At 66.9% G+C, this 57,671-nt stretch carries 47 protein-coding genes and 2 tRNA genes; 23 read left to right on the top strand and 26 right to left on the bottom strand.

Going from position 1 to position 57,671, the window contains the following annotated elements; genetic code table 11:
- Nucleotides 1-224: 224 nt before the first annotated feature.
- From ON40_RS00410 to aroQ, 3 genes are all read right to left on the bottom strand, one after another.
- Complete coding sequence (locus ON40_RS00410; RefSeq protein ID WP_040817044.1) at nucleotides 225-1,694, bottom strand: glutamate synthase subunit beta; 1,470 nt, start codon at nucleotides 1,692-1,694, stop codon at nucleotides 225-227.
- 131 nt (nucleotides 1,695-1,825) lie between these two features.
- Complete coding sequence (gene gltB / locus ON40_RS00405) at nucleotides 1,826-6,508, bottom strand: glutamate synthase large subunit (RefSeq protein ID WP_040817042.1); 4,683 nt, start codon at nucleotides 6,506-6,508, stop codon at nucleotides 1,826-1,828.
- A 775-nt stretch (nucleotides 6,509-7,283) separates the two neighbouring features.
- A complete protein-coding gene (gene aroQ / locus ON40_RS00400; protein ID WP_051192432.1) occupies nucleotides 7,284-7,901 on the bottom strand; it encodes a gamma subclass chorismate mutase AroQ in 618 nt (205 codons plus the stop codon).
- A 340-nt stretch (nucleotides 7,902-8,241) separates the two neighbouring features.
- Between aroQ and ON40_RS00395 the strand changes: the two genes are divergently transcribed.
- The 3 genes from ON40_RS00395 (at nucleotide 8,242) to ON40_RS00385 (ending at nucleotide 11,959) form a co-directional block, all read left to right on the top strand.
- The gene (locus tag ON40_RS00395; protein WP_083895296.1) at nucleotides 8,242-9,978 is read left to right on the top strand and encodes a DUF4407 domain-containing protein; all 1,737 of its coding nucleotides are present in this window, start codon (nucleotides 8,242-8,244) and stop codon (nucleotides 9,976-9,978) included.
- Between the two features lie 402 nt (nucleotides 9,979-10,380).
- A complete protein-coding gene (locus ON40_RS00390) occupies nucleotides 10,381-11,145 on the top strand; it encodes an SDR family oxidoreductase (protein ID WP_040817038.1) in 765 nt (254 codons plus the stop codon).
- A gap of 70 nt (nucleotides 11,146-11,215) precedes the next feature.
- The gene (locus tag ON40_RS00385; RefSeq protein WP_040817036.1) at nucleotides 11,216-11,959 is read left to right on the top strand and encodes an SDR family oxidoreductase; all 744 of its coding nucleotides are present in this window, start codon (nucleotides 11,216-11,218) and stop codon (nucleotides 11,957-11,959) included.
- A 15-nt stretch (nucleotides 11,960-11,974) separates the two neighbouring features.
- Here ON40_RS00385 and ON40_RS00380 read toward each other — a convergent pair whose 3' ends face one another.
- Together ON40_RS00380 and ON40_RS51515 are read right to left on the bottom strand one after the other, a co-directional pair.
- Nucleotides 11,975-12,895, bottom strand: coding sequence for a LysR family transcriptional regulator (locus ON40_RS00380; protein WP_051192430.1), 921 nt, complete (start codon nucleotides 12,893-12,895; stop codon nucleotides 11,975-11,977).
- Between the two features lie 147 nt (nucleotides 12,896-13,042).
- Nucleotides 13,043-13,558, bottom strand: coding sequence for an SCP2 sterol-binding domain-containing protein (locus ON40_RS51515; protein ID WP_157186135.1), 516 nt, complete (start codon nucleotides 13,556-13,558; stop codon nucleotides 13,043-13,045).
- Here ON40_RS51515 and ON40_RS00370 point away from each other — a divergent pair.
- Nucleotides 13,553-14,179, top strand: a complete 627-nt coding sequence (locus ON40_RS00370; protein ID WP_373281814.1) for an HD domain-containing protein — start codon at nucleotides 13,553-13,555, stop codon at nucleotides 14,177-14,179. The genes ON40_RS51515 and ON40_RS00370 overlap by 6 nt on opposite strands.
- 88 nt (nucleotides 14,180-14,267) lie before the next feature.
- Nucleotides 14,268-14,918 carry a PhzF family phenazine biosynthesis protein gene (locus tag ON40_RS00365; protein WP_040817220.1) on the top strand — a complete coding sequence of 217 codons (651 nt, stop codon included), beginning with the start codon at nucleotides 14,268-14,270 and terminating at the stop codon, nucleotides 14,916-14,918.
- Here the strand turns inward: ON40_RS00365 and ON40_RS00360 are convergent.
- On the bottom strand, nucleotides 14,848-16,431 hold the full coding sequence (locus tag ON40_RS00360; protein ID WP_040817030.1) for an MFS transporter: 1,584 nt from the start codon (nucleotides 16,429-16,431) through the stop codon (nucleotides 14,848-14,850). The two genes, ON40_RS00365 and ON40_RS00360, sit on opposite strands and share 71 nt — an antisense overlap.
- 72 nt (nucleotides 16,432-16,503) lie before the next feature.
- Between ON40_RS00360 and ON40_RS00355 the strand changes: the two genes are divergently transcribed.
- From ON40_RS00355 to ON40_RS00335, 5 genes are read left to right on the top strand one after another with little or no spacing between them, the layout of a single operon-like run.
- Entirely contained in the window at nucleotides 16,504-17,058 is a 555-nt protein-coding gene (locus ON40_RS00355; protein WP_040817217.1) for a TetR/AcrR family transcriptional regulator, read from the top strand.
- A 28-nt stretch (nucleotides 17,059-17,086) separates the two neighbouring features.
- Complete coding sequence (locus ON40_RS00350) at nucleotides 17,087-18,073, top strand: hypothetical protein (RefSeq protein ID WP_051192426.1); 987 nt, start codon at nucleotides 17,087-17,089, stop codon at nucleotides 18,071-18,073.
- Nucleotides 18,070-19,140: a DUF4129 domain-containing protein gene (locus ON40_RS00345; RefSeq protein ID WP_245567595.1), complete on the top strand. Its 1,071-nt coding sequence runs from the start codon at nucleotides 18,070-18,072 to the stop codon at nucleotides 19,138-19,140. Before ON40_RS00350 ends, ON40_RS00345 begins: the two co-directional genes overlap by 4 nt.
- Complete coding sequence (locus tag ON40_RS00340; protein WP_040817027.1) at nucleotides 19,137-20,120, top strand: AAA family ATPase; 984 nt, start codon at nucleotides 19,137-19,139, stop codon at nucleotides 20,118-20,120. The genes ON40_RS00345 and ON40_RS00340 overlap by 4 nt, the downstream gene beginning before the upstream one ends.
- Nucleotides 20,121-20,124: 4 nt before the next feature.
- Nucleotides 20,125-21,441: a DUF58 domain-containing protein gene (locus ON40_RS00335; RefSeq protein WP_040817025.1), complete on the top strand. Its 1,317-nt coding sequence runs from the start codon at nucleotides 20,125-20,127 to the stop codon at nucleotides 21,439-21,441.
- Between the two features lie 125 nt (nucleotides 21,442-21,566).
- Here ON40_RS00335 and ON40_RS00330 read toward each other — a convergent pair whose 3' ends face one another.
- Nucleotides 21,567-22,403 (bottom strand): RDD family protein, encoded by an 837-nt coding sequence (locus ON40_RS00330; protein ID WP_051192424.1) that lies wholly within the window; start codon nucleotides 22,401-22,403, stop codon nucleotides 21,567-21,569.
- Nucleotides 22,404-22,527: 124 nt separating this feature from the next.
- Here ON40_RS00330 and ON40_RS00325 point away from each other — a divergent pair, with 124 nt between their 5' ends.
- A complete protein-coding gene (locus ON40_RS00325) occupies nucleotides 22,528-23,502 on the top strand; it encodes a stage II sporulation protein M (RefSeq protein WP_040817023.1) in 975 nt (324 codons plus the stop codon).
- A 648-nt stretch (nucleotides 23,503-24,150) separates the two neighbouring features.
- Here ON40_RS00325 and ON40_RS00320 read toward each other — a convergent pair.
- The 3 genes from ON40_RS00320 to ON40_RS00310 form a co-directional block, all read right to left on the bottom strand.
- Complete coding sequence (locus ON40_RS00320) at nucleotides 24,151-25,596, bottom strand: NHL repeat-containing protein (protein ID WP_040817020.1); 1,446 nt, start codon at nucleotides 25,594-25,596, stop codon at nucleotides 24,151-24,153.
- A gap of 363 nt (nucleotides 25,597-25,959) precedes the next feature.
- Nucleotides 25,960-26,193 carry a hypothetical protein gene (locus ON40_RS54235; protein WP_245567594.1) on the bottom strand — a complete coding sequence of 78 codons (234 nt, stop codon included), beginning with the start codon at nucleotides 26,191-26,193 and terminating at the stop codon, nucleotides 25,960-25,962.
- A gap of 262 nt (nucleotides 26,194-26,455) precedes the next feature.
- Nucleotides 26,456-26,541: transfer RNA gene (locus tag ON40_RS00310), tRNA-Leu, on the bottom strand.
- A 231-nt stretch (nucleotides 26,542-26,772) separates the two neighbouring features.
- Here ON40_RS00310 and ON40_RS00305 point away from each other — a divergent pair.
- From ON40_RS00305 to pknB, 7 genes are all read left to right on the top strand, one after another.
- Nucleotides 26,773-28,164 carry an FHA domain-containing protein gene (locus tag ON40_RS00305; RefSeq protein WP_040817012.1) on the top strand — a complete coding sequence of 464 codons (1,392 nt, stop codon included), beginning with the start codon at nucleotides 26,773-26,775 and terminating at the stop codon, nucleotides 28,162-28,164.
- 185 nt (nucleotides 28,165-28,349) lie between these two features.
- Nucleotides 28,350-28,817 (top strand): FHA domain-containing protein FhaB/FipA, encoded by a 468-nt coding sequence (locus ON40_RS00300; RefSeq protein ID WP_040817010.1) that lies wholly within the window; start codon nucleotides 28,350-28,352, stop codon nucleotides 28,815-28,817.
- Nucleotides 28,814-30,292, top strand: coding sequence for a PP2C family protein-serine/threonine phosphatase (locus ON40_RS00295; protein ID WP_040817007.1), 1,479 nt, complete (start codon nucleotides 28,814-28,816; stop codon nucleotides 30,290-30,292). Before ON40_RS00300 ends, ON40_RS00295 begins: the two co-directional genes overlap by 4 nt.
- Complete coding sequence (locus tag ON40_RS00290) at nucleotides 30,292-31,776, top strand: FtsW/RodA/SpoVE family cell cycle protein (protein WP_040817005.1); 1,485 nt, start codon at nucleotides 30,292-30,294, stop codon at nucleotides 31,774-31,776. The genes ON40_RS00295 and ON40_RS00290 overlap by 1 nt, the downstream gene beginning before the upstream one ends.
- Nucleotides 31,773-33,236, top strand: a complete 1,464-nt coding sequence (locus tag ON40_RS00285; protein ID WP_040817003.1) for a peptidoglycan D,D-transpeptidase FtsI family protein — start codon at nucleotides 31,773-31,775, stop codon at nucleotides 33,234-33,236. Before ON40_RS00290 ends, ON40_RS00285 begins: the two co-directional genes overlap by 4 nt.
- A 40-nt stretch (nucleotides 33,237-33,276) precedes the next feature.
- Nucleotides 33,277-34,851, top strand: a complete 1,575-nt coding sequence (locus ON40_RS00280) for a protein kinase domain-containing protein (RefSeq protein ID WP_040817000.1) — start codon at nucleotides 33,277-33,279, stop codon at nucleotides 34,849-34,851.
- On the top strand, nucleotides 34,848-36,731 hold the full coding sequence (gene pknB / locus ON40_RS00275) for a Stk1 family PASTA domain-containing Ser/Thr kinase (protein ID WP_040816996.1): 1,884 nt from the start codon (nucleotides 34,848-34,850) through the stop codon (nucleotides 36,729-36,731). The genes ON40_RS00280 and pknB overlap by 4 nt, the downstream gene beginning before the upstream one ends.
- Before the next feature lie 48 nt (nucleotides 36,732-36,779).
- On the opposite strand, the gene ON40_RS00270 is transcribed toward pknB, so the two are convergent.
- The 3 genes from ON40_RS00270 to ON40_RS00260 all read right to left on the bottom strand — a co-directional run bounded on the left by ON40_RS00270 (nucleotide 36,780) and on the right by ON40_RS00260 (nucleotide 39,016).
- Nucleotides 36,780-37,253 (bottom strand): deaminase, encoded by a 474-nt coding sequence (locus tag ON40_RS00270; RefSeq protein WP_040816993.1) that lies wholly within the window; start codon nucleotides 37,251-37,253, stop codon nucleotides 36,780-36,782.
- Nucleotides 37,254-37,610: 357 nt separating this feature from the next.
- On the bottom strand, nucleotides 37,611-38,318 hold the full coding sequence (locus ON40_RS00265; protein WP_040816990.1) for a RibD family protein: 708 nt from the start codon (nucleotides 38,316-38,318) through the stop codon (nucleotides 37,611-37,613).
- A gap of 59 nt (nucleotides 38,319-38,377) precedes the next feature.
- Nucleotides 38,378-39,016 (bottom strand): aminodeoxychorismate/anthranilate synthase component II, encoded by a 639-nt coding sequence (locus ON40_RS00260; RefSeq protein WP_040816987.1) that lies wholly within the window; start codon nucleotides 39,014-39,016, stop codon nucleotides 38,378-38,380.
- Nucleotides 39,017-39,217: 201 nt separating this feature from the next.
- Here ON40_RS00260 and crgA point away from each other — a divergent pair, with 201 nt between their 5' ends.
- Both crgA and ON40_RS00250 read left to right on the top strand, forming a co-directional pair.
- Nucleotides 39,218-39,481 (top strand): cell division protein CrgA, encoded by a 264-nt coding sequence (gene crgA / locus ON40_RS00255; protein WP_040816985.1) that lies wholly within the window; start codon nucleotides 39,218-39,220, stop codon nucleotides 39,479-39,481.
- An 86-nt stretch (nucleotides 39,482-39,567) separates the two neighbouring features.
- On the top strand, nucleotides 39,568-40,017 hold the full coding sequence (locus ON40_RS00250; RefSeq protein ID WP_040817209.1) for a PH domain-containing protein: 450 nt from the start codon (nucleotides 39,568-39,570) through the stop codon (nucleotides 40,015-40,017).
- A gap of 24 nt (nucleotides 40,018-40,041) precedes the next feature.
- Here ON40_RS00250 and ON40_RS00245 read toward each other — a convergent pair whose 3' ends face one another.
- The 8 genes from ON40_RS00245 to ON40_RS00215 form a co-directional block, all read right to left on the bottom strand.
- A complete protein-coding gene (locus ON40_RS00245) occupies nucleotides 40,042-40,911 on the bottom strand; it encodes a rhomboid family intramembrane serine protease (RefSeq protein WP_040816982.1) in 870 nt (289 codons plus the stop codon).
- Nucleotides 40,912-41,002: 91 nt separating this feature from the next.
- On the bottom strand, nucleotides 41,003-41,530 hold the full coding sequence (locus ON40_RS00240; RefSeq protein ID WP_040817206.1) for a peptidylprolyl isomerase: 528 nt from the start codon (nucleotides 41,528-41,530) through the stop codon (nucleotides 41,003-41,005).
- Between the two features lie 301 nt (nucleotides 41,531-41,831).
- A complete protein-coding gene (locus ON40_RS00235; protein WP_040816979.1) occupies nucleotides 41,832-42,023 on the bottom strand; it encodes a hypothetical protein in 192 nt (63 codons plus the stop codon).
- A gap of 61 nt (nucleotides 42,024-42,084) precedes the next feature.
- Nucleotides 42,085-42,927, bottom strand: coding sequence for an ABC transporter permease (locus tag ON40_RS00230; RefSeq protein ID WP_083895294.1), 843 nt, complete (start codon nucleotides 42,925-42,927; stop codon nucleotides 42,085-42,087).
- Entirely contained in the window at nucleotides 42,924-43,925 is a 1,002-nt protein-coding gene (locus ON40_RS00225; RefSeq protein ID WP_040816976.1) for a daunorubicin resistance protein DrrA family ABC transporter ATP-binding protein, read from the bottom strand. Before ON40_RS00225 ends, ON40_RS00230 begins: the two co-directional genes overlap by 4 nt.
- 729 nt (nucleotides 43,926-44,654) lie before the next feature.
- Nucleotides 44,655-45,689 carry an adenylate/guanylate cyclase domain-containing protein gene (locus tag ON40_RS00220; protein WP_040817202.1) on the bottom strand — a complete coding sequence of 345 codons (1,035 nt, stop codon included), beginning with the start codon at nucleotides 45,687-45,689 and terminating at the stop codon, nucleotides 44,655-44,657.
- Nucleotides 45,690-46,060: 371 nt separating this feature from the next.
- Nucleotides 46,061-46,168, bottom strand: a complete 108-nt coding sequence (locus tag ON40_RS53850) for a DLW-39 family protein (RefSeq protein WP_218008718.1) — start codon at nucleotides 46,166-46,168, stop codon at nucleotides 46,061-46,063.
- Between the two features lie 49 nt (nucleotides 46,169-46,217).
- Nucleotides 46,218-47,096: a helix-turn-helix transcriptional regulator gene (locus tag ON40_RS00215; protein ID WP_051192468.1), complete on the bottom strand. Its 879-nt coding sequence runs from the start codon at nucleotides 47,094-47,096 to the stop codon at nucleotides 46,218-46,220.
- 142 nt (nucleotides 47,097-47,238) lie between these two features.
- On the opposite strand from ON40_RS00215, the gene ON40_RS00210 reads away from it, so the two are divergent.
- Nucleotides 47,239-48,027: an NAD(P)H-dependent oxidoreductase gene (locus ON40_RS00210; protein ID WP_040816974.1), complete on the top strand. Its 789-nt coding sequence runs from the start codon at nucleotides 47,239-47,241 to the stop codon at nucleotides 48,025-48,027.
- Nucleotides 48,028-48,177: 150 nt separating this feature from the next.
- A tRNA-Ala gene (locus tag ON40_RS00205) sits at nucleotides 48,178-48,250 on the top strand.
- 77 nt (nucleotides 48,251-48,327) lie between these two features.
- Here ON40_RS00205 and ON40_RS00200 read toward each other — a convergent pair.
- The 4 genes from ON40_RS00200 to ON40_RS00185 form a co-directional block, all read right to left on the bottom strand.
- Nucleotides 48,328-49,665 carry a site-specific integrase gene (locus ON40_RS00200; protein WP_083895293.1) on the bottom strand — a complete coding sequence of 446 codons (1,338 nt, stop codon included), beginning with the start codon at nucleotides 49,663-49,665 and terminating at the stop codon, nucleotides 48,328-48,330.
- Between the two features lie 270 nt (nucleotides 49,666-49,935).
- Nucleotides 49,936-51,633, bottom strand: a complete 1,698-nt coding sequence (locus ON40_RS00195; RefSeq protein WP_040816971.1) for a replication initiator — start codon at nucleotides 51,631-51,633, stop codon at nucleotides 49,936-49,938.
- A 306-nt stretch (nucleotides 51,634-51,939) separates the two neighbouring features.
- Nucleotides 51,940-53,394: an FtsK/SpoIIIE domain-containing protein gene (locus ON40_RS00190; RefSeq protein ID WP_051192422.1), complete on the bottom strand. Its 1,455-nt coding sequence runs from the start codon at nucleotides 53,392-53,394 to the stop codon at nucleotides 51,940-51,942.
- Nucleotides 53,395-53,528: 134 nt separating this feature from the next.
- Complete coding sequence (locus ON40_RS00185; RefSeq protein ID WP_245567593.1) at nucleotides 53,529-54,101, bottom strand: hypothetical protein; 573 nt, start codon at nucleotides 54,099-54,101, stop codon at nucleotides 53,529-53,531.
- A gap of 985 nt (nucleotides 54,102-55,086) precedes the next feature.
- Here ON40_RS00185 and ON40_RS00180 point away from each other — a divergent pair.
- A complete protein-coding gene (locus ON40_RS00180) occupies nucleotides 55,087-55,278 on the top strand; it encodes a hypothetical protein (protein WP_040816969.1) in 192 nt (63 codons plus the stop codon).
- A 110-nt stretch (nucleotides 55,279-55,388) separates the two neighbouring features.
- Here the strand turns inward: ON40_RS00180 and ON40_RS00175 are convergent, their stop codons facing one another.
- Nucleotides 55,389-56,642 (bottom strand): helix-turn-helix domain-containing protein, encoded by a 1,254-nt coding sequence (locus tag ON40_RS00175; protein WP_040816966.1) that lies wholly within the window; start codon nucleotides 56,640-56,642, stop codon nucleotides 55,389-55,391.
- Nucleotides 56,643-57,671: the final 1,029 nt, after the last annotated feature.

Genomic DNA, 57,671 nt, shown 5'->3' with positions numbered 1-57,671 from the left:
AACAGACTACCGAACTCTCGCGAGACCGGAATCAGAACGTTTGCCCGTCGACACCGCACCGTGATCAACAATAGATGGGCGGACTCGCCATTGCCATCCGGCGCCCGAAACCCGTCCGGCTTCCAATCCGGATAGGCCGGAAAATCGGTCGAAAAGACGAAAAGCGCCCGCGAACAACAATGTTCGCGGGCGCTCTGTCGTTGTGAGCTGTGCTCGGCGCCTGATCAGCGCTGCGGGACGGCCGTCGGCGCGATCGGCGTGGGCAGCGCCGACTCGCCCTCGAGGAAGGCATCCACCGAGGCGGCAGCCGAGCGTCCCTCGGCGATGGCCCACACGATCAGCGACTGACCCCGGCCCATATCGCCGGCGACGAACACACCGGGAACGGTGGTCTGGAAACCCTTGTCCCGTTTGACGTTCCCGCGCTGGTCGTAGCCGACGCCCAGATCCTCGAGCAGACCCGGCTTCTGCGGACCGGTGAAGCCCATGGCCAGCAGCACCAGATCGGCCTCGAGCGTGAAATCGGTGCCGTCGACCTTCTCGAAGCGACCGTTCACCATCTGCACCTCGTGCGCCTGCAGCCCGGTGACCTTGCCGTCCTCGCCGACGAACCGCTCGGTGTTGACCGAGTAGACCCGCTCGCCACCCTCCTCGTGCGCCGAGGAGACCCGGTACATCAGCGGATAGGTCGGCCACGGAGTGGAATCCGCGCGCCCCTCCGGCGGACGCGGCATGATCTCGAACTGGTGCACACTCTCCGCACCCTGACGGTGCGAGGTGCCCAGGCAGTCCGCGCCGGTGTCGCCGCCACCGATGATGACGACCTTCTTGTCCTTGGCGTGAATCGGCGGCAGGCCGTCCTCGTCGGTGATCGGGTCGCCGAGCTGCACCCGGTTGGACAGCGGCAGGAACTCCATCGCCTGATGGATCCCGTCCAGGTCCCGTCCGGGCACCGGCAGATCGCGCGCGATGGTCGCGCCACCGGCGAGCACCACCGCGTGGAACTGCTCGCGCAGCTGGTCGGCGGTGATGTCCACGCCCACGTTCACCCCGGCCCGGAAGACGGTGCCCTCGGCCTCCATCTGCGCCAGACGACGGTCGATGAAGCGCTTCTCCATCTTGAATTCCGGAATGCCGTAACGCATCAGACCGCCGATGCGGTCGTCGCGCTCGAAGACCGTCACGGTGTGCCCGGCGCGGGTCAGCTGCTGCGCCGCGGCCAGTCCGGCCGGACCCGAACCCACCACGGCGACCTTCTTACCGGTCAGCCGGGTCGGGTAGACCGGGGTCACCCAGCCCTCGTCGAAGGCGTTCTCGATGAGTTCGACCTCGACCTGCTTGATGGTCACCGCATCCTGGTTGATGCCCAGCACGCAGGACGCCTCGCACGGCGCGGGGCACAGCCGCCCGGTGAACTCCGGGAAGTTGTTGGTCGCGTGCAGCCGGTCGATGCCGTCGCGCCACTGGCCCTTGTAGACCAGGTCGTTCCACTCGGGAATCAGGTTCCCGAGCGGACATCCGTTGTGGCAGAACGGAATCCCGCAGTCCATGCAGCGGCTGGCCTGGGTCTGGAGGGCTTCGTGCGAGAAACCCTCCTCGTAGACCTCACGCCAGTCCATCAAGCGCAGCGGCACCGGCCGCCGCGAGGGAAGCTCACGTTTGGTGTGCTTCAGGAAGCCTTGTGCGTCACCCATTGTCGACTCCACACGTCAGCGCCAGCCCGGCGCACCCATCAATTCCAGTGCGTCGCACTACGTTTCTACCCACGTGCGGCCTTGAATAGTCACAGCGCGGCATCGACGTCTCTACGAACTCAGCCGTCGTCTTACCCACGTGCGGCCTCCATAATGGCGGCATCGACGTCGCGTCCGGCCTTCTCAGCTTCGGAGATAGCGAGCAGGACCTTCTTGTAGTCGCGCGGCATAACCTTCACGAAGTGCGTCACCTGCTGCGACCAGTCACCCAGGATCGCCTCGGCCACGGCCGAGCCGGTCTGTTCGCGGTGCCGGGCCACGACATCGTGCAGCCAGGTGAAGTCGTCACCGGACAGCGGCTCGATGGCCTCGACCTGCTCGGGCGAGATGTTCTTCTCGAAGGTCCCGTGCGGGTTGTACAGGTAGGCCACGCCACCGGACATACCGGCGCCGAAGTTGCGCCCGGTCTCACCGAGGATGACGACCTTACCGCCGGTCATGTACTCGCAGCCGTGATCGCCCACACCCTCCACGACCGCGGTCGAACCGGAGTTGCGCACCGCGAACCGCTCGCCGACCACACCACGGATGAACGCCTCACCGCTGGTCGCGCCGAACAGGATGACGTTGCCGGCGATGATGTTGTCCTCGGCGACGAAATCGCTCGGGGCGTTCAGCGGCGGCCGCACGACCAGGTGACCGCCCGAAAGGCCCTTGCCCACATAGTCGTTCGCGTCACCGAACACCCGCAGGGTGATACCCGCCGGGACGAACGCGCCGAAGCTGTTGCCCGCCGAACCGGTGAACGTGATGTCGATGGTGTCGTCGGGCAGGCCCGCACCGCCGTACAGCTTGGTCACCTCGTGGCCGAGCATGGTGCCGACGGTCCGGTTGACGTTCGTGATCCGGGTCTCGAACTTGACCGGCTTACCGCGCTCGAGCGCATCGGCCGACTCGGCGATGAGCTGGTTGTCCAGCGCCCGGTCCAGACCGTGGTCCTGGCCCTTGGTGTTGCGCCGGTCCTGGTACATGAACGCGGTCTCGACGTCGTCGAGGATCGGCGACAGGTCGAGCTTGGCGGCCTTCCAGTGCTCCTTGGCCTTGGTGGTGTCGAGCAGGTCGACCCGGCCGATGGCCTCGTCGAGGCTGCGGAAGCCCAGCGAGGCCAGGTATTCGCGCACCTCCTCGGCGATGTACAGCATGAAGTTCTCGACGAATTCCGGCTTGCCGGTGAACCGTTCGCGCAGTACCGGGTTCTGCGTCGCGACACCGACGGGGCAGGTGTCCAGATGGCATACGCGCATCATGATGCAGCCCGAGACCACCAGCGGTGCGGTGGCGAAACCGAATTCCTCGGCGCCGAGCAGTGCGGCGATCATGACGTCGCGGCCGGTCTTCATCTGACCGTCCACCTGCACCACGATCCGGTCACGCAGACCGTTGAGCAGCAGGGTCTGCTGAGTCTCGGCCAGGCCGAGCTCCCAGGGGCCGCCCGCGTGCTTGAGCGAGGTCAGCGGCGAGGCGCCGGTGCCGCCGTCGTGGCCGGAGATCAGCACGACGTCCGCGTGCGCCTTGGACACACCCGCGGCGACGGTGCCGACGCCCGGCTCGGCGACAAGTTTCACGTGAATCCGAGCCTGCGGGTTCGCGTTCTTCAGATCGTGGATCAGCTGCGCGAGATCCTCGATCGAGTAGATGTCGTGATGCGGCGGCGGCGAGATCAGCCCGACGCCCGGCGTCGAATGCCGCACCTCGGCGACCCACGGGTACACCTTGTGCGCGGGCAGCTGACCGCCCTCGCCCGGCTTGGCGCCCTGGGCCATCTTGATCTGGATGTCGGTGCAGTTGCTCAGGTAGTGCGCGGTGACGCCGAAACGTCCCGAGGCCACCTGCTTGATCGCACTGCGCCGCCAGTCGCCGTTCTCCTCCGGCTCGAAGCGGGCCGGCGACTCGCCGCCCTCACCCGAGTTGGAGCGTCCGCCCAACCGGTTCATCGCGATCGCGAGGGTCTCGTGCGCCTCGGCCGAGATCGAGCCGTAGCTCATCGCGCCGGTGGAGAACCGCTTCACGATCTCGGAGGCGGGCTCGACCAGGTCGATCGGAATCGGGTTGCGCTCGTCGCCGCGGAACTTGAACAGGCCGCGCAGCGAGGCCAGCCGCTCGGACTGATCGTCGACCAGCTTGGTGTATTCCTTGAAGATCTTGTACTGACCGGTCCGGGTCGCGTGCTGCAGCTTGAACACCGTGTCCGGGTTGAACAGGTGGTACTCGCCCTCGCGCCGCCACTGGTACTCACCGGTGATCTCGAGTTCGCGGTGCGCGCGCTCGTTGTGGTTCTCCAGGAAGGCGATCCGGTGCCGCTCGGCGACCTCACCGGCGATCTCGTCCAGACCGATACCGTCCAGCGGGGACTTCAGACCGGTGAAGTACCGGTCGCACAGCTCCTGCGACAGGCCGACGACCTGGAACAGCTGCGCGCCGCGGTAGGAGGCGATGGTGGAGATGCCCATCTTGGACATCACCTTCAGCACACCCTTACCGGCCGCCTTGTTGTAGTTGCGCACCGCCGCGTCGTAGTCGTCGCAGACCACACCGGCACTGCCCGGCATCCGCAACGCGCCGCGCTCGATCATGTCCTCGATCGACTCGAACACCATGTACGGGTTGATCGCGGCCGCGCCGAAGCCGACCAGCAGGGCCATGTGGTGCACCTCGCGGGCGTCACCGGCCTCCACGACCAGCCCGACCTTGGTACGGGTGCGTTCGCGCACGAGGTGGTGGTGCACCGAGGCGGTGAGCAGCAGCGACGGGATCGGCGCCAGCTTCTCGTTGGACTCGCGGTCGGACAGCACGATGATCCGCGCGCCGCCCGCGATGGCCGCCGAGACCTGCTCGTTGATCGCCTGCAGCGATTTGCGCAGGCCCTTGCCGCCCTTGCGCACCGGGTACAGACCGTGCACGACGACCGAACGCAGTCCGGGCCGCGATCCGTCGTCGTTGATGTGCACGAGCTTGGACAGCTCGTCGTTGTCCAGGATCGGCTGGGTCAGCGTGATCTGGCGACAGGACTCCGGTCCGGGATGCAGCAGATCGGACTCGGGTCCGATCATGCTGCGCAGGCTGGTCACGACCTCCTCGCGGATGGCGTCCAGCGGCGGGTTGGTGACCTGCGCGAACAGCTGCGAGAAGTAGTCGAACAGCAGGCGCGGCCGCGCCGAGAGCACGGCGATCGGGGTGTCGGTGCCCATCGAGCCGAGCGCCTCGCCGCCGGTGGTGGCCATCGGCGAGATCAGGATGTTGAGATCCTCGGTGCTGTACCCGAAGATCTGCTGCCGGATCTTGACCCGGTCGTGCACCATGTGCTCGTGCGGCCGATCGGGCAGATCGGACAGCTTGGTCGGGCCCGCGTTGTCCGCATCGCCGTCGAGCCACTCCTGATAGGGGTGCTCGGTGGCCAGCTGGGTCTTGATCTCGTCGTCGCCGATGATCCGGCCCTGCGAGGTGTCCACCAGGAACATCCGGCCCGGCTGCAGACGCACCTTCTTGACCACCTTGGACGGCTCGATATCGAGCACGCCGACCTCGGAGGCCATCACGACCAGGCCGTCGTCGGTCACCCAGACGCGCGAGGGACGCAGGCCGTTGCGGTCGAGCACCGCGCCGACCACGGTGCCGTCGGTGAAGCACACCGAGGCCGGGCCGTCCCACGCCTCCATCAGGAAGGAGTGGTAGCGGTAGAACGCGCGACGCGCCGGATCCATCGACTCCTGGCGCTCCCACGCCTCGGGAATCATCATCAGCACCGCGTGCGGCAGGCTGCGCCCGCCCAGATGCAGCAGTTCGAGGACCTCGTCGAAACGCGCGGTATCCGATGCGCCGGGGGTGCAGACCGGGAAGATCTTCTCCAGCCGGTTGCGGCCCTGCTCGTCGATGCCGAAGACCTCGGACTTGATGAGCGACTCGCGGGCGCGCATCCAGTTCTCGTTACCGGTGACGGTGTTGATCTCACCGTTGTGCGCGACGCGGCGGTACGGGTGTGCCAGCGGCCAGGACGGGAAGGTGTTGGTGGAGAAGCGCGAGTGCACGATGCCCAGCGCCGATTCCACCCGATCGTCCTGCAGGTCCAGGTAGAACGCACGCAGCTGCGGGGTGGTGAACATGCCCTTGTAGACGAAGGTCTGCGCGGACAGGCTCGGGAAGTAGACGGTCTCGCGCCCGACCGAACCCTCGCCCGCGCCGGACTGGCCGAGCTCGTGCTCGATCCGCTTGCGCACGACGTAGGCGCGACGGTCCAGGTCCAGACCCGAGAGCTGCTCGGCGGAGTCCTTGGGCGAGGCGATGAACAGCTGCCGGAACGTCGGCATGGCGTCGCGGGCCAGCGCGCCGAGCGAGGTCTCGTCGATCGGCACCTCACGCCAGCCCAGGACCACGAGGCCCTCTTCCCGGACGATGCGCTCGACGCCGTAGCAGGCGCGGGCGGCCTCGCGGCGGGCCTGCGGGAGGAAAGCGATACCGGTGGCGTAGGAGCCTGCCGGCGGCAGCTCGAAGGGCGCACCGTTCTCCGCCAGCACGGCCCGGAAGAACTTGTCCGGGAGCTGGATCAGGATGCCCGCACCGTCACCACTGTTGGGTTCGGCGCCGGCGGCACCGCGGTGCTCCAGGTTCAGCAATGCCGTAATAGCCTTGTCGACGATGTCGCGGCTGCGGCGGCCGTGCATGTCGACGACGAACGCGACGCCGCAGGCGTCGTGTTCGTTCGCCGGGTCGTAGAGACCGATGGGTCCAGGTGACCTGTGGCCAGGTAGTTGCGTCATGCCTCTGCCTTCAAAATCAGGCCTTCGAAGAAATATGGCCTTCGTCGAACGCCTCCGTCTAGACTGCGCCCCGGAGGGTTCGTCAGACCAGCGACGCTGATGGTCGTACCGTGCAGTCAACTCTCCAGTTGTCCACCCGCTCCGGTGTCGTAGTCGGGTGCTCGGCGGTTGCGGAGCCTTTCCGTATCCACTCGCCGTGCCCGTCGCCGCCCGTTCGGTCCGGCTGTGCGAGCCGCACGGTCTCCACGACCATCGGCACGCGAGGCGAATCGGGCGATTCAGCCGGGCATTTCGTGTCCGGCGTAAGAGCAAACGATAAGTCAGGACCTGCGCCCAACCAACTTAGGTTCCACTAAGAACAGCGTCTACCTGGGCTTCTCCATTGGTCCTCCACTAACTGCGCGGTCTCCAGTGTAAAGCAGAGATCGGCGATCGCTCAGTCGTGTATGCCACTGTTGCCCGTTGCGCCCGGACCGCGCACGCGCAGCCTCCAAGTAGGCTGCAAGGTGCCCTCTAACCTGCATCGATAGAGAATTCCCCGGCTCGCGTCCGGACAAACCGACTGTTGTGCGGCTAACTTTCCGGACACACGGTAGAGACCTCGCGGACACGAAGACTACAAGCCATTGTAATGTTCAGACCGTACGGTCTCATTAAGAATCTCATATTCTGGCACACCTTCAGCAAATCGGGTGTGTTGGGTATGTCACACTGCCGGCGGATCGGAACGGACCTTGACGGCGGCGTCGCGAGAGATCTTGCTCGAGAGGCCGTTTCATCCGCAGATCGCGGCGGCCGCGCGGACCAGCGCCGTCTGGTGCAACGCATCGGATCCACCGCCGGTGAATACGCCGAACACCCCGGCCGACAGCCGTTCCGCGCAGTTCGGCCCGCGCAGTTCGGCCCGCCGCTGCGCGAGCTGCTGCAGGATCTGCCCGTTCACCCGATCGATGATCGGCCGGACCGCGGTCAGATCCGGCGAGGTCCGCGGCGCCGACGCCGGATCCAGCCGCCAGCGCGCGAGCAGTCCGCGCTGCACCATCTTGTTGGCCTCGATCTGTCCGGCGAAGACCTGCCGCACCCAGCTCTCCGGCAGTCCGAGTGCAGCGCCCGCCCGGCTCATCGAGTCGTAGACCACCTGTTCGCGTTCCGGATCGTCGATCACCGGGTTCTGCCCGTGCGAGCCCACCCATTTGGCCGCGACCACGGCATCGGCGGTGTTCAGGCGCTGGAGCAGCAGCTCGATCAGCGGATCGGAGCTCGTCGGGGCGGCATCGACGGGGGCCTGGGCGTGCGCGGCCGGAACCGTCGGATCGATCGTCATGGGTACCACCTCAACCGACATCACCCCGATGGCGGCCGCGGCCGCCATCATCAACACGGACGTACGCACCTGAGACACTCCTGACGGGCTGTTGTGCGGAAATGCGAACGTGTGCCGCCACATCTCGCCGTCGCGGCCACATCACCACGGTAACGAGCGGGTATCGGATTTCCGACACGAATTTCGTTTCCCCGCCGAACATTCGCGCTCGCCATATCGCTGTGAGGCTGGCCACAACCTGCGGACGGGACTCGGCGCGAGCGCCGTCGGCCTGTCACGCTGGACCCGATTCGTATGGCCGGGTCCGCCCGCCCGGCCGTCTCGCCGCACCGTTCACCTGCGGCGACCACGAATGCCGACGACTTCGCCGAATGCGAAACCGCCTGGGATGCAGAGGATGTGAAATCCCATGACCACCCCCCACATCTCGGACTCGATCGATCAGGACCCGACGAACAACGGATCGACGAGCCGCCACGCCGGAAGCATCCAGTCGCTGCGGGATCGGGCCATCGGCCTGCTGACCTGGCTCGGCGGCGCGGGCACGGGGATCGCCGACGACCACGAACGGTCCGGATACGCCGTGACCGGCGCGATGGTGCTGCTGTTCGCCGCGATATCGGGCACGGTCGTCGCGCTGGGGTCGGCGGCGGCGCAGTGGGCCGCGATCCTGGTGATCATCGCGACGGTGTTCACGGTGTTGTTGATCGGGACCATCTCGCGCGCCTTGGCGACCGCACCGCTGCCCGGACGCGGCGGCTCTCGAATTCGCTTCGGCGGCGGGCTGATCGGCCGCATCGTCGTGGCGGTGCTGGCGGGCGCGGTCGTGGCCGAACTCGCGAGCACCGTCCTGCTGGGCGGCACGATCGATCGCCGTCTGGGCGATTACGCCAGGCACGACGCGGAATCCGCGGCCTCGGTCGTCACCGCACGCAACGCCCTGGACCAGGCGAAGTCCGACCGCGACACGCTGAATCGCACGATCACCGGCGCACAGTCGGACATCCAGCAGGCCCTGATCATCGCCCGCTGCGAATACAACCCGACCCCGCAGTGCCCGCAGAACAAGATCACCGGCATCCCCGGTCAGGGTCCGGAGACCCGCACCGACAACAGCATGCTCGACGACGCCCGCACCCGCCTGGCCGCCGCGCAGTCGCAGGTACAGCCCACGCAGGATCGCGTCGACCAGCGGCAACAGGCCCTGGATCAGGCCCGCGCCGCCGCCGTCGGGACCGGCGATCGCGGCCTCGGCGCACGCTGGATCGCGTTGAACGGCTACACCTTCGGGCATGCCGGCGCATTCCTGCTGCGCCTGGCGACCCTGGTGATCACCGTGATGCTGACCCTGCTGCCGCTGCTGTCGCGCCGGTGGCGCGGGGAAACCACCTTCGACCGCCGTATCTCGGCGCGGGCGGTGGCCGATCGCGCCGAACAGGACGCCGAGGCCGCCATCGCGGTCAAACGCGCCGAGGTCCGCGTCGAGTCCGAGAAACTGCGCGCCGAACAAGAGTTGACCAGCACGCGCCTGGCCGTCCACGCCGACACCGTCATCGATCGCGAGAACGAGCGCCGCCGCGTCATCGCCTCCATCGGCGCGATGGAAATCGGCGTCACCGCGCCCCAGCGTCGTGCGGTCGCCGAATTCGAAGCGCTGGCGGAACTTCCGGCCAGCCCGACGTCGAACTCCCAGGAGGACACCGTGTCTCAGCCGTCGAATCTCCCCGCGCCGCTGCCGCAGAACGCGGTCGCCCCCGCCGCCGGATCCGGCGGCCTGGAACTCCCCATCATCGGCACCGTCCCCTTCACCGACACCGCCGCCCGTTGGATCCGCCCTCTGGTCCCCTCCTTCGTCACCGACGCCATCGACACCGCGACCCACCCGCTGCGCACGGTCCGCCAGGTCTTCGAGGAGACCGAGGAAATAACCTTCACCCTTCGCCGCACTCGCAAGGTGACCGTCGACTCGTCGGACTCGAATCCCCAACTCCCTGCCACCGTCGTGGACTCCACGTCGCAAGCCCCCACCGCCCAGTCGCCGTACGGCCTTCCTCCGGCCGATCGACTCAACCGCGTCACCGGGACGATCAGCCCCACCGAACTCGACCCCCGCACCTCCCGCCAACTCCCCCCGGGCTCCCGCTGAAATCGGCATTGCCGCGACACCTCTCGGCCCTATCCGGTCGGCAGGTGCCCCCTCCGCGACCGGGATTACCACGAGCGTCCGCGCGTAGGCGTCGAGTACCCACCGCGAGTCCGCAAAGCTGTTGCAGCGATTCATGGGTCGGCGGCAGCGCGACCGCGATCGAAGCCATGTGCGGCCGGATGGTTCTGTCGGCGCGACCGGATCGCCGCAGCGCGGTGAGCGGCGATATAGGTATCTCCTCTGGCTCCCACTGATATTTGGTCTTTGCTCTCGGTCGTTTTCCGGACTTACCGTGAAACAGTTCGACGAGACGCCGCCGAAAAAAACTCCGAATAATTTGTGGCGAGCGCATATTCATTTATCCGTCGAGCGGACGACTGTGCGATCGAGAGGATCTGTGGCATGACCACAATCGAGAACGGGACGAAGGCATTCGCGGGAAAGCGGGCCCTGGTGACGGGTGGTTCTCGTGGGATCGGGGCGGCCGTGGTGCGGCAATTGCTGGCCGCGGGGGCCGAGGTGCTCACGACGGCCAGGACGGCGACGAGCACGGTGCCGGAGAAGGCGAATTTCGTCGCGGCCGACGTGCGGACACAGGCGGGGGCCGCCGCGCTCGCCGCGGCCGCGCGAGACGTGCTCGGCGGCGTGGACATTCTGGTGCACAACGCGGGTGGTGCGCGACCGCATCCGAGCGGTTCGAGCATTCCCGACCAGGAGTGGCAGGATGCGCTGAACCTGAACCTGCTGTCCGCCGTGCGGTTGGACGCGCTGCTCACACCGGGCATGCGGGATCGGAAGTCGGGCGCGATCGTGCACATCTCCTCGGCGGCGGTGCCCACCCCGGTGCCGCCGTTCCTGCACTACACCGCCGCGAAGGCGGCCCTGGAGAACTACAGCCGAGGGCTGTCCGCGGAGTTGGCCCCGTTCGGAATTCGGGTCAACGTCGTCTCGCCCGGCAGGACCGCCACCCCCGGCGGCGAGCAGACGCGCGAGGAGTGGGCACGCCTGGACACCGCACCCGGTCAGGGTGATGTGCCCGCCGTACCGCTGGGCCGCGACGGCCAACCCGACGATATCGCCGAAGCGGTCCTGTTCCTGCTGTCCGACCGCGCGAGCTGGCTGACCGGCAGCAGCCTCGTCGTGGACGGCGGCGAATTCCACCGCTGAGCCGGACGATATTCCGGTTCGACACCCGCACCCCACCGAATTTCGAAGAAAGAAACGCAGGAATCCCGACATGGGCAGATACAGCGATAAAAATGCAGTGATCACCGGCGGCGGCAGCGGTATGGGTTTCGCGATGGCGAAACTACTGGTGGACGAGGGCGCACGGGTGATGATCACCGGCCGCTCTCGAACCACGCTCGACACCGCGCAGGAGCGACTGGGCGAGAATGCGGTGACCGTCCGGAGCGATGTCGCCACCATGTCCGATCTGGATATCCTCGCCGACCGCGCGAAACACGAATTCGGCACGCTGCAGGCGCTTTTCGTCAATGCCGGAATCGCACGCACCTCACCGCTGGAGGAGACGACCGAGCAGGAATACGACGAACTGTTCGCGATCAACGTCAAGGGCGCGTTCTTCACCGTGCAGAGACTCGCCCCGTTGCTGAGCACGGGCGCGGGCATCGTCCTGACCACCTCGAACGCGAACGTCATGGGCATACCGGCGACCAGCGTCTACGCGGCGGGTAAGGCGGCCGTGCGCTCGATGGCCCGCACCCTGGCCGCGGATCTGCTCCCGCGCGGCATCCGCGTCAACGCGATCGGCCCCGGCCCGGTGGACACGGGAATTCTGGAGAACGGAATGAACCAGGAGGCCGCCGCGCAATTCAAGGCGCAGGTGATCGCCGCCAACCCTATGCGACGTTTCGGAACACCGGAGGAAATGGCCAGGGCGGCAGCATTTCTCGCCTTCGAAGCCACCTACGTCACCGGCACGGAACTCGTCGTGGACGGAGGCGCGACACAACTCTGAACCACGGGTTCGCGGTTATTCCCGCGCACTGGAAGCCGAGGTCAGCGCACCTTCGGGGACGGCTCTGCACCAGTCCTCGCGCAGCAGAAGTTCCAGCAACGCCTGTTCGGCCGGACCGGGATCGCGCCGCACCGCGGCGACGACGGGTTGGGATACGAGCGGGAACACCGGTCGCGCGAGATGGCAGTATCCGTGCGGCACAGCCGATGCCGGGACGAGCGTCACACCCATCCCGTGCGCGGCCCAGCGCACGGCTGTCGCCGCCTGGGACACCCGGGCGACGGTCATCGGGGCGAGTGCGTTGTCCCGCAACGCATCTCGCAGCACCCCGTCCAGTGCGCTGTCGCGATCGAACCGCACCCACGGCTCGCCCTCCAGCTCCCGCAACTCGACCCGGTCCGCCGCGAGCAGCCGATGCCCTTCCCCCAGCACCACGACGAATTCCTCGTCACCGAGGTGATGGGCCAATGCCGCGCCCTCCTCACACGGTGCGGCAACCAGCACCAGATCCAGTACGCCGCGCCGGCCCAGCCGTTCCAGCTCGGCCGGATTCGGCTCCTCGAACACGGTCACCTCCAGCCGGGGAAACCGGCTGCGCAAGGCCGCCAGCGCCCGCGGCAACTGCTGCGTCCCCAACCCCATCTGCACCGCGACCAGCAGCTCCCCCTCCAACTCGTCGGCAGCCGCCCGCGCCGTGGCCCGCGCCCGCCGCGACGCGCTCACCGCGACCTGCGCCTCCCGCAGGAACGCCCGCCCGACCACGGTCGGCACCAGCCCCGTCGGCGTGCGCGCGAACAACTGCACACCGAGCTCCCGCTCCAGCCCCCGAATCTGCTGGGACATCGACGGCTGCGCGACGTGCAACAACTCCGCCGCCGCGGTCACCGACCCCACCTCCGCAACGGCCAAGGCGTATTCGTACTGGCGAAGCGTCATCGGCCCGAACCCTTCAATCCACTCAGCTGTAATCGGGTAATCGTCGTTACAACAAGTCATACGCCGCAGATCCGCGCCGCATTCCTGGAGCGGATGCGACATCGCCCTCGCAGCGCCTCGTCCGGGAACCCCGCCGAGGGCGCGAGGTCACGCCGTACCGCTGCGCTCGGGCCCTCCGACCTGAGCGACCAGCGACTTCACCTGCGTGTTCAGCAACGTCAGGAGTGTCTGCAGCGCCTCGGGGTCGCCCTCGGGCCGGATGCGACCGTGCATGACCGCGTCGGTGACGGTGTGTCGCCCGCCCGCGATCGCGCCGACGGTGGCGGCGTCCGATCGGAGCACGGCGGTGGCCGGGATTTCGCTTGTGCCGGTGGTGATCTCGGCGCGACCGTCGCTGATGCGCATGCGGGCGACGCTGTCGTCGATGTGGAATTCGTAATCGACCGCGAGGTTGCGCAGGGCGTCGGGTTCGAGACTGTCGGCGACGAAGACCAGCGCCCATTCGGCTCGGAACTGTTCGGCAGCGGCGCCTTGCTCGCTCAGGAAGCTGACCGCACGACGATGACCCGGCCGATCCCAGCGAGCCTGAGCCGATCGGAGAAATTCGCCTTCGCCCGACGCTCGGCCCTCGCCCAGCTGCGGGAACTCCCCGGCAGCGTGCAAGCAGTCCTGCGACGCGGCGGCGACAACAGCGCCCTCGCCCTGCGCACCGACCCGCCCGACAGCGAACTCACCCGGCGCGCACTCGAATCCGCGCAGGACGTCTACGACCCGGTATTACTGCACCACTGCCTGCGCTGCTGGTACGTGGGAGATCTGTTCACCCAGTTGGAACACCGCAGCTACGACGCCGAACTGTTCTACATCGCCTGTCTGCTGCACGATATCGGCCTCACCGACCGATATCGCCCCACCGGCGACGACACTCCCTGCTTCGCGATCCACGGCGGTGACCTGGCACAACGCGAACTCCGCGCGTGGGGCGCCGACGACGAGTTCGCGCGAACCGTATCCGAGGCGATCGCCGGGCACCTCGACGTCACCGTGCCACCCGAGACCGGCATCGAAGCCCATCTCCTGCACGCCGCCGCCCGCCTGGACGTCGTCGGCACCCGCCTCCCCGAAATCCCTCGCCACCTCATCCGGGAAATCCACATCCGCCACCCCCGAACCGAATTCGTCCCCACCTTCTCCCGCGCGCGCCCCGACTCCGGAATCGCCGTACTGTGGCGCACCGGAATGCGAATTCCCATGACACTCAATCCGATACGAACGATGACCTGAGCCGATCGGTCGGCGTGGTGGTCCTGCGAGGAAGATCGTTCCGCGATATTCGCCAGTGCGTTTCGCGGACGTGCGGTTGACTGGGCGGGTGATCGATTTCGACGTGGTTCACGTTTTCTGTGGCCCCGGCGGGCAGTTCGGGAACGAACTGGGGGTGATCCGGGACGGGTCGGTGTTCCCGACGGATGCCGGGCGGCTCGAGGTGGCGCGCGAGCTGGGGTTCAGCGAGACGGTATTCGTCGATGACGCCGAGCGGGCCGTCATCGATATCTGGACGCCGTCGGTGCGGCTGCCGTTCGCGGGGCATCCGTGTGTCGGGACGGCCTGGTTGCTCGACGCGGCCGAACTCGTCACCCGATCGGGGCGGGTCGGGGTGCGTCACGATGGTGAATTCACCTGGATCACAGCACGTCCCGAGTGGGCGCCGATGCGCACGCTACGCCGATTCGATTCCGCCGCCGCGGTGGACGCGCTCGAGGTGCCGCCGCCGGGTGCGTGGATCTACGCGTGGGCCTGGCAGGACGAGGCCGCCGGGCGGGTCCGGGCGCGGGCCTTCCCGGGCCGCGGTGACGCCATCGCCGAGGACGAGGCGACCGGCGCGGCCGCGATCCAGCTCACCGCGGCCCTGGGGCGGTCGCTGACCATCACCCAGGGCCGCGGATCGCAGATCACGACCGATCCGCGGCCGGACGGCTGGATTCGGGTCGGCGGGCGGGTTTCGCAGCACGCCAGGCGATGACGGCCGCCGCACCCAGGATCAGCGCGGTGGCGATCGCCGCGACGTGCACGCCCGAGACGAAGGCGTGCTGCGCCGAATGCAGCAGTAGCGCCGCGGCCCGATCCGGCAGCTGCTGTGCGACCTGTACTGCGCCACCGAGGGATTCGCCCGCGGTGGCCATCTGCGCCTCGGGTACCGCTGACAGATCCAGGCCGTGCCGGAACACTGCCATCACCACACTGCCGAGCACCGCGACACCGAGCGCGACGCCTGCCTCGTAGGCGGTCTCCGAGACCGCCGCGGCGGCCCCGGCGCGTTCCGCGGGTGCGGAGCCGACCACCAGATCGGCCGAAATCGTCAGTGCCACACCCACACCCGCGCCGACCAGCAGGAAGCCGACGACGAAGGCCGGTACGCCCGATCCCGCGTCGAGCCACAGGAATACCGCCGCGCCCACGGCCGCGAGCGCCAGCGCGCCGCCGAGCACCCGGCCCGGCTGCCACCAGCGGACCAGCCAGGCGCAGGCCAACGCCGTCACCATGCTCGCCGCCATACCGGGCAGCAGGAGCAGACCGGCGTCCAGCGGCGAACGTCCCAGCACCAGCTGTAGATACTGCGAACCGAAGAACAGCACCCCGGCCAGCGCGAACACCGCCAGCAGATTGGTCAGCACCGCGGTACGGAATCGCGGCCGCGCGAACAGCCGCAGATCCAGCATCGGATCGGCCAGACGTCGCTGACGACGTACGAACAGCACACCCGCGACCACGCCGACCAACGCGATCAGCAGCGGGGTGACCGCGACGCCGTGTGCGGCGATCTCCTTGACCGCGTACACGATCGGGACCAGCGTCAGCATCGACAGTCCCGCGCTGAGCACGTCGAACCGGCCCGGCTTCGGATCCTTCGACTCGGGGAGCAGCAGCGGGCCCAGCGCGATCAGCGCCGCCATCACCGGGAGGTTGATCAGGAATACCGAACCCCACCAGAAATGCTGCAGCAGCCAGCCGCCCAGCAGCGGCCCGAGCGCCGCACCGCCACCGGCCACGGCGCTCCACACCGCGATGGCGGTGGTGCGCTGGCGCGGATCGGTGAACATGGCGCGGATCAGGCCCAGCGTCGCGGGCATGAGCGTCGCACCCGCGACACCCTGCAGGGCTCGCGCGGCGATGAGCATGCCCGGATTCACCGACCAGGCGGCCAGTATCGAGGCCAGCCCGAATCCGGCCGCACCCAGCAGCAACAACTTGCGGCGGCCGATCCGGTCGCCGACCACGCCCATGGTGACCAGCAGTCCGGCCAGGACGAACGAGTACACGTCGATGATCCACAGCAATTGCGGCGTGCTGGGCGCGAGGTGGGCGCTGATCGCCGGGACCGCGATGTCCAGCACGGTCGCGTCGACGGAGATGAGCAGCAGCGCGAGGGCCAGGACGCCGAGTCCGGCCCAGTCGCGGGCGGTTGCCCGTTGCGGGGCGCGAGACGCCGCGGTGCGCGCGTGCGCGGTCCGGGTGCTCGCGGTGGGGGTTTCCATGATTCCTTCCTTTATTGACCGTCCAGACGGTACAGTATCAGAGGTAACCGTCCGGACGGTACAGTGATTCCCGTGACCGCCACGCGTGACCGCATTCTCGACGCTCTCGAAAATCTGCTAGTCGACCAGGGCATATCCCGGGTGACCCTGGAGAACGTCGCCGCGGCCGCGGGCGTCTCCAAGGGCGGGCTGCTCTACCACTTCAAGAACAAGGACGCCCTGCTGGCCGGACTGGTCCACCGCCTCGGCGAACGCGCCGACGAACAGGTGAAACACGCTGTCGGCCAAGGCAGATCACTCGCCGAGTGGTATCTGCAGAACCCCGACTCCTCGAACGAATCCGATGCCCTGGAACTGGCCCTGTACCGCTCGATGGTCGCCGCCATGCGCACCGTCGACGCCCACGACCAGCGCGACGACCAGGTCCAACAGGCCCTGACCGCGGTGATGGACGCCTGGAAATCCGGCCTCGACGCCGAATTCGAGGACCCGGTCCACGCGGAGATCGTCCGCCTCGTCGGCGACGGGGTGTACCTGCGTGCTCTGCTGGGTCTGTCGCCGATCGATCCGGATCGTTATCGCGAGGTCGTCACGCGATTGCTGAACCCGCCGTCATCGGGCAGGTGATCCGGAGAGTTGCCATAGACTCGGGCGCGTGTTTCCCGGAACTACCGCCGATCACACCGGTCCGTCCTCGCGGCGGACCGGGTCGAGTGCGGTGTCGGCGGCGCCGGTGTCGGGGCTCGACGGGCCCGAATCGATTCCGGCGCGGCCGCTGTCGTTTCGGGAATTGGTGGATCTGCCGTTCGCGGTGATTCAGGCGGATGTGCGCAAGCTGATCGTCTTCGTCGTCGCCGGGCTGGTGCTGGCCGAGGATCTGGTCGTCGCGATCACCTCCGGATGCTCCATCCTGACCGACGGGTCCGATAGCGGAACCGCCTGGTCGGCAATCCTTTCCACGGCCGTCACCGCATGGCTGCTGCGACTGTTCCTGCGCGGGGTAACGGTGCCGATCGGGGTGGCGCGGGCCCGGGACAGTGCGCTGACCTGGCGGGCGGCGCTACGAGCCTTCGGCGGCAAACTCGGTCCGCTGCTGCTGGATCGGCTGCTGCACACGGCGACCGGCGTGGTGGTTCCGGCCGCGTGGATCCTCGTGGCGCTGTGGGAACTCGGTTCGCTGCTGCACAATGACGCGCTGTTTTTCCTGGCGGTGATCGTGGGCGTCGTCGTGGCACTGGCAGCCGTGCCGACGGCGAGCTGGCTGCGGGCGCGGCGGATGTGCGTCGTCCCGGTGCTGTTCGCGGAGACCACGTCGTATGGTGGGGCCGTGGGGAGGGCGAAAATCCTTGCCGCCGGGGCAGAATGGCGGCTGGCCGGCCTGTGGCTGGCGCTGCGCGGTCTGCTGCTGGTGGTGGCCGTGCCGCTGCTCGGGCTGCCGCTGTTCGTGTCGGACTTCTCCGGCACCCACCGCTGGGCGGTGATCGTGCTGTCCACCGCGAGCGTTCTGCTGATCGCGGCCTTCGCCGAAGTGGTCGATTCGGCGACCAGCGTGGTGGTCGACATCGATCGCCGCTGCCGCCGCGAGGCCTGGGATGTGCGGATTCCCCGTCCGGCACACCGTAATACGGAGACGGCTCGGTGAACCGCGGCGATCTGCCTCCCGTACCGCCGTCCGAACCCGTTCCCGGACAACCGGATCCCGGCGCGATTCCGCCGCCGCCGCACCTCGGCCCGGCGGGCGCGCATCGCGGGGCCGCCGAACAAGCCGCCCTGCACAGCGATTTCAGCACCGCCCTGCGGGAGCGTTTCCGCGCGGTGGTCCGTGGTCTGGAGCAGGGCGGCGTACTCGAGGTCCAGCGTTCCCGTACCGCTCGGGAGACCGCCGCGAATGCCGCCGCCACCGCCCAGGCGACCGAACTTCCCGATGCGGCACATGATTTCGACGAGGTCGTCTACGGCGGCCGCCCCGCCACCGAGGCCGAATATCGCCGCCTGGAACAGGCCGACCGATACTCGCTCGCGCCACCGCCGCCGGACGAACCGGTCGAGACCCTCACGCGCGAACGTCGCTCGCGGCAATGGCGCATGCCGCCGCTGCCCGAACTGCTGCGCAACCCCAAGTTCTGGGCAGCGGTGCTGGGCGTCCTGGTGCTGGCGCTGATCGTCTACGTTCTGTTGCACCTGTCCGGCGCACCGAAGGCTCCCCCGACACCCTCACCGCCGCAGCACAATCCGTTTCCGAACGAACCCCCGCCCCCGCCGCCGACCCCGAGTCCGAACGACGCGGGCAGCGACTCGATCTTCGACCGGCTGCCGCACTGGCTCGCCTACGGCGGGCTGCAATGGCTGATCTGCGCCGCGATCGTGGTGTGGTGGCGGGCCCGCCGACGCGGCGCACTGGTCGGCGAACCACGCCCGGTCCAGGTCGCGGCGAACGAACTGCTCGCCGGGCAGGCCGCGCTGTACCGCAGAGCCACCGACCGTGATCACACCGCGGCCAAACTGCGCGCGGCCACGATGCGCCGGATCCGCCCGATCCTGGGCCTGACCGCCGACGCACCACCGGATCGAGTGATCGCGGCCCTCGGCACTCGCACCCGCACGGACCCGAACCTGCTGGGCGCGGTGCTGTTCGGGCCGGTGGCCGATGACGCCACCCTGGAAATGATTGCCGCACAACTGGACCGAATCGAGTCGGAGATCGCATGACAAAGGCCGAGACCAATCACGCCCCGACCGCGCAGGACGCCCTGCGTGCCTTCGGCGCGTTGCGTACCGAGATCGGCAAGGCCGTGGTCGGCAACGACCAGGCCGTCATGTTCCTGGTGCTGGCTCTGCTGTGCCGCGGACACGTCCTGCTGGAAGGTGTTCCGGGAGTGGCGAAGACGCTGCTGGTCCGGGCGTTGGCGATGGGCTTGGATCTCGAGCACTCCCGTGTCCAGTTCACGCCCGACCTGATGCCCGGCGACGTGACCGGATCGCAGATCTACGATCCGCATTCGGCCGAGTTCACCTTCCGCCGCGGACCGGTGTTCACCAATCTGCTGCTGGCCGACGAGATCAACCGCACCCCGCCGAAAACCCAGTCGGCCCTGCTGGAATCGATGGAGGAGCGGCAGGTCTCCGTCGCGGGGACACCGCAGCCGCTGCCCGATCCGTTCGTGGTCATCGCCACCCAGAACCCGATCGAGCAGGAGGGCACCTATCCGCTGCCGGAGGCGCAGCTGGACCGGTTCCTGTTCAAGGTCGACATCCGGCTGCCCGAGCGGGAGGACGAATTCCGCATCCTGCAACGTCATGCGGCCGGATTCGATCCCCGCGATCTGACCGCGGCCGGACTGCAGCCGGTGGCCGGACCGGCGCACATCACCGCGGCGCGGGCCGCGGTCGCGCGGGTGACGGTGAGTCCCGAGGTGCTCGCGTACATCGTCGACCTGTGCCGCGCCACCCGCACCTCCCCCGCGGTGCAGCACGGCGCCTCGACCCGCGGCGCGACCGCGCTGCTGGCCGCCTCGCGCGCACTGGCCTGGCTGAACGGACGCGGCTTCGTCACCCCGGACGACGTGAAACTCGTCGCGATAGTGGCGCTGCGGCATCGGCTGCAGTTGCGGCCGGAGGCGGAGCTGGACGGGGTGACGGCCGAGGCCGTGATGTCCTCGCTGCTGCTGTCGGTCCCGGTTCCGGTGTAGCGCAATGGTTGTCACCGGCCGATCGGCCATGATCGCGGCGGTCGCCGCGGTGATCGTCATGGTCGTACTGCCCTCGTGGGTGGGCGTCGTCGCGATGACCGCGCTGCTGGCCGTGTTGATCGTGATCGACGCGAGTGCCTCGGCCCGGGGCTCGGACCTGGAACTCCTCCGCGCGGATCTGACCACCGTGCGAGTCGGCCACGAGGCCGCGGTGGAACTCACGGTGACCAACCGCGGCCGCCGCACGGTGCGCGCCATGCTGTGGGACGACTGGCCGGACAGCGTCCGCGCCGATCGCCGCACCCATCGGCTGAACCTCGGGCCGAACACCCGGACCAGACTCGTCACCGCCATGACTCCCACCGGTCGCGGTGACCGGGTGGCCGGACCGGTCACCATTCGCCTGCTGGGCCCGCTGGGCCTGGCCGGACGGCAGATCCGCAGGCAGGCTCCCGCGCGCGTGCGCGCACTGCCGCCGTTCCGCAGCGAACGCATCCTGGCTTCGAAGGTCCGGCAGCTGCAGCAGCTCGAGGGCCGCAATGTGGTGAACATCCGCGGGCAGGGCGCCGAATTCGATTCCTTCCGTGAGTATGTCGCCGGTGACGACGTGCGGGCGATCGATTGGCGCGCCACCGCACGCGCGAGTGACGTCCTGGTGCGCACCTGGCGTCCGGAACGCAATCGGCACGTGCTGGTACTGCTCGATACCGGCCGATACAGCGCCGGACTGGTCGGCGGCGGCGCCTCCGGCAGTGCCGAGGCGACCCGGCTGGAAACGAGTATCGAGGCCGCGCTCCTGCTGAGCGGACTGGCCGCCTCGGCCGGAGATACCGTGGCCCTGCTCGCCTACGACCGCCAGGTCCGGGCCGAGGTGCGCACCGGCAGCGGCCAGGGCCTGCAACCCAAACTGATGCACGCGCTGGCCGGCATCGTGCCCGCCCTGGTCGACACCGATACCGAAGGGATGGTCCGCGCCGCGGTCCAGCGCACCCGCCGCCGCAGCCTGGTGGTCTGGTTCACCGGTCTCGACGGCGCGATGGTCGAGGAGAACCTCCTGCCGGTCCTGCCGGTACTGGCCCGACGTCACCGAGTCCTGCTCGTCTCGGTCACCGACCCCGATATCGCCACCGCGGCCACGCACCGCACCACCACCCCCGAGATCTACACCGCGGCCGCTGCCGAGAACCTGCTGGCCGAACGCGCTCTGGTCCAGGAATCGCTGCGCCGCAAGGGCATCGACGTCGTCGCAACCTCCCCGGACCGCCTCCCCGAGGCGCTCGCCGACGAATACCTGGAACTGAAGAAATCCGGAGCCATGTAGCCGACCGGGCCCGGGTTCGGCGCCCGGCTCAGCGGGCGCGTCGGTGGCGCGAACCGATGCCGTTCGACGTCGACAGGCGGCGGAGGCCGCTCCGGCGCGCCCGTTCGGGTGGACGTGGCGGTGGTTCAGGCCGGGCGGTGCCAGGTGGTGTCGACCGGGCCCGGGGTGAACGATGACGCGCCGACGAGCAGTGGTGTGGTCGTGCGGGGTTGGGGGCGGGTGAGGGTGCGGCGTTGACGTTCGGAGATGAGTGCGCCGAGGATCTGCAGGGGTGGGTAGGCGCTGGGGGCAGGGACGCGTAGCCGGGTGCAGACCGCGTTGACCAGGGTGACGCCCAGGGTGTGTTGTACCTCGGGGGTGAGGGTCGGGTAGCGGGTCAGGTACTGGCGGATGGGCAGGGCCAAGTCCTCGGTGAGGCCGGACAGGTCCAGGTGCTGGGCCCAGCCCTGCAACCAGGGCGGCGCGACGGCCAAGGCGGGCAGCGGGATTCGGGCGCGATCGTGGACGACCACGGTCCCGGCGAGCACATCGCCGACGCGTCGGCCCCGCGGTGAGCACAGCGAGGTGAGCACCGCGACGACGCCGAAACCACCCAGACTCCAGAAATCGACGATGACCCAGGTCAGGCCGCGGGTGAGCGCGTGGCGGAAATCGATCGGCCCGCCGTCCCCGCGCACCACCCGCAGCCCCAGCACGATCTTGCCGATGGTGCGGCCGCGCAGCAGGGTCTCGCAGGTGACCGGATATCCGACCAGGATCGCGACGAACACGACCAGCGCCACGGTCTGCAACCAGGCGGTGTCCGGCTCGAAATTCGACAGCACCACGAAGATCAGCAAGACCAGCAGCGCGCCCAGCACGGCCTGCAGCAGCAGATCGATCAGCATCGCCGCGGCCCGCGTGGGGATGCGCGCGATGGGCAGGTCGAGGGCGACGGCCTCGCCGGTGGTGAATACGGCCATGATGCTCGACAGCCTAATCGTGTTGCGCGGCTCGCCTCGTCCCGGTCGGGAACGGATTGTCGGTGCGACAGGCTAGCCTCGTATCCGATCAGCGGCCGGAATCGGCGGGTACGGGAGGCATCCGATGGACGTGGACGCATATGCGTATACCAACCGACCTGCCTGGGATCGGCTGGATCAGCTGACCCGGCAGCGCCGCCTGTCCGGCGCCGAGGCCGATGAGCTGATGACGCTGTACCGCCGCACCTCCCAGCAGTTGTCCCGATTGCAGTCGCATTCCCCGGATCCGGAGTTGATCGGCGGCCTGAGCGCCTTGCTGACCAGGGCGCGCGGGCGGGTGCTCGGCACGCGGGTCGAGGCGTGGCGCGCGGTCGGACGATTCTTCACGCACACCTTCCCCGCAGCGCTGTATCGCGTGTGGCCGTGGTGGCTCGGTGTGGCCGCGGTCTTCCTGGCGGTCACCGCCGGGTTGGGCACCTGGGTGTCCGGATCCGGTTCGGCCCGAAGGATTCTGGGCCTGGCCAACGACAATCACGATCTGACCGGACCGGGCGGTGAGTTCGAGACCTACTACTCCGAGCATCCGCACGAGGCGTTCGCCGCCCAGGTGTGGACCCACAACGCGTGGGTTTCCGCGGTCGCCCTGTTCACCGGGCTGCTGATTCTCCCGGCGGTGTACGCGCTGTTCATGAACGCGCTGAATCTGGGCATCTCGGCGGGCCTGATGGCCGACGCGGGCCGTCTGGACGCCTTCTTCGGGTTCATCCTCCCGCACGGAATGCTGGAACTGACAGCGGTTTTCGTCGCCGGCGGCACGGGCCTGAAACTGGGCTGGACGCTGATCGACCCGGGCCGATTCTCTCGTGCACAGGCGCTGGCCCGACAGGGCCGGGCCTCGGCGACGGTGGCGCTGGGTCTGGTGGGCGTGTTGGCGGTGTCGGGCACGATCGAGGGCTTCATCACCCCGAGCGGCTGGCCCGCGCCGGTGCGCATCGGTATCGGTGTGGTGGCCGAGCTGGCCTTCCTGACCTATGTGTTCGGCGTCGGGCGGCGTGCGGTGCAGGAGTCGGCAGTTACCAGCGGGCGCACAGCCGGTTAACAAGAGGTGATCCGCGGGTCCGAGAGGGACGATCCGAGCGGAGAATTTGAGAGCCACTGGCCGCAGCGAGTCCAGCTCAGCTGCGGCCAGCGTTACCGTCAACTCTACACAATCGTTATGCCCACGCAACCTCCCTCGGCGTATATGCCACAGCCCGAAAACCGCATGTCGGACAGCATGTCCGACACCTTCGGCAAACGCATAGCGTCGCCATCAATGCACTTGACAGGGCCTGCCGATCCAACCTCCGCCCGAACTCTCCCATTCCTCCGGATCGAAGAGACGGATTAACCCGTTCAGTCTCGAGGTAAGGTTTGCCAATTCTGTTCACTTGATGTCCACATACCTTAAAAACGGCAGTTCACCTGCATATTTGTCACATCAACAGACAGCGACAAAAAGGTAGCCAGCCAGTAAACAAACTTGAAGTTTGTTACTCTCGGCGCGTTCCGGAAAGCCGTTCAGCAGTAACAGGCAATCGGCGCATATGCACCCGATTATTCGCTGTCAGACACTGATCTACGAACGTTTCAGATCAGCCCGCTATCACCCCGAAGAGTCGGTTCGACCCCAATTAGGCAGACCTGAGTGCGGCGAAGATCACACCCGCTGATCTCGGCAGATGGCGAGCGACAGTGGCTCAGCGCATCACCCGATGCGCACGATCCCGCTCAGCGTGCCCTGCAACACCCGGTGATCCCGGGTGATCAACGGCGCGGTCTGCAACGGATCCTCCACGATCGTGCCGGGCAGCGGGCTGTGCGCGGCGATCGCACCGGTATCGGCGTTCACAGCGGTGAATTCGAAACCGTCCACCGCGGTGGCGGCAGCGGGACCGATCCGATTCACCGTGTAGATCAGGCCGTCGGCGGCGGACAGCATCGGCACGGCCGAACTGCGAACCTTGTTGTCCCAGACAGTGTGACAACCGGACGTCCCGACATCCACGCGAGTCATCCCGCCGGCGAACGGCGCCGTCGGCGGCACCGCCGGACCGGCGCCCTGCGGCAGCGTCGGATACGGATAGCCGTAGGTGCTCGCCACCACGACCGTGCGGCCCAGCCCGATCGGAGCGTTCTCGCTACCCGGCCCGCCGTGGGTGAGCACCGGCTGCGAGCACATCAACTGTCCTGTCCCGGAACGGAATATCAGCAGATGGGCCGCACCGGCCGCGTTATCGACGATGGCCACGTAGTCCGCACCGCTGTCCGGACCGAAGTACACCGGCGTCGATCCGGTACCCCAGCTGAGTTGCCCTGGCTTGCGCCCGGGGCCGCGATCGTAAGCCTTGCGCCACAGCACTTCCGGATTCCCGGAAACACCGGACCGCAGTTCGTACAGCGCATGCGTGGTCGCCACGGCGATGCGGCCGTTCGGGGTGGCGGAGATGCTGTTCTCCACCATCTCCCCGCCGCCCAGCGGGATCGCCGCCGCCCGTCCGGACGGATCCACCCGCCCGGCCACCGCATGTTCGGTCGCGAACCACACCGCCCCGGACGGATCCGGAACCAGCCCGACCACGCTGTCCCCGGCGGGCACCGCCCCGGACAGATCGACCGACGAGACCACCTGCAGTGACCACCGTCCGGCCGCATCCCGCGAATGCGCGATCCGCAGCAGCCGCCGCTGCCCGTCCACGACCACCAGCCGATTCGCGTTGTCCAGATAGGCGTACACCCCGCCGAGCAGACCGCCCTTCGCCAGAGGCAGTGTGGCCGAGGCAGTTCCGAGCGCACCGGTCATATCCGGATCGATCAGCTCCACCGTCGGCGTCCGCCCCGCCATGGTCGTGCACAGCGCCACCACCATTCCGTCCGAACCCTGGAGCAGGGTCGGGCAGGCCGCGGCGAGCGGATAGATCGTCGTGTGCACCGCACGCACTCCGGGCCCGGCCAGCGCAGTGGCATCGGAGGACCCGGCATCGGCATGCATCGTCGAGCTTCCCTGCGGCCCGAGCGCGGGGCTCGGCGCGGCGAACGGACCCCAGAATGTCGCGGCCTGCGCGGGCGTCCCGGCCACGAGCAGCCCCGCCGCACACATCGCGGTCACTGCCGTGCGCAGCCGTACCGCACCACGCCGACGAGTTCGTTTCATGGCTGCCACCTGCCTGTTTCGCATTCCCGACCGGCCGCGGCACGATCATCCACGACCGACGAAGCGTACCGAAAGGACCTAGCTGGTCAAATGATCAGTTCCGGTCGGCGGACGGGTGCGACCGTCAGTTCTGCTGTGCGTACAGCGCGGTGTCGAGGTCGTCGGGACGGTATCGCGGCTCCCCGGAAACGAAGTAGTTCATGGGCGCCGAAATTCGCACCGCCCGCGTCGGCGGGCTCACCCGGTACGGACACCCACGAGCATCGGAAACAGCGAGGGTTCCGGCACGAGGCGGAATACTGAGGAGGTTGTCGTCGGAGGTACGCAATTCCAGGCTTCCCCCTTCGCCGTCAGGATGAGTGCTCAGGAAAAGCAGGCCCGTCGCCGGATCGGAATCGACGTGCCACTCGTATCCCTGACCGCCCGCAGCACATTGATGTTCACGGCGGAAGTAACCGAACTGTCCGTTTCCAGATTCAGCCCGCTGTATCGCTCGGCAATCCGGCGGAAACTGGTTCCGTACAGTTCACGCAGCCAGGGCAGGTACTCGGCGATATCGTCGCCCGTGAGCAGACGGTAACCGATTGCGATCCCCACCGGCTCGAGACTGGTACTGGTACCACCGTGTAGTTCCGCCGGCTTCGCTCTGGCCCGGCACACCCGATCCACCTGCGCACGCCAATCGGCGGGCGTGCAGAGCCGCCCCCTGACCGCGCGAGTTCCGGTGTCTCGCCACATCGGCCGCGCGTGTGAAATTCCTGACAAACCACACCGATTCTGCGATCGGGCTATACCGGGCGCGGCATCGGTATACGGAAACGAGGAAGGGCCGGAGTTGAACTCCGGCCCTTCCTCGTTCTGGTGGGCGAAGGGGGACTTGAACCCCCACGTCCCGAAGGACACTGGCACCTGAAGCCAGCGCGTCTGCCATTCCGCCACTCGCCCGAGCGACTGGAAGACAGTAGCACGGGGGCGCAGTCGAGACGAAATCGCCTGTTCACGGACCTACACGGGGCGCTGTGGAGGATTGGGAACCCTCGGGTAGCGCCGGGAGTTACAGGTGTGGACGATCGATGGATATCATGCAGTGACCGTGTCCCCACGTCGACACGCCCTATCGGCGTGTCGTCAATCCCGAACAGACGACCCGACGCATGTGCACCGGAGGAGGCAGAGATGGGGTTCGTGACCCGCTTCGAACGCCGCCTGCAGGGGGCGGTCGGGGACGTGTTCGCGCGCGTCTTCGGCGGTAGTGTCGTCCCGCAGGAGGTGGAGGCGGCACTCCAGCGTGAGGCTTCCGATCAGGTCACCGAACTAGAGGGTGGCCATCTGCTGGCTCCCAACAGCTACACCATCACCATCAATGCGTCGGACCTGCAGCAACTCGATGCCGATCACGATCTCACCACCCGGGCGTTCGCCAAACACCTGCAGGATTACATCCGCGAACAGGGGTGGCAGACCTACGGTGAAGTACACGTCGAATTCGAACCATCCCCTACGCTGCACACCGGGCAGTTCAGGACTCGCGGTCGGGTCGATCCCGACGCGGACCGCCGAAACCCGGCGGCCCGCGGGCCCTCACCCGGCCGACCTGGACCACCCCGACAAAGAACCGCAAACCCGCAACCAGGAGCTGGCCCCATGACGCAGAACTCAGGCTACGACCCGAGCCGTGAGCCCGCGGAGTCCGATCCACGCAACCGCGGGTACGCGCCGCCGCCGGCGGGCCGCCCCGCCCAGGGCTACGACGACTACGGCCGCGGTGGCTATCAGACTCCGCAGGGTGGTGGCTACCAGGCTCCGGCCGGTGGCGAATACGCCGCACCCGATGCGCAGCAGGGGTACGGCGACTACCAGAACGGTCAGGACTACCAGCAGGGTGGCGGGGGCTACGGCCAGCAGCAGGGCTACGACCAGCACGGATACGACCAGGGGTACGACCAGCACGGCGGGTACGACCAGGGCGGTTACGGCCAGCAGGGTTATGCCGAACAGGGCCACCAGGGCTACAGCGACCAGGCCTACGGGCAACAACAGGGCTACGCGGACCAGGGTGGTTACGGCCAACAGCAGACATACGGCCAGGCACCGAGCGGCTACGACCAGGGTTACGGTCAGCAGCAGGGCGGGTACGACCAGGGCTACCAGCAGGGCTACGGCCAGCAGCAGGGCGGCTACGAACAGGGCGGCTACGGCCAGCAGCCCGGCTACGACCAGGGCTACGGCCAGCAGCAGGGCGGCTACGCCGCTCCCGGCCAGGCGCCCGCGGGCGGTTCGGGGTACTCGGCCACCCTCCAGCTCGACGACGGCAGCGGCCGGACCTATCAGCTGCGTGAGGGAAGCAACATCATCGGCCGCGGCCAGGATGCGCACTTCCGGCTTCCCGATACCGGGGTGTCCCGCCGCCACATCGAGGTCCGGTGGGACGGTCAGGTCGCGATGCTCTCGGACCTCGGTTCCACCAACGGAACGCTGGTCAACGGCTCGCCGGTGCAGGATTGGCAGCTCGCCGACGGCGATATCATCCGCGCCGGACATTCCGAGATCCTGATCCGAATCGTCTGATCCCGTAAGCTCGCCGATGCAGGTCGCGATGCGGCGCGAAAAACTCGCCCTTATCGTGGTCGCAACCGGTCATCGGCCCTATGATGCTGCCAGCCCTCGGTCGGCAGCAGGTCCGTGCTGACCAGCAAGCCGGTTGGGGGTGGGACCGTCGTACCCACATCGGCCGAAACAGGAGGTGGAGCACCGTGCAGGGACTGATCCTGCAATTGACCCGTGCGGGGTTCCTACTGCTGTTGTGGCTGTTCGTATGGGCGGTGCTCCGGACCCTGCGCAGCGACATCTACGCGGCATCCGGCATTCGGATCCAGCCCCGGGCCGCACGCGGTTCCGCGGTGCTGCCATCCTTCAGCCGTGGCCAGAAGGGCGCCAAGTATCTAGTGGTGACTCAAGGTTCACTCGCCGGCACACGCATCACCCTGGGCGCCCAACCGGTGCTCATCGGGCGCGCCGACGATTCCACGCTGGTACTCACCGATGACTATGCCTCGACCAGGCATGCGCGACTCTCGCCGCGAGGCGAGGACTGGTACGTCGAAGATCTGGGTTCCACCAACGGCACCTATCTCGACCGCGCGAAGGTCACCACCCCGGTGCGGGTTCCGCTCGGGTCCCCCGTCCGTGTCGGTAAGACAGTGATCGAGCTGCGATCGTGACACTTGTTCTCCGTTACGCGGCGCGCAGCGACCGCGGACTCGTCCGAGGCAACAACGAGGATTCCGTCTACGCCGGTGCGCGCCTACTCGCGCTGGCCGACGGAATGGGCGGCCATGCCGCCGGTGAAGTCGCCTCCCAATTGATGATCGCCGCACTCGCGCATCTCGACGATGACGAGCCCGGCGACGATCTGCTCGGCAAGCTGGATCGCGCGGTGCACGCGGGTAACGCCGCCATCGCCGATCAGGTCGAGGAAGAGCCCGAGCTGGACGGCATGGGCACCACGCTCACCGCAATCCTGTTCGCGGGCAAGAAACTCGGCCTGGCGCATATCGGCGATTCGCGTGCGTACCTGTTCCGCGACAACGAGCTGGCTCAGATCACCCGCGACGACACGTTCGTGCAGTCGCTGGTCGACGAGGGCCGGATCACGCCCGAACAGGCGCACACCCATCCGCAGCGGTCACTGATCATGCGGGCGCTGACCGGCAATGAGATCGATCCCACACTGATCATGCGCGAGGCACGGGCGGGCGATCGCTACCTGCTGTGCTCGGACGGCCTGTCCGACGTGGTCAGCGACGAGACGATCGGAAATACGTTGCGGGAGGGCAACACCGACGAGGCGGCCGACCGCCTCATCGAGCTCGCCCTGCGCAGCGGCGGTCCGGACAACGTCACCGTCGTCGTCGCGGACGTCATCGATCTGGACTACGGCCAGAGCCATCCGATCGTGGCCGGCGCCGCCTCCGGTGAGGACGAGGACACTCCGCCGCCGAACACCGCCGCCGGTCGTGCCGCGGCGATGCGCCCGCCGCGCGCGGCTCCGCGCCGCCCCGCCGTGGCCGCGGAGCCCGAGCCCCGCAAGAGTCACAAGCTGCGCTGGATCCTGTTGTCCCTCGCGCTGATCGCGGCCGTCGCGGTCGGACTGGTGGTGGGCTACAAGATGATTCGCAACAACTATTACGTCGGCGCGGACAACGGCAACGTCGTGATCGTGCGCGGGCTGCCCGGATCGGTGCTCGGCTATTCGATCCACGAGGTGAACCAGATCGCGTGCGTGCAGCACGACGGGGAGCTCGGCCTGGCGAGCCCGGGTGAGAGCTTTCCGTCGGGCTGCAAGCAGTTGCAGGTCGCCGATCTCGAGCAGACCGGCCGGGACAAGGTGAACAACGGCCTGCCCCCGGGCGCCCTCGACGACGCGCGCCGTCAGCTCGCCAAACTCGCCCAGCAGGATCTGCTGCCCGCGTGCATCAGCACCCCGGCCTCGACGCCGCAGCCCACGCAGAATCCGGCACCCACGACCAGCCCCGCCACTCCGACCGGCGCCACACCGGCCCCCGCCCAGCCGGCGCCCGCCAGCGGCGACGGACATCCCGGCGCGCCCGCGCCCACCACCACAGCGCCCGCCACGCCGACGACGGCGTCGCAGGCCCCGCAAACTCCGGGGGAGAACTGCAGGAAGGCGGACTGATGTCCGCTCCGGCACCGCTGTCTGCGGGGGCCTTCCCGAGTCCTCCGGGCGGGTTCGCCCCTGCGCCACCGCCCTCGACTCGCCGTAACGTCGAACTTCTGCTGCTGGGGACCGCGGTCGTCGTGACCACCGTCGCCCTGGTGCTGGTGGAGGCCGCGCAGGATCAGGGCATCTCCTGGGAGTGCGCCGAACTGGCTCTGGCCTATCTGGCGCTGTTCTCGGTCGCCCACCTGGCCGTGCGACGTTTCGCGCCGTTCGCCGATCCGCTGCTGCTGCCGATCGCGGCGCTGCTGAACGGCCTGGGCCTGGTGCTGATCCACCGCCTGGATCTGGCCGCGGCGCAGACCGCGCGCACCAACTCACTCCCTATCCCCTCCCCCGACGTCGACCACCAGGTGCTGTGGACCGCGGCGGGCATCCTGATCCTGGCCACCGTGCTGGTGGTGCTGCGCGACTATCGCACCCTGGCGCGCTACAACTACTCCATCGGGGCGCTGGGCCTGGTGTTGCTGCTGCTGCCCGCGGTGCTGCCGGAACGATTCGCCACGACCAATCACGCGAAGATCTGGGTTCGGTTGCCCGGATTCACCGTGCAGCCGGGCGAATTCGCGAAGATCCTGCTGGTCGTGTTCGTCGCGGCGCTGCTGGTGTCCAAACGCGACTGGTTCACCGCGGCCGGACGGCACGCGTTCGGCATCGAGCTGCCGCGGCTGCGCGATCTGGGCCCGCTCGTGCTGGCCTGGGTGGTCGGCGTCGGGGTGCTGGTGTTCGAACGGGATCTGGGCGTATCGCTGCTGATCTTCGGCACCGTGCTGGCGCTGCTGTACATCGCGACCGAGCGGGTGGGTTGGCTCGTCGTCGGCGGGGTACTTCTGGTCATCGGATTGATCTTCGCCTACAACACGTTCGGACCGCTGCGAGCGCAGTTGCACACCTGGCTACATCCCTTCTCGGACTACAACAACACCGGTTACCAGATCGCGCAGTCGCTGTTCGGGCTGGCCACCGGCGGACTCGCCGGTACCGGCCTGGGTAACGGGCGTCCCGATCAGGTGCCCTTCGCCGCGACCGATTTCATCGTCGCCACGGTCGGCGAGGAGCTCGGGCTGATCGGGCTGGCCGCGGTGCTGGTGCTGTTCACCATGTTGGTGGTGCGCGGTCTGCGCACGGCGCTGGCGGTACGGGACAGCTTCGGCAAACTGCTCGCCGCCGGCCTGGCCTTCACCATCGCCGCGCAGGTGTTCGTGGTAGTGGGCGGTGTCACGAAATTGATCCCACGCAGCGGCCTGACCACGCCTTTCCTGTCGTACGGCGGATCTGCGCTGCTGGCCGAGTACGCAGTGCTGGCATTGTTGATAAGGATCTCCGACGCGGCCCGTGCACCGGCGCCGAGCCGGAGGGTCCACAGCGCACCGACCAGCAACCCGCCCACCGAGATACTGCGTACCGACTCGAGCCACCAGGCGAAGGGGGAACCGGCATGAACACACCACTGCGCCGCGTCGCCATGGCCGTCATGCTGATGACCGTCGCCCTGCTGCTCAACGCGACCTACGTCCAGGTGATCAAGGCCGACAGCCTGCGCAGCGATCCGCGCAATTCGCGGGTGCTGCTGGACGAGTACTCCCGCCAGCGCGGGCAGATCTCGGCCTCGGGCACGGTGCTGGCCAGTTCGATCTCCACCGACGACCGGTACAAGTACCTGCGCACCTACCCGACCGATCCGATGGCCTATGCACCGGTGACCGGCTTCTACTCGATGCAGTACGGCCGCACCGAACTCGAACTCGCCGAGGATTCGGTGCTCAACGGATCGGACAGCAAACTGTTCGGCCGTCGCCTGATCGACCTGATCTCCGGCCGCGACCCGCGCGGCGGCAACGTCGTGACCACCATCAACCCGGTGATGCAGAAGGTCGCCTACGACCAGCTGACCAAGAATGGGTACACCGGTTCGGTGGTCGCCATCGAACCCAGCACGGGCCGCATCCTGGCCATGGTCTCCACGCCGAGCTACGACCCGAATCAGCTGGCCTCGCACGACGGCGCGAGCAGTACCAAGGCGTGGGAGCAGCTCAGCTCCGACCAGAAGCAGCCGCTGCTGAACCGCGCCATCTCGCAGACCTATCCGCCGGGATCCTCATTCAAGGTGATCACCTCGGCCGCGGCCCTGGCCTCGGGCATCCAGACCTCCGACCAGTTCACCGCCGATCCGCGAATCACGTTGCCCGACACCAACACCACGCTGGAGAACTTCGACGGCGAACACTGCGGCAACGGCGCCACCACGACGATGGAGGAGGCCTTCGCGCTGTCCTGCAACACCGCGTTCGCCCAGATCGGCATGAAGGTGGGCGCGGCCAAACTCAAGGACACCGCGGCGGCGTTCGGCATCGGCACCCATTCGGGAGTTCCGATGCCGGTGGCCGACAGCACCGTCGGCACGATCCCGGACGAGGCATCCCTCGCGCAGAGCAGCATCGGCCAGCGCGACGTGGCCATCACTCCGCTGGACGACGCGGTCGTCGCGGCCACCGTCGCCAACGGCGGCGTCCGGATGGAACCGCATCTGGTGGATCAGACCCAGGGGCCGGATCTGTCCGAACTGTCCAAGACCAAACCGGTGTCGGTCGGTCAGGCGATCAGCCCCCAGGTGGCCTCGACGCTGACGAATATGATGATCGACTCGGAGAAGAACACGTTCCAGGGCAACACCACTTCGTTCCAGATCGCGTCCAAGACCGGTACCGCCGAACACGGCGCGAATCCGGGCACCACACCGGCGCACTGCTGGTACATCGGATTCGCACCTGCGCAGAACCCGAAGATCGCCATCGCGGTCGTCGTGGAGAACGGCGGCAACATGGGCCTGAAGGGCACCGGAGGTTTCGTGGCATCCCCCGTCGGACGAGCCGTGCTCGAGGCCGGCCTGCAGGGGAGCTGAACGAGACGATGATCGAGTACACAGGCCTACGGGGGCTCCCATGTTGACCAACGGTGCGTTGATCGCGGACCGCTACAGACTGCAACGCCTGATCGCCACCGGCGGTATGGGCCAGGTGTGGGAGGCGCTGGACACCCGGCTGGACCGCCGGGTGGCGGTCAAGGTGCTCAAGGCCGAATTCTCCGCCGACCCGACGTTCCGGCACCGGTTCCGGACCGAAGCGAAGACCACCGCGCAGCTCAACCACCCGGGTATCGCCGGAATTTACGACTACGGCGAAACCCTGGACCCGCAGGGCGGCGAAACCGCCTATCTGGTCATGGAACTCGTGCAGGGCGAACCGCTCAACGCGGTGCTGAACCGGCTCGGCCGCCTGTCGGTGGTGCAGGGCCTGGACATGCTCGAGCAGACCAGCCGGGCACTCGAGGTGGCGCATGCCGCGGGCGTCGTGCACCGCGACGTGAAACCGGGCAACATCCTGGTCACCCCGACGGGTCAGGTGAAGATCACCGATTTCGGCATCGCCAAAGCGGTGGACGCCTCACCGGTGACCAAGACCGGCATGGTGATGGGCACCGCCCAGTACATCGCGCCCGAGCAGGCCACCGGCGAGGACGCCACCTCGTCCAGTGACGTGTACTCGCTGGGCGTGGTGGGCTACGAGGCGCTGGCCGGGCATCGCCCGTTCAGCGGTGACGGCGCGTTGACCGTGGCGATGAAACACGTCCGCGACACCCCGCCGCCGATGCCCTCGGATCTGCCGCCGAATGTGCGCGAGCTTATCGAGATCACCATGGCCAAGGATCCGTCGCAGCGGTACGGCAGTGGCGGCGAGTTCGCCGACGCCGTGGCCGCGGTGCGCTCCGGGCGACGTCCGCCGATGCCGCGCACCATGGGTTCGACGCCGCAGGGCGGTGCGGCACGGGTCCTGCCTCCGCCGCCGACCGGCGCGACCACGGTCCTGCCCCGCGACTACGAGGATCGCTACTCGAATTCCCAACGGCCGGGGGCGCGTCCGATCGGAGCGACCAGCGCGATGCCCGGTCACCCGGACGACGACCTGCCGTACGAGGACGAACCCGGCATGAGCCGCACCACCAAGTGGATGCTCGGCCTGGGCATCGGCGCGCTGGTGCTGGGCGGTGCGGCGGCGTGGGTGCTGCTCAGTGGCAGTCCTCCGCAGCCGTCGGTCACGCCGGTGGTCACCCACACCACCACCGCCCCGGCGCCGACCACGACGACCGAAGCGCCGACCACCACCGAGGAACCCACCACGACCAGACATGTGGTTCCCCCGGTCGAGACGACCACGACCGCGCCGCCCACCACGACGAGCGCGCCGCCCACGACCACCGGCGCCACCACGACCACCGATGAACCCACCACGACCACCAACGGGCGGCATCATTCGAACCTGCCGCCGTGGGCCACGGATGACTCGACATACCCCTCGGTGGACATACCATCGTTGCCGGGCGTTCCGGGAATGAACGGATACAGCCAGAACGGGTACAGCCACAACGGCTACACCCAGAACAGCTATCCCACTCACCATTCGCACGACCAGTACACCGACGTCAGCCCGCCGGACACCTCCTCACAAGGACAGCCATGACCACCCCGAAGAATCTGTCTTCTCGCTATGAGCTCGGCGAGATCATCGGATTCGGTGGAATGTCCGAGGTCCACAAGGCCCGGGACGAACGGCTGGGCCGCGATGTCGCCATCAAGGTGCTGCGCGCCGATCTGGCCCGCGACCCCACTTTCTATCTGCGGTTCAAACGTGAGGCGCAGAATGCCGCCGCGCTGAATCATCCGGCCATCGTCGCGGTGTACGACACCGGTGAGGCGGAGGTGGACGGCGGTCCGCTGCCGTACATCGTGATGGAGTACGTGGACGGCGACACGTTGCGCGATATGGTGCGCGGCAGTGGCCCGCTGGCTCCGCGCCGCGCGATGGAGATCATCGCGGACGTGTGCGCCGCACTGGACTTCAGCCACAAGAACGGCATCGTGCACCGCGACATGAAGCCGGCCAACATCATGATCAACCGGCAGGGCGCGGTGAAGGTGATGGACTTCGGCATCGCCCGCGCGATCGCCGACAGCTCCAATCCGATGACGCAGACCGCCGCGGTCATCGGTACCGCGCAGTACCTTTCGCCCGAGCAGGCCCGCGGCGAACAGGTCGACGCCCGCTCGGACGTCTATTCGGTCGGCTGTGTGCTGTACGAAATCCTCACCGGCGAACCGCCTTTCACCGGCGATTCCCCGGTTGCGGTGGCGTATCAGCACGTTCGCGAGGATCCGCAACTGCCCTCCAACGTCCATGCGGGCGTGCCGCGCGAGTTGGATTCGGTCGTGCTCAAGGCGATGAGCAAGAATCCGGCGAACCGCTATCAGACGGCCGCGGAGATGCGTTCGGATCTGATCCGGGTGCTCGGCGGGCAGAAACCGCAGGCGCCGACGGTGATGACCGAGGAGGATCGCACGACGTTCCTCGGCGCGGTCGACGCACCGCGTTCGGAGGAGGACTCGGAGGACACCGAGGCGCCCCGCCCGCGGGATCCGCGGCGCACCATGATGATCGGCGGTGCCGCCGCCGGTGTCGTGGTGGTGCTGGTAGCGCTGTACTGGGTGTTCCTCGGGCCGGGCAGCAGTTTCAATCAGGTGGGCATCCCGGATCTGGCGAACCGGCCGGCGGCCCAGGCGCAGGACGAATTGCAGAAGGCCGGATTCTCGGTGGCCATTCAGCAGAAGTCCGACGGCAAGACCGCGAGCGGGAACGTCATCGAGACGCAGCCGCTGGGCGGTTCGCGCGCGCCGAAGGGCAGCACCGTCACCGTGCAGGTGTCCACCGGTCCGGCGCAGATCCCGGTGCCCCGGCTGGCCCGGCTGACCCAGCAGCAGGCCGAGCAGCAACTCAGCGCGTTGGGACTGCAGCTGGATCCGAAGGTCGGCCGCGATGCGTCCAGCGTCGAGGACAAGGACAAGGTGGTGAACCAGAATCCGCCCGAGGGATCGAAGATCGATGCGGGCAGTAAGGTCACCATCTCCCTGGGCAAGGGTCCGGATCAGGTGCGGGTGCCGCAGGTGGTGGGTCAGTCGCTCACCGTGGCCGAGCCGAACCTGACCGACAGCAGTGGTTTCAAGGTGCTCGTGCAGAAGGTACCCTCATCGCGTCCCAGCGGTGAGGTGATCGCCACCGATCCGCCGGGCGGTTCGATGGCGGACAAGGGCTCGACCGTGACCGTGCAGGTGTCCAGCGATCAGATCACCATGCCGAATCTGTCCGGACTGACCTCATCGCAGGCCCTGGACAAATTGCGTGCGGCCGGATGGACCGGCGGCGTCGGCCAGATCAGCCAGACCACCCAGGGCACCTTCGATGCCGCGAGCGTCGGGCGGATCGTCGATCAGCAGCCGAAGGCGAATTCGACGATCTCCAAGGATGCGACGATAACGATCGTCACGGGAGTGCTCGGCCCGCCGTGAGCCGGGCGTGAGTCGAGCCGGGTGAACACTCCTGGCTCGGAACACGATTCAGCCGAGTTCGAGGTGGCGGTTCATCGACATGGCCTCCTCGGCCATATCGGGCAGTTCGATCACCTCGACACCGTGTTCCCGCAGTTTCTCCACTCCGACGCAGTCCGCGACGAAGGTGGACGGCTCTCGCCAGGCGATGACCACCCGGCGGATCCCGGCCGCCAGAATCCGATCCGTGCACGGCACGCGATCCTTGGAAGCGCGCTGCGAGCAGGGCTCCAGGGTGCTGTACAGCGTCGCGTGCGCCAGACGTGGATCGTCGGCGAGCTTGTTCAGCGCGGACTCCTCGGCGTGCACCTTCTCATCGGTCTCGCGCGAATACCCGTGTGCGAGTTCGATATCGTTCTCGTCGACGATCACCGCCCCGACCGAGAACGCCCCCGGACTCTTCGGGCACAGCCGAGCCAGTTCGATCGCGTGCCGCATCCGACGCCGCACACTGTCCAGCCCCTCCGAGTCTTCAGCGGACATATCGATGCTCCTTTTCGCTGCGTTGCGGGTCGGTAGCCGAACCTTCCGAGAACAGGTCCGCACCCCTCACCATTCTTCGCGAGCCGCGGCGCGGCCACTCGGTTCGAATACCGTCCGATCACGAAATCTGTTGTGCCAGTGGCAAACTCTACTCGTCGACGGTCGCGGCGGCAGTATCGCTGTCCGGCAGTCGACGCAGTGGCGCGACATCTACGACGCAGGCCAGGTCAGCCACATCCATTCTGCTCCGTGATCCGCTCGGACGGGTCGCCGGATGCAGGGGGCGGTGAAGTCGCCCGCCAGGATCGGGGCTATGGCAAGCGAGAACTCGTCGGCCGAGTCGACGATCGGAAGGGTTCAGATCCCGACGATGGCATCGTGCCCCTTGGGCAGGTAGCGCAGCACGGCGATATCCCCGACACGGGTCACATCGGCCAACTCCATTCGGTGGCCGGAACCCCCCGGATAGGCGGCCGGATGCAGGAATCGGGGCGCGCTGGAATCGCCCACCAGGATGGGGGCCACGGCCAGCAGGAGTTCGTCGGCGAGGGCGGCGGACAGGAAGGCGGTGTGGGTGCGCCCCCCGCCCTCGACCATCAGACGGGTGATGCCGCGCCGACCGAGGTCGTCCAGCAGTGTGCCGAAATCGATTGTGGCACCGAGGGATACCACGTCGGCGAGACCGGAGAGCCGGTCGCCGAGCCGGCTCGCGCCGAGGCCGGTGGTGTAGACGATTTTGTCGCCGCCGTGATGCCACACGCGCAGGGCCGGGTCCAGGTCACCGCGCGCGCTGACGGTGACCTTCACCGGGTACTCCGGTTTTCCGGCGGCGATCCGCCGGGCGCGACGATCCGGATCGGTGACCAGCAGCCGGGGATTGTCGCTGCGCAGGGTCTGCGCGCCGACCAGGATCGCGTCGGAATCCGCGCGCACCGCGTCGACCCGGTCGAAATCCGCGGGATTGGACAACAGCAGCCGGTCCGGGCTCGCATCGTCGAGGTAACCGTCGAGGCTGACCGCGGCGGACAGCAGCACATACGGTCGCCGGTGGTCGTCACCACTCATGACTGCACCCACTCGACCTCGTCATAAGCCGCACGAGACTCCTCACCTCACGACGCGGTTCAGACCAGCGCCGCGACCTCCGCCTCCAACGTCTCGATCAGTCCTTCGGCCGGACGTTCGCCGCAGACCTCGAGCCAGTTGGCGAGCATCCGGTGCCCGCCCTGGGTGAGCACCGATTCGGGATGGAACTGCACGCCGTGGATGGGCAGGGTGCGATGCCGCATGGCCATCACGATTCCGCTCTCGGTCCGGCCGAGCACCTCGATCTCCGCCGGGAGGGTGTCCTCGAGCACGGTGAGCGAGTGATAGCGGGTCGCGGTGAACGGATCCGGCAGCCCGGCCAGCACACCCGCGCCGACGTGGAACACCGAACTGGTCTTACCGTGCAGCAGTTCGGCGGCGCGGGTGACCGTCGCGCCGAACGCCTCGCCGATCGCCTGGTGCCCGAGGCACACGCCGAGCAGCGGAACCCGATGGCGAGCGCAGGCGCGCACCAGCTCGATACTGGCCCCGGCGCGGTCCGGCGTCCCCGGTCCCGGGCTGATCAACAGACCGTCGAATTCGGTGACGACCCGGTCCGGATCCGCCAGCTGTGGATCGTCGTTGCGCCACACCGTGGCCTCGACGCCCAGCTGGCCCAGGTACTGCACCAGGTTGAACACGAAGCTGTCGTAGTTGTCGACGACCAGTACACGCATGGCGCAAGCCTACGGGGTGCCGGATCGGACGTCGCGTGAATACCTGCGCACCGCCCCGTCGACGCCCGGGTGACCTGCTCGCGAGCACCGCGGACCACGCACGTACACCCAGCTGGGATAGCCTGAAGGCAGACCGGCGACGCCGGGCGTCGCGCGCGCACGCCCCCGCCGGTACGACCCGCACCCGAATACGAGGACGTCATGCCCAAGTCGAAGGTCCGCAAGAAGACCGATTATACGATCAACCCTGCCAGTCGCACCCCGGTCAAGATCAAGGGCGGCCCCTCGTCGGTCTGGTACGTCAGCATCATGCTCGGCTTCATGCTGGCCGGGCTGGCCTGGCTGATCGTGTACTACCTGGCCAGCGACAAGCTCACCTGGATGGCGAACCTCGACGCCTGGAACTTCCTGATCGGCTTCGGGCTCATGGTCGTCGGCCTGGTCATGACGATGCGGTGGCGCTGAATCTCGCGCGGCGCGTGCTTACACCTGTGTTATTCATGCACACCTGTGGATGAGCCTGTGGACAAACCGAGGAGCGAGTGGGGATCGTGACGGCATCCGAACCGGTGTCCCGGCTGCAATGGTCCACTCCACCCCTGGCTCTGGTGACGGCCGGTGTGGGCGGAATCGTGCTGGCCCTGGCCGCCGTGTTCACCGGCGACGCACCGAGTCGGCTGCTGGTCGGACTCGCGGCGATTCTGCTGTTGGTACTGACCGCGGTCGGGCTGCGGCAACGTCCACGGATCACCATCGTGCCCGGTCAACGCCCTGTGCTGGTCGTGCGCGGGCTGCTGGGCGCGGCAGAGTACCCCCGGGAGCGGATCCTGCGGGCCCGGGTGGTGAGCTTTCGCCGGCTCGGGCGTAAATCACCGAATCTGGAGATCGACGTCGAGCACGACGGTGAGGACCGCTTGCTCATCTTCGGTCGCTGGGATCTGGGCGTACATCCCCAAGATGTCCTGGACGCACTCGTAGCGCACGGCCTGGCCACGCACTGACCGGCCGATCGCGGGTATCGCGGGTCAGGAAGCGAGCGACGCGGCGGCCCCGCCGATCAGCATGAGCGCCAGCACGGCGACCAGCGCCACGGCGGCCCATCCGACCCGCAGTCCCGTCTCCTGCGTGCGAACCCGCAGCCACTGCGGTCCGTACAGCAATCCGACCGTGGCCAGCGTGCCCGCGGCCAGGCCGCCGAGGTGACCCCACAGCGAGATGCCCGGCACCGAAATGCTGATGATCAGGTTGATCCCGATCACGACCAGCATCTGTGTGGGACTGCGCCGCAGTCGCAGCAGTACGACGGTCAGCGCGCCGAACAGTCCGAAGATGGCCCCCGATGCCCCTGCGGTCTCGTCGTTCGGGGCCAGCCACATCACCGTGGCCGCGCCGCCGAGCAGCGAGGTCAGATAGATCGCCAGGTAGCGCCAGCGACCCAGCACCGTCTCCGCGTCGCGCCCGAGCACGTACAGCGCGAACATGTTGACCACCAGATGCAGCGGGCCGTAGTGCAGGAACCCGCCCCCGACCACGCGAATCCACTGGCCGTGCGCCACCGCCTGCGGCCAGAGCACCCAGTCGTGGAACAGATTCGACGAACTGTTGGCGGCGACGCTGTGCGCTTGGACGGCGGTGATCGCGAATACGGCGACGTTCAGCGCGATCAGCGCATAGGTCACATACGGTGTGGGCCGCGTCGGGGCAGGGCCGCCCACGGGCGTGCGCACCTGCCGCACATCACGTTGTCCCTGGGCCACACATTCCACGCACTGTTGCCCGACCGCGGCCTGGCGCAGGCAATCCGGGCAGGCAGGCCGCCCGCACCGAGTGCATGCCAGACCGGTGGTCCGGTCGGCGTGGCGGAAACAGGTCGGTGCGGGCGGTTGGGGATTCACGAAACTCCGTGTTCATCGACTACGAGCGGCGCGAGGGCGGTAATTGCACGCTACCCTCGCAAATCGGACCGCTCATCCCGGGCGGAGAAATTCAGCCGAGCGTGATGCTGCTGAGGACCACCGGATCCTTCGGCCGATCGTTGCGATCGACCGCGGTGGTGGCGATGGAATCCACGACCTTGCGCGAATCCGGCTCCAGCACCTCGCCGAAGATGGTGTGCTTGCGGTTCAGGTGCGGCTGCGGGCCGACGGTGATGAAGAACTGCGAGCCGTTGGTGCCCGGTCCGGCATTCGCCATCGCCAGCAGATAGGCGCGGTCGAATCGAAGCTCCGGATGGAATTCGTCACCGAACTCGTACCCCGGACCGCCGCGTCCCGTCCCGGTCGGATCGCCGCCCTGAATCATGAACCCGTCCATGACACGGTGGAAAGTGCTGCCGTCATAGAACGGGCCGGTGGTCTCGCCACTCGCGTTCTGCGTCGAGTAGGGCGCGCTGCCGTCGGCCAGAGCGATGAAATTACGCACCGTCTTCGGGGCGTGGTTACCGAAGAGCGAGATCTTGATATCACCGTGGTTCGTATGCAGCGTTACCACGGAGGTCTGATTCGGTGAAGTCACGCCGAACATGTTGGCACGCTCCCCCGCCTCCCCGCGATTCAGCGCACCAGTAGGTGCCACAAATTTTTGTTGCGGGCTCATCGTCGACCGATACTCCCCTTTTGGACTTACCCGATGAGTTACCCATGTGCCACTGAGACCAGTCGTTACGTAGGCATCGGACCAGTCGGTGCCACGCGACTTGCGTTGCCGAGTGGCGATTGTGAACACCGGTCCATTCGGGCGTACCGGGCGATGCGGCCGGGTCGCGGAACTCTTTGTCCCGCAGTGTGAATCGTCCCGCTGTGCGGGCCGAGCCCTGTCAGTGCTGGATGGCGTGTTGGGGGTGCGCGCCGTTGGTGCTGTAGCCGAGACGGGGCGGTTCGGGGGCGGGCGCCGGGAGTTGCGGACGACGGGTGGCGACCCGCCAAGCGGCGCCGCCTGCGACGGCGGCCAGAACTGCGACGATCAACCGGTTGCGCAACCGGCCCTTGCGGGAACTGCCCAACTGCATAGGACCACTGTGTCACAGCCGCGAACTTCGTGCAGTAGGCAGTACTCGGGCCGGAGTTCCGTCACCGGCTGACGGTGCGCTCGAACTGACGCAGCGACAACGGCACGAAGACCACCAGCAGCACGACCACCCAGATCAGCGTGGTCAGCACCGGATGCCGCATGGACCACACGTCCGGGGGCGGGGTGAGCGAACTGGTGTTGCCGAACAGGTCGCGGATCGCCTGCGTCACCGCCGACACCGGATTCCAATCGGCGAAAATCTTCAGCGGCGTTGGCAATTGGGCACTGGGTACGAAGGTGTTGGCGATGAACGTCAGCGGGAAGATCACCATGAAACTGGCGTTGTTGAACACCTCGGGCGCCCGGACCAGCAAACCGACCACGGCCATCATCCACGAAACCGCGTAGGCGAACAGCAACAGCAGCACATAGCCGAGCACACCGTCGAGGAAAGATCCGCGAATCCGCCAGCCGATCAACAGTCCGGTGATCGACATCACCACCAGGCTGACCACGTTGATCACCACATCGGCGACGGTGCGCCCGATCAGCACCGCCGCCGGGGCCATGGGCAGTGAGCGGAAACGGTCGATGATGCCCTTCTGCATATCCTCCGCGAGGCTGGACCCGGTGAACGTCGCGCCGAACACGGCCGTCTGCGCGAAGATTCCCGCGATCAGGAACTCCCGGTAGGAGGTGCCGGAGACCTTGATCGCCGAGCCGAAGATGTACGCGAACAGCAGCACGAACATGATCGGCGAGAGCGTCGAGAAGATCAGCACGTCGGGCACCCGGCGAATCTTGATGACGTTGCGCTTGGTGACGGTCACGCTGTCGCTGATCAGCATCGCCGCGCGCGCGATCAGCGAGGGCTCGTCGCGTACGCCTGTCGCAGAAGTCATCGTGCGGATCCTTCCGTGGTCGGCCCGTCCGCCGGATCATCCTGGCCCGCAACGGATTCGCACGCTTCGTGCCCGGTGAGGGTGAGGAAGACGTCGTCCAGCGAGGGGCGGCGCAGCCCGACGTCGTGGATCTTGACCTCGCGGGCGGTGAGCCGCCCGATCGCGTCGACCAGGGCCTGTGAGCCGTCGCTGACCGGCACGGTGATGCGGCGCAGGCCCGGTTCGAGATGCATCTCCCCGACCGCCAGCTCGGCCAGCGCCTCCCGCGCGACGTCCAGGCTGCCGACATGGTCGACGGTCAGTTCGATGCGATCGCCGCCGACCATGGTCTTGAGCTCGTCGGCGGTGCCGCGGGCGATCACCGTGCCGTGATCGATGACCGCGATCGCATCGGCCAGCCGATCCGCCTCCTCCATGTACTGCGTGGTGAGCAGCAGGGTGGTGCCGGCGGCGACCAACTCCTCGATGACGTCCCACAGATCCAGCCGAGCGCGCGGATCCAGGCCGGTGGTCGGCTCGTCCAGGAACAGCACCGACGGATTGGCGACCAGCGCCCCGGCCAGATCCAGCCGCCGCCGCATACCGCCGGAATAGCCCTTGACCGGCCGATCCGCGGCGTCGGCGAGGTCGAATCGGTCGAGCAGCTCGCGCGCCCGCTGTTTACTGCGGGTCACGCCCAGGTGATAGAGCCGCCCGACCATCTCCAGATTCTCGAAACCGGTGAGATATTCGTCCACGGCCGCGTACTGCCCGGAAGCCCCGATGCGGGACCGCAGCCGCCGCGGCTCACGCAGGACATCGATCCCGGCGACGGTGGCGCGGCCGGAATCTGGTGTGAGCAGGGTGGTGAACACCCGGACCGTCGTGGTCTTGCCCGCGCCGTTGGGACCGAGCAGCGCTGTCACCGTGCCTTCGGGCACGCGCAGGTCCAGACCGTCCAGGGCGACGAGGCGGCCGTACTTCTTGACCAGGCCCTCGGCGACGATCGCATCGACCATGACCTCTCCTGACGTTCCCGCCTGCCGCGAACCGGATATCGGCGGATCTCGCGGCAAGTATTGCCCAGACCACCGACAATTTCCTCCGAATTTCGCCGCTGCCAGGGCGAATGTATCGGCGGACCGGTCGGTGCGGGCAGAAGTCAGGGGCCGCACCCCGGGGGTCCGGCGGGTGCTCGGGGGTGCCGGCGGGATGCGACCGATATCATCGTCTCGTCCGGCCGCCCGAAGTGCGCGAGTACCGCACTACCCGAGTCCGCGGCAGGCCCTACTCGACCACCCGTCACGACCGCTCCCGGACACGCCCGGAATGTGTACTTCTCAATTGCGACCGTGTCGCGAATTCGCATACCGACCGGTCGACAGCGACTATCCAGCGAACCGGTAAATAGGCATTGAGAGCAACAAGACAGGCTGTGTAACAACAGATTTCATCGCGCCGCCGACGAGCCGAGTGATCACTGGCGACGGTTCAGCAGCCCCATCGACACGCCCGCCGGAAAAACTTTCGAAAAGTGGCAGCCCTCATACTCACACAATCGCCGATCGTCGCGTAGGATCATTCACGTCGGCCCCTCCCCCCCGGGCCGACCCTACGCGGGCCTCGGCAAACTCCCCCCCTTCGCCGAGGCCCGCTCCTAATTTTCCAGGTGGTTCAGCACGGTGGCGGCGGCCGTCCCACGGCCCCCGCCCACACTCGATGAACAGCCTCCACGAATCGGGTGCGTATCACCCACGTCCGTTGCGGCGCAGCACATGTGAGCGCAGGCGGTTGATTCCCCGGACCCGCACACTGCGCAGATGCCGCATCGCGAATTCCGGCTGCCCGGACAACTGGGTGGCGGCGCCGTCATCGATCAGCACGGTCCCCGGACGCGCCACACCGGTCAGCCGGGCGGCGACGTTCACCGTCGAGCCGTACAGGTCGCCGAACCGCTGCAGCACCTGCCCGTAGGCCAGCCCCACCCGCAGTTCGGGCATCGTCGTGGCATCGGATTCACCACGCTGGGTCCGGGCCGCCGCGGCGGTCTGGATGTCCAGCGCGATCCGCGCGCCGACCACCGCCGTCTCGGCGGCGAACATCACCTCGTCGCCGACGTTCTTGATCACCCAGCCGCCGTTGGCGGTGATGGCCTCGGTGGTGACGGTCTCGAACGTCTCCAGCAGATCCGAGAGCTCGTCGCGGTCCAGATGCCGCGTCAACCGGGTGTAGCCGACCATATCGGCGAATCCGACCGCGAGGTCGCGCACACTCTCCCCGGAACCGTCGCTGCCCAGCGACCGGGCCAGGGCGGCGGCCAGATGCCGTCGCCACGCGTACGCCTGTAACCGCTGCAGGGTCGTGACGACCTCCTCGGTCGCCTCCATCGCGACGGTCTGCGGGTCCAGAGCCGGATCCTGCGCGGTGATCGAGGCGATCCGGTTGATGATCTCCTCGACCACCAGATCGACCTGCCACTCGGCCAGGCGCGCCATCGACTGACCCATGGTCCGCACCGCCGCGGACTGCCGCCGGACATCGGCGGCACTGAGCGCGTCCAGGCTCCGAAAGTCCTGTGTCGCAGCCACATCCGCTTCGGTGTACTCGATCGTGGTGCCGTCCGGATCCGCGGCGAAGCCCAACGCCAGCCACAGTCGCCCGCTCAGCTCCTGCGGCACCCCGGACCGGGCCACCACCTCGGCCCGGTCGTACCGGCGCGGGCCGTCCAACAGATACGGCTCCACGACCGACTGCACCAATGTCGACAACTCCGCACGGTCCATGGTCAACGACCATACGACCGATACACCGTCGGTCCACAGCCGATAGTGCTGTGTCACAACGCCACGACCGCACGGCGCCGGTGGTGGTCGGCTGATGCCGTCGTCACAGCAGGGTCGGGGAAGTCGTTCGGTGTGCTGCGGTTGGGCACGATCACCGGTCTCGATGCGCACCCGGACGGGTCCTGAACGGTTTCGCCGACCGGTTGCCCGGTGCGCGTCGAACTGGTCGCTCCAGCTGTGCGACAAGGACAGTGGGATGTCACGACGTGATGCGGATCGATTCGATCCGGCACACGTCCCGCCGGTCGAGCGCGGTGCGACCTCCGGCGAGGTCACGCCGCACGCCCGACCGGCACGCTGTGCGAATTCGCTCAGCGAGTGGTCACCTCGTGCCACAGATCCGCATCGCCGCGCTGGCGGAACTTGTTGATGGCGAAGATGACACCGACGACGACACCCAGAGTGAGAAGAAGTTTCATGAAACCCACCCTACTGTCATCGCCGAATCCCGCCCAGGAGGGTCCGAAGTTACTCTGGCGCAAGCACTCCCGTCCCGCCTGTGGGAGGAATCGACCGGTCCCGGTCGTCGGTGGCGCCGATGCTGGCCAACAGGCGCAGGCCGTCGTGGGCCTTGCTGCCGGGCCGGGCGGACAGGATGACCAGTTCGGTGCCGCTGTCGCCGGGAACCATGAAGTTCTCCTGATGTAGTTCCAGGTCACCGACCAGCGGATGGGCGAAGGGTTTGCGGCCGTGCGAGCGGCAGCGCACATCCGCCTGTGCCCACAGTTTGCGGAAGCGTTCGCTGTGCACGGCGAGTTCGCCGATCAGGGCGGTGAGCTGCGGGTCGTCCGGATCCTTACCGGCCGCCAGGCGCAATTGGCCCACGGTGTCGCGGGTGCAGGCATCCCAGTCCGCGTAGAGGTCGTGGCCGTCGGATTCCAGGAAGATGTGCCGGGCGATATTCATTCCGCGCATGGGTCGCCGGCCGTAGAGCAGTTCGGCGAGCCGGTTGGCCGCCAGCACGTCCAGGTGCTGATCGACGATGAAGGCCGGGCTGTCCGGGACGAGTTCGACCACCCGCAGCAGTTCCGGACGCTGCCGAGCCGATCCGCCGGCCGCCTCACGCCCGGATGCGCGCCGCGGACGATGTGCGAGCCGATGCAGATGGGCGCGTTCCACCTGGTCCAAGCCCAGGACCCGGGCCAGTGCGTCCAGGATCTGCTCGGACGGCTGCCGGGCCCGCCCCTGCTCGAGCCGGACGTAGTAGTCCACGCTCACCCCGGACAGATGCGCGATCTCCTCCCGCCGCAGGCCGGTGACCCGCCGACGCGCATCGGGGGTGATGCCGACCGATGCCGGATCGATCCGGGATCTGCGGGTCCGCAGAAAATCGGCGAGATCGTCCATCTCTCCAGTATCACCGTGCGGACCGACGGTCCGGGTGGTCCTGCCGATACCAGGAACTCCGGTCCGACGGTTCGAGCGCCCCTGAACAGCGGGCCGATCGGCCGCCACGATCGAAGACAACCGATCTTCGGAGGAGACAGTCATGAAGGTGTTCATCGTCCACGCCCATCCCGAGCCCGGATCGTTGAACGGCTCGCTGACCGAGGCCGCGGTGGCCACGCTGACCGAGGCCGGACACGAGGTCCGGGTCAGCGATCTGTATGCGATGGGCTGGAAGGCCACCGTCGACGCGGACGACTTCGGTTCCGCGGCAGGGCATCCCCTCGATGTCGTGCACGATTCCCGCCGCGCGTTCCGGACCGGGACACTCGCCGGGGACATCCGAGCCGAGCAGGACAAACTCCGCTGGGCCGATGCGGTGATCCTGCAGTTCCCGCTGTGGTGGTATTCGATGCCCGCGATCATGAAAGGCTGGGTGGACCGCGTGTTCACCGACGGATTCGGTTACGGCGTAGGCGAACACGACGAGCACCGCTACGGCGACCGCTACGGGGAGGGCACCCTCGCGGGTAAGCGGGCCCTGCTGTCGGTGACGATCGGCGGTAAGGAATCGCACTACAGCGACCGCGGCATCAACGGCCCGATCGAGGATCTGCTCTTCCCGATCCAGCACGGCATCCTGTACTACGCGGGCATGGACATCCTGCCGCCATTCGTGCTGTACAGCACGAATCATGTTTCCGCAGAGGACTTCTCGGATGCGGCCAAGTCCTGGGAGCAGCGCCTGCTCACCCTGGCGGACACCGAACCGATCCCCTATCGATCGCAGAACGGCGGCGATTACGAGATGCCGTCCCTGCGGCTGCGTTCCGGGCGGGAGAATTCGGGTGAGAAAGGGTTCGGACTGCATCGGCGCGTCGCACGGCCGTGAACACCCACGCACCGAGCAGCAGCGGGGCGGCCCGTACACCGGACCGCCCCGCCCAACCGGCCCGTGATCCGCACCACGCTCCCCGTTTTGACCCCGCAGCCCACCGGGGGGTACCGTTTTGAAGGTTGTCCGCGCGGACAGCACCCAACTGGGGCCTTAGCTCAATTGGCAGAGCACTGCCTTTGCAAGGCAGGGGTTAGGGGTTCGATTCCCCTAGGCTCCACTCGAATGCCAGGTCAGAGCCACTTTTCTCATCGAACTCGCATGGGAAAAGTGGCTCATCTTCCAACTAAGTCCCAACTAATTACTCTGACGAGCCTCGCCGGTCACGGCGACGTTCAGCGCGTCGGCCGCCGCCTGATGAGTTCGCCCGCGAGCCATGTAGCGCCGTTGGGTCATCGAGGGATCGGCATGTCCGAGGACATCGGCGGTGACGCGCGCCGACAGCCCGGCATCGTCCAGAATCGTCGCGACCGCACCCCGGAAGCTGTGGACAGTCACGTCATCGGGGATGTCCAACGCGGTCCGTACGCGCTGCCACTCGTGCCCGACGTTCTGCGGATCGCGAAGGGTCCACGCCGCCGAGGGGAACACCAGATTCAGGACGTCCACTGTCGGATCGGGCGGGGACTTCAGCCGACGAGCCGCCAGGGCAGCCCGGCGACGCTTCAACATCTCCACCGCGAACTCCGGTAGCGCGATCACCGTCTTACGGTTCTTCGGATCGTCGTCCTTGTCGGTGCGGACCAGTCCCGTGCTCTTGGTCCGCACGACCTTGCCACTCAGCCGCAATGTCCGTTCGTCCAGATCGATGTCCGACCACAGCAGGCCGAGAATCTGACTGCGGCGCAGTCCGGTTGCGGCCAGCAGAGTCACCCAGTCCGCCAGATCCGCGCTCTCGCAGTAGTCCGCGACGGTCGGCGGCGTGTACGACTTCACCGGCCGCCCCCGAGTCCGTTCGGCCTTGGACAGCTTGCGCGGACAGGGCAACTGTGAGGTCCGGACTGCGGCCAGGATGAACCGCATCTCATCCACAGTGATGTCCCGTGCGCCGCCTGTCCGCCCCTTGGCCTCGATGTTCTTGGCCAACTGGGACTCCCGGACCGGATTCACGGACAGCGCATCCTTTCGGACTGCATACCGGAACATGCCGGACAGCACATGCCGCCCTGTCCGCATCAACGCCGGTCCCTTGGACTTGCCGAGGTCGGTCAGGAACGTCTCCACCGAGGATGTGGTGACCTCCAGCAAGCGCCGTTCGCCGAAAGCACTGTTGAACAGCTCTGCCACCAGGTCATACCGCTCGAGCGTGCCCGGAGCCCGTTCCTGTTCTTCCAGGTACTTGCGGTACAGGTCCCACAGTTGCCGAACAGTTGTGGACTCGGACAGCTCCCCGCCCAGGTCCACCCGGACCGCCGAAGCAGCCGCCATCACCGCATCCAGCGCCCGAGAGCCGTTGCGGTCCGGAATCTTCCGCCCGCGAGTGTCGAGCTTGGCCGGTGAGACTCGTTTGATGTCTCGACGACGGCCAGAGGCATCACGGACCAGCAGTCGAGCGGCCCAATGCCCCGGGGACAGTTCGGTCAGCATCGGCTTGCCGGGGACACCGATCGGACGGGCCGGTCTGCCCCGGGTCATCGGTCCACCGGACCGGAGTGAGTCAGTCCGCTCCCTGTGCATCCAGGGCAGCGTCCAAAGCGTCCAGGTCCCAACGGAAGTCCTTTCCGACCCGCTTGGGCTTGGGTAGCCACGGGTGCTTGTCCGATTCCCGGTTCCAGCGCCGCAACACTTCAGGGTGTACGCAGATGTGCGCCGCAGCGGCTTTGGTGGTAGCCCACCGTCGAACCGGTCGTGTTTCAGCAGACCCCGACCCGGCAGGAAGATCAACAGTCATTTGATTGCTCCAAATTAGCTGTGATGGTTGGTGGTTGAGCTGTTCGGGTCAGGAGGAGGTGGTTCGGCGGCGAGCATGGCCCGGTCGTATTCCGCACGCCAGCCGATGCGTTCAGCGATTGCTGACATGAGCAGTTGCGCCCGAGGTGGCACGCGGGTGCCGGGGGCGATCGTGGTCGAGGTGTACCGGCGTGGGTCGCGAGCGGGTTTCTCGATGCCCGCCAGGGCGAGCTTGCGGCGCACGAATTCGATCCGATCCGCTTTGTGGTCCCCGAGGGTCTTGCCCGTCCACCGCTCGGAGGTCAGCACCCGGTTGCCTGGCAGGGCCAGGGTTTCGCGTCGGTGCGCACGCGCTTTGCACACCCCTGGAACGGTTTTCGCGGTAGCGCCCTTGGGGACGACGCCATAGAGCAGCCAGATACCGCACCGCGGACTACACGGGGTGCGGCACAGAGCCCGGTGAAGGCGGTCGTAGTGGTCGTGCTGGCGCGGGGTGCGGGCGTGCAAGACTTCGGTCACCGATTTCGTGAGGTACTTGCACAGGTATCCCACCGCCTCATGAGCGGCTTTCGTGCCTGCCGCGAGGCCCTGGATATCCAGGCGAGGCCCGAACCGCGCCGTATGTGCCGGAGCGTCCTCGGGACCGATCGAGTCGACCGCCTCGTCCCAGTCCGGTAGTGGTGCCCGCGTGGCCGGGTCGATGAATCCCCCGCGTCGCTCATCCCACACGGGCACCTCCGCGCCGGGGTAGCGCATCTGCGTTGTAGGTGGCCACCACATTTGGTGGTAGGTGGCTTCGGTGACTTTGCGCAGTACTTCACGGGGAATGTGTCCGCGCAGGGCGATGTGTAGGTGTGGTGCGCCGCGTTTTTGTGGTTCGACGACCGCGAAGTATTGGACGTTCCAGCCGACCACTCGTCGCAGGTTCTGTATCCAGCGCGAGAACAACCGGGCGCAGCAGATCGCATCCCACGCCGCCCGGTCGTAGTCGTAGCTGTCCGGGTCGCGGGCGGCCCCGTCCCCGAAGACCTTGCCGTAGCTGGGCATGGTGAGCGTGACGAACATCGAGGAGTAGCGACCGCCGAACTCCCGGCCCACGGTGCGATCGGAGACAGCGTTGCGCGGTAGGTTCGGTGCGTCCTCACGGCGACGAGTCGAACGCCGGGCGCGCGAGGGCGAATCCTCTTGCTCCCCCATGCCGGCCGAATCCTCACCCGCTGGCGCATCCTGGTCCGAGGCATCGACCGCAGGCGCTTTGCCTCGCATCCCGATCGCGGCCAATTGTGCGTCACACCACCGTAATTCAGCCTCTATCTCGGCTATCGCCGTGACGTCCTGTCTCTCGCGCGCCGTGGCTAGATCCGACGCCAGGTCGGCGCGGACGCACAGCATCCCTTCTTGGTCATCGGTCGGGCGCGCCCGGGGTGCGGGTGGTTCTTCGGTCATGTGCCAGCCCTCCCGGCATTGAGCCTGCCGCAGAGCTTTGTGTTTTCGCGCGCATGGAGCGCACACCGATTCCAAGGTCGCCCCGCACGGCACCGGCACGAACTCCCGCCGCCCGGTGTCGAGATTTGTTTGTTCCAGAATCACCGGCCGCGCGCACACCCCGTGCCGTTCGGCCGCCGCGACCGCGATATCCAGGAACGACGGTCCGCGCCCGGGTTGCCCGCCCAGGGCATCGGGTAGCGGCGCGTCATCGCGAAGAGTGGTCATGAGATCACCTGTCCCGTAGTCGAATACGCGGCACCGGAGGCCCAGCACCTGGGCCGGATGAGGTCCGGTGCCGCGTGAAGGAGAATTCGAATGTTCAACTGCCGGAACAGGTTTCAGATGTATGTGCCGCCGCCGGTACGACGGTCACGAAGCGCTTACCGCGCTGAAAAAGGATCCTGAGTGCGCTATCCGCGCTGAAAGAATGTGTGTGAGTGCGCTATCCGCGCTGAGTGCCGCTCGCAAAAGGTGGTGTTCGTCTGGCGCGGCCATACCAGTCTATCTAGTTGTTTCGAACCGATCCGGATCTCATGCCTCGGTGGGGTCGCCGTCGCCGTCGGGTCCCGTGGGCCAGTTGGGCATGCCGTCGGTGCGGCGAGGCAGGGGCGGGTAGGTGTTGATGATCCAGCGGATATCGTCGTCAGTCACCATGAACGCCCGCACCCGAGTGATCTCGCTGGAGCCTTCCTCTTCCACATAGGCGATGCCCGGCATCGATTCGGGGATTTCATCGCACAGTGCGCCCCGGTCCCGGCCCGAGAGCCCGAACAACATGTTCGGTTGCGTCGGCTCGGTCATGCGCATTCCGACCCGATAGGGAAAATATTGCCTCTGCTCCAGAGTTTCTTTCGCCGGATCCTGAAGACATCCCATGACCGGCATCGCCACCGCGCGGGACTGCGTAAGCAGCACACCGAGCAACCGCACGATCTCATCCTTGATCTTGCGGTCGCTGTAGTGCGCGGTCAGGCTCGCATGTTCATCTATGATAATGAACACCATCGGTTCTTTCACGGTCGGAGTAATCTTGCGTTCCCACCGCTCCATGTAGATGTTCCCGCGAGACTGCACCAGATCGACCGCGTCACGAAGCAACTGGACCGCACCGGGCCCGTTGTCGGAGGCAAAGCGTGCGAACCACTGTCGGGCTGCACCGAATTCCATGCCGCCCTTGGGATCAAGCACCCACAACACCACGCGACCCTCCCGGATCGCAGGCCCCACAGCGGCGATGGTCGCCCACGCCACCGAGCCTTTGCCCGCGCCCATGATCCCGGCGACCAGCACCCCGGAACCCAGCAATCGGATACGCCACGGCTCACCCAGCTCCGTGATCCCGATCGTGAGTGCTTCCAGGTCGACGCTGTCCGGTTCGGTGCGCGGCAGCGGGATCGGATCGGTGAGGCGGTCAGTGTGGATGATCTGTAACCGGACCCACCCCGATTCCACTTTGCGGACCCGAACTCCCAGCGCCCGCAGGGCATGCCGCAACGCTTCGGACTTCTTCGCCCAGTCATCCACGGTTTGACCGTCCAGGAGTTTGACCATCAGCACATCAGCGGTATCACCGATCGCGACTTTCCCGAGGTGCGGTGTCAGAACCCCCGTGTCCAGAATCGTGGTGAGCCCGTGCATCGCGGTCAACGTGTTCCACCGCCGCCGGTACCGCACCCACGTCAGATACCGGCTCCGCATCCGCCCCCACACCCACCGCCGCCAGGACGCAGGCCACCACAGCCACCACAACCCCCACACCGCGAGTGAAAACACCAGTGCCGCAACGCTTAACGGCCACCCACGCCACCACCACAACACCCCGACGCCGACCACTGGCAGCGAAAGCATCGGAAACAACACCGACCACCACACCAGGTACGCCACACCCACCAACACTTTCCCAAGCAGCTCGGTGAGCATCAACATGATGGTTTCTTCAGGGCCGGGACTCTCCGGCTGCTTCTGATAGTTCTCCGAACGAACCATGATTCCATTTCTTTCATCAGGAAATCGAATAAAACTGTTCCGCAACTAACTACGGACACAACGCCGTGCCAGCGGGTCCGACCGGCAGGAAATACAAGAGCCAGCCGAACCCGCCTGATCACTGTGTTCTCAGCTCAGCTTGCAGACTTCGATCCGCTCGCCGACCCTGTGCCGCGCCCCGATGCGGACTGTCCGGGTGCATACCCGCTCGCCCGCACCGCCTTGGACACGTACTTGAACTGGCCATCTCCGGCCAGACGCGGCTCGACCGTGATCCCGGTCAACTCGATCGGACGTACGTTCGGCGCGATCTCCTGTGTCGTCGGCACCGGCTCGGTATCCGACAACAGCACGATCTCGTAGCTCGCGCGCCGAGGATTCTCTTCGCCCGGATCCATGACCCCGACTTTCCATTGCAGAAGACCGGTCACCAGGTCGCGTCGCTGCGGCCCCGGCCTGTTCGGGTCGCCCGTGTACTCGGTATCCGGCCGTACATCCGAGGTCTGATACAGACCCATCCCGAAATATTCCGCGAATTCCACCCGAAACCGGAAACCCCGACGGGTAAACGAATTCTTCTTGTTTGCGGTGGTCATATGTGTTCTTCTCCTGAGAATGTGATCAATCTCTGTTCCCGGCAGTGCAACACCTGCACCACCAGCCATCCGGCCGCGGACTCCGACGCGCTCATCAGCAACGCCGCTCACCAGCCCGTGACCACCATGAACAGGGCGGACCACGCTCCAAACAGCACCACCACAGCCCCGAATCCGCCCCAGTCCCCGAGCGATGGACCGCAGTACCAAATACCCGCCTGTCCTCTGGGTACTGGTGACGCCCAGCGCACGACTGCGCTACTGTGGACACAGCAGAACCTCCAATTCTGCTAGCGAAAATGTCGGACTCCCGAGGTAGGGCTGCAACCCGATAATCCAAATGGGAGTGTTTTCGTGTCCGCTGCCCCTTCGTTGGCGCGAGGGGGCAGCTCACGAATTCTTGGTCACGTCACAATCAATTCCGTCCGCAGACCTCCTCTCCCTCACTCTCGTGCTCGAGCACGTTTCTGCTTCCATATGTGCGGTGAGCCGACCGGAGCACCTTCCGATCTCCTGTCATGATCGCCGTCCAGAACCCACGATACGGGCATTGACCGGCAGTACTCCACAATGTCCCACCGGCGGTGTGACATCAGCGTGTAAGAACCATCGTTCTAACACGAATTTGGGGCGTAAATTACCCAGACTGGGCACTTAAAGGAGACCAGCGGGAACTACCGGGACGGAACAGCGCCAGACACGACCAAGCACAACTGAATGCAACTAAACGCTACTGAGCAGACGATTTGACACCCCACAGACACCCAAACCGTCCCAACACGACCGAATGTGACCAAAAGCCAGCAAACAGCCCGAGTTTCATGTGATTCTCATCACAATCTGACGCGACGCCCCGCTGCATGGGCAGCGTGTAGCCCTCACAGACGACGAGCCCAATGAATCCGCCTGGATCACAGGAGACCACATCCACGCCTCGCACAGACACCTCACGCAACCATCACCCTCACCGTTCCCGGGCTGCGCGCCTCCGTTCGCGAAACCGAGGAAGACTCTCCGTCCCCGAAGGAATTCGACCGGCAACCCGATCCGCCTCGTTGAGCTGTTCTTATCCGACTACCCAGAGTCGCCCGAAGACGTGCTGGCGCAGTCGCTGAGTTCCGTTCCGAGCCGTGTCGAGGATGTGCACGGCCTCGCGACCGGTCAGGCCCAAGCGTTTCGCGAGTTCGACCGGCACAGTATCGGCATCGCCGACCAGGTCTACAAGCAGACGATTACGTGCCTGCTCAGCCGCATGAATCTCAGCCGACGCTTTCCGGAACACCTCTGATCTGGGCGGAGTTCGCCCCTGCGAGCCTCGCGCATCCATTTCACCGGTCGCTACCAGGCGGGCACGAGCGCGCTCAAGCCGCGACATCACCTCGGATTCGCGGTCGGTGCTCATGGCATCACGATATCGCGGGACATGAGTGCGGCATCCAGTTCCCTCACCGATCGCGTATCGGCCCACGGCGACAGGTGATGCCGCCCCTCAGCTATCGCATTCGCCAGTCTGGGCGAGCGGTTCTGTTCTGCCAGAGCTGCCGCTTCAGCTACGGCACTCGCCGCTTCTTCGATCTCATCGAGCTGAATCAGTGCACGTTCGAGCTCGAGGAGTGTGACGGCACGATCGCGCACGTAGTTGGTCGGCATAGTTGCCAGTGCGTGCCGCGATGCGACCACCGCATGCCCAGCATCCCCCAAGATCGCTAGGCAGTTACCGCGATAGCTCTCCTGTATTCCCGCGCCCATGAAGTAGGCGCGGCTCTGCGACGGATGGCATGGCGCGATACCAACGAGCATGGAATCTGCCTCATCGAGGGCTTGCAAACATGCCGCCCGTTGTCCGGCGATTGCCGCAGCTTCAGCGTTGCGGATCGCAACGTAGGCCCGCAGCTGCCGGTCCTCTGATTGCATCACCCAGCTACGCGCAGCGACCGCGTAATCGACAGCGATACGCGGCCTGCGTTGCCAAGTCTCCAGTTGCGACAGGTGGCACAGCAGGTACGCACCAAGGTCGGAGTCTTCGGCTTCGTGTGCGTTCTCCCGTGCCTGCGTGTATAGACGTGCGGCAGTCGGATAATCCTGTCCGTCCCATGCCAAAGACCCTGCAAGCCCAGTCCATTCGGCGTACAGCGACAAAACCTCGGGGCGCAGCACAGCGGGGCAGTCTCGCAACATCGCCTCCGTAACTTGCTGCTGCGCAACGACCATTCCTTGTGCCGCAGGAGAACCCAGCAGGTCATCCAATTGCATCGCGTGATGCAACGTCGACCGCACCAATGACACGGCGGCAACATCAGGTCGGCCTGCCCCGGACAACAACCACGCAGCACGTTCGGCGGAATCCCCGAGCCCCAAGGTTGCCAACGCGCCTACACCTATGGCACTGGCCTTCAACACTTCTCGCCGCTTCATATCGCTCTCACTTCGGCGCAGTTGCTCGAACCGTTCCGCGACATCCTCTGGAGCCTTCGCGAGCATCGTCGAGTAGGTGGCCTGCCCGAGACCACCGACCGGCGTCTCACCTTTCTCCCAGCGCCTGATAGATCGCTCCGCCACGCCGAGGGTGTGCGCAAAGGTGGCTTGCTTCATCCCGTAGGCACGACGCAGTGCGACGCATTCTTCCTCGGTCCATATCGCGACGATAGCCATCACAGCCCCCTGTGGCGGAAGTGGTGACCGCCACTGTAGCCGGTTCCTGTCCGGTTATGTCCGGGGTCAGAGCTGTCGCCGCTGATTCAGCCGGTTCCTGTCCTGCCCATGTCCGGAAATGTCCGGTGACATGGCGAAAGCATTTCCACAGGCCCCGCCGCCGGGTTGATGTCACCACCCGATCGCTACATCGACAGACCAACTGCGAACCGCTGATTGACGGTGAGAGGTCCCCGGCGGCGGGTGCCCCGCCCAGATGAATCGACCAGGGAGCGATAGACCGTATGGACATCGAAATACCTATGCGCCAAAAGCATTCGCCTCGTCGAGACCGGCCCAGCCAAGACAGCCCGAAGCGCCCGACAGCCGTCGGACTGGTCCGCACCGATGTTTCTGGACTGGATGCGTCCGAACACGCAGTCCGGATACGCCGTCACGCCGAACAACTCGGCTATCAGTATCTGTACACGGTGCGGCCACCGGTCAGCCGCGAGACCGACCCCGTCGAGTACGCCTTCGCGATCGCCACGGGTGTACATGCCGCCGCGATGGTCGTCTACGACCTCGCGACCGTCGGAAACACACCCGCCCGGGTATGCGAGGTATTCGACTTGGAAACGGTATGCCCACCGGTCACATGGGCAGCTGTTCAACCAGGAGCCATCGACCCACTCCATGCGCACCCCGACCATCGACTGTCGGTCGCTGAGTCCCATCGAATTATGCAGGAGCACATAGCATGTAGCGCCCCGAACTGCCCGCGGAAGGCGAGTGCGCTGGGATGCCTCGTGCGGGCAGGAAAGCTCGTTCCGCCCACTCACACACCACGCCAACGCGCCGCCGCCCGCGGGCTGTCGTTTCCTGCGCTCGATCACGACACACCGACTGCAGTCGGCCCCGGGATTCAAACACTCCTGGATGTACTCGACGCGCTTACCAAATCGAACACCGAACCCCGGACTGTCGGTGCTCACCTGTCTCCGCGCATTGGAGAGTGAGCCGCACCGGCGGCCGAGATGGACAACATCC

The organism is Nocardia jiangxiensis NBRC 101359 (assembly GCF_000308615.1).
Lineage (GTDB): Bacteria > Actinomycetota > Actinomycetes > Mycobacteriales > Mycobacteriaceae > Nocardia > Nocardia jiangxiensis.
This window is presented reverse-complemented; position numbering and strand designations above follow the sequence as displayed.

Excerpts from the sequence above, each read along its gene's own strand:
- ON40_RS00395 (WP_083895296.1), top strand. The coding sequence starts at position 8,242 with ATGACCACCCCCCACATCTCGGACTCGATCGATCAGGACCCGACGAAC.
- ON40_RS00340 (WP_040817027.1), top strand. The coding sequence starts at position 19,137 with ATGACAAAGGCCGAGACCAATCACGCCCCGACCGCGCAGGACGCCCTG.
- ON40_RS00285 (WP_040817003.1), top strand. The coding sequence starts at position 31,773 with ATGAACACACCACTGCGCCGCGTCGCCATGGCCGTCATGCTGATGACC.
- ON40_RS00380 (WP_051192430.1), bottom strand. The coding sequence starts at position 12,895 with ATGACGCTTCGCCAGTACGAATACGCCTTGGCCGTTGCGGAGGTGGGG.
- crgA (WP_040816985.1), top strand. The coding sequence starts at position 39,218 with ATGCCCAAGTCGAAGGTCCGCAAGAAGACCGATTATACGATCAACCCT.
- ON40_RS00385 (WP_040817036.1), top strand. The coding sequence starts at position 11,216 with ATGGGCAGATACAGCGATAAAAATGCAGTGATCACCGGCGGCGGCAGC.
- ON40_RS00320 (WP_040817020.1), bottom strand. The coding sequence starts at position 25,596 with ATGAAACGAACTCGTCGGCGTGGTGCGGTACGGCTGCGCACGGCAGTG.
- ON40_RS00260 (WP_040816987.1), bottom strand. The coding sequence starts at position 39,016 with ATGCGTGTACTGGTCGTCGACAACTACGACAGCTTCGTGTTCAACCTG.
- ON40_RS00265 (WP_040816990.1), bottom strand. The coding sequence starts at position 38,318 with ATGAGTGGTGACGACCACCGGCGACCGTATGTGCTGCTGTCCGCCGCG.
- ON40_RS53850 (WP_218008718.1), bottom strand. The coding sequence starts at position 46,168 with ATGAAACTTCTTCTCACTCTGGGTGTCGTCGTCGGTGTCATCTTCGCC.
- ON40_RS00235 (WP_040816979.1), bottom strand. The coding sequence starts at position 42,023 with ATGCAGTTGGGCAGTTCCCGCAAGGGCCGGTTGCGCAACCGGTTGATC.
- ON40_RS00325 (WP_040817023.1), top strand. The coding sequence starts at position 22,528 with ATGGACGTGGACGCATATGCGTATACCAACCGACCTGCCTGGGATCGG.
- ON40_RS00360 (WP_040817030.1), bottom strand. The coding sequence starts at position 16,431 with ATGGAAACCCCCACCGCGAGCACCCGGACCGCGCACGCGCGCACCGCG.
- pknB (WP_040816996.1), top strand. The coding sequence starts at position 34,848 with ATGACCACCCCGAAGAATCTGTCTTCTCGCTATGAGCTCGGCGAGATC.
- gltB (WP_040817042.1), bottom strand. The coding sequence starts at position 6,508 with ATGACGCAACTACCTGGCCACAGGTCACCTGGACCCATCGGTCTCTAC.
- ON40_RS00200 (WP_083895293.1), bottom strand. The coding sequence starts at position 49,665 with ATGACCCGGGGCAGACCGGCCCGTCCGATCGGTGTCCCCGGCAAGCCG.
- ON40_RS00335 (WP_040817025.1), top strand. The coding sequence starts at position 20,125 with ATGGTTGTCACCGGCCGATCGGCCATGATCGCGGCGGTCGCCGCGGTG.
- ON40_RS00290 (WP_040817005.1), top strand. The coding sequence starts at position 30,292 with ATGTCCGCTCCGGCACCGCTGTCTGCGGGGGCCTTCCCGAGTCCTCCG.
- ON40_RS00390 (WP_040817038.1), top strand. The coding sequence starts at position 10,381 with ATGACCACAATCGAGAACGGGACGAAGGCATTCGCGGGAAAGCGGGCC.
- ON40_RS00175 (WP_040816966.1), bottom strand. The coding sequence starts at position 56,642 with ATGGCTATCGTCGCGATATGGACCGAGGAAGAATGCGTCGCACTGCGT.
- ON40_RS00220 (WP_040817202.1), bottom strand. The coding sequence starts at position 45,689 with ATGGACCGTGCGGAGTTGTCGACATTGGTGCAGTCGGTCGTGGAGCCG.
- ON40_RS00410 (WP_040817044.1), bottom strand. The coding sequence starts at position 1,694 with ATGGGTGACGCACAAGGCTTCCTGAAGCACACCAAACGTGAGCTTCCC.
- ON40_RS00190 (WP_051192422.1), bottom strand. The coding sequence starts at position 53,394 with ATGGTTCGTTCGGAGAACTATCAGAAGCAGCCGGAGAGTCCCGGCCCT.
- ON40_RS00230 (WP_083895294.1), bottom strand. The coding sequence starts at position 42,927 with ATGACTTCTGCGACAGGCGTACGCGACGAGCCCTCGCTGATCGCGCGC.
- ON40_RS00215 (WP_051192468.1), bottom strand. The coding sequence starts at position 47,096 with ATGGACGATCTCGCCGATTTTCTGCGGACCCGCAGATCCCGGATCGAT.
- ON40_RS00195 (WP_040816971.1), bottom strand. The coding sequence starts at position 51,633 with ATGACCACTCTTCGCGATGACGCGCCGCTACCCGATGCCCTGGGCGGG.
- ON40_RS00270 (WP_040816993.1), bottom strand. The coding sequence starts at position 37,253 with ATGTCCGCTGAAGACTCGGAGGGGCTGGACAGTGTGCGGCGTCGGATG.
- ON40_RS00225 (WP_040816976.1), bottom strand. The coding sequence starts at position 43,925 with ATGGTCGATGCGATCGTCGCCGAGGGCCTGGTCAAGAAGTACGGCCGC.
- ON40_RS00210 (WP_040816974.1), top strand. The coding sequence starts at position 47,239 with ATGAAGGTGTTCATCGTCCACGCCCATCCCGAGCCCGGATCGTTGAAC.
- ON40_RS00330 (WP_051192424.1), bottom strand. The coding sequence starts at position 22,403 with ATGGCCGTATTCACCACCGGCGAGGCCGTCGCCCTCGACCTGCCCATC.
- ON40_RS00280 (WP_040817000.1), top strand. The coding sequence starts at position 33,277 with ATGTTGACCAACGGTGCGTTGATCGCGGACCGCTACAGACTGCAACGC.
- ON40_RS00305 (WP_040817012.1), top strand. The coding sequence starts at position 26,773 with ATGGGGTTCGTGACCCGCTTCGAACGCCGCCTGCAGGGGGCGGTCGGG.